This window comes from Janibacter terrae NBRC 107853 (assembly GCF_001591405.1).
Classification (GTDB): Bacteria; Actinomycetota; Actinomycetes; order Actinomycetales; family Dermatophilaceae; genus Janibacter; species Janibacter terrae.
Map to the genome: position 1 here is coordinate 280,325 of NZ_BCUV01000002.1, position 56,053 is coordinate 336,377.

At 72.9% G+C, this 56,053-nt stretch carries 57 protein-coding genes and 1 riboswitch (2 of these 58 cut by a window edge); of the genes, 36 read left to right on the forward strand and 21 right to left on the reverse strand.

The features are described from left to right. The 5 genes from JT1_RS01430 to JT1_RS01450 form a co-directional block, all read left to right on the forward strand. Positions 1–350: the end of a cell division protein PerM gene (locus JT1_RS01430; protein WP_068321832.1), read on the forward strand. The gene continues 748 nt to the left of window position 1, outside the view; 350 of the gene's 1,098 nt are visible here — the last part of the coding sequence; the start codon falls outside the window, past its left edge; the stop codon is at positions 348–350. Positions 351–373: 23 nt separating this feature from the next. Further along, positions 374–976 carry a phosphoribosylglycinamide formyltransferase gene (purN, locus tag JT1_RS01435; protein WP_068321835.1) on the forward strand — a complete coding sequence of 201 codons (603 nt, stop codon included), beginning with the start codon at positions 374–376 and terminating at the stop codon, positions 974–976. A 27-nt stretch (positions 977–1,003) separates the two neighbouring features. Beyond that, positions 1,004–1,077: riboswitch (ZMP/ZTP riboswitch) on the forward strand. 33 nt (positions 1,078–1,110) lie between these two features. Then, entirely contained in the window at positions 1,111–2,709 is a 1,599-nt protein-coding gene (gene purH, locus JT1_RS01440) for a bifunctional phosphoribosylaminoimidazolecarboxamide formyltransferase/IMP cyclohydrolase (protein ID WP_068321838.1), read from the forward strand. Between the two features lie 29 nt (positions 2,710–2,738). Beyond that, positions 2,739–3,599, forward strand: coding sequence for a bifunctional methylenetetrahydrofolate dehydrogenase/methenyltetrahydrofolate cyclohydrolase (locus tag JT1_RS01445; RefSeq protein ID WP_068321841.1), 861 nt, complete (start codon positions 2,739–2,741; stop codon positions 3,597–3,599). Beyond that, a complete protein-coding gene (locus JT1_RS01450; RefSeq protein WP_068321844.1) occupies positions 3,596–3,916 on the forward strand; it encodes a DUF3017 domain-containing protein in 321 nt (106 codons plus the stop codon). The genes JT1_RS01445 and JT1_RS01450 overlap by 4 nt, the downstream gene beginning before the upstream one ends. Before the next feature lie 73 nt (positions 3,917–3,989). On the opposite strand, the gene JT1_RS01455 is transcribed toward JT1_RS01450, so the two are convergent. Then, positions 3,990–4,985 carry a malate dehydrogenase gene (locus JT1_RS01455; RefSeq protein WP_068321847.1) on the reverse strand — a complete coding sequence of 332 codons (996 nt, stop codon included), beginning with the start codon at positions 4,983–4,985 and terminating at the stop codon, positions 3,990–3,992. A gap of 212 nt (positions 4,986–5,197) precedes the next feature. Between JT1_RS01455 and JT1_RS01460 the strand changes: the two genes are divergently transcribed. Continuing rightward, complete coding sequence (locus tag JT1_RS01460) at positions 5,198–5,710, forward strand: sigma-70 family RNA polymerase sigma factor (RefSeq protein ID WP_068321850.1); 513 nt, start codon at positions 5,198–5,200, stop codon at positions 5,708–5,710. Continuing rightward, entirely contained in the window at positions 5,707–6,405 is a 699-nt protein-coding gene (locus JT1_RS01465) for an anti-sigma factor family protein (RefSeq protein WP_068321853.1), read from the forward strand. The genes JT1_RS01460 and JT1_RS01465 overlap by 4 nt, the downstream gene beginning before the upstream one ends. Before the next feature lie 8 nt (positions 6,406–6,413). On the opposite strand, the gene JT1_RS01470 is transcribed toward JT1_RS01465, so the two are convergent. Further along, positions 6,414–6,809 carry a hypothetical protein gene (locus tag JT1_RS01470; protein WP_068321855.1) on the reverse strand — a complete coding sequence of 132 codons (396 nt, stop codon included), beginning with the start codon at positions 6,807–6,809 and terminating at the stop codon, positions 6,414–6,416. Positions 6,810–6,968: 159 nt separating this feature from the next. Between JT1_RS01470 and JT1_RS01475 the strand changes: the two genes are divergently transcribed. The 9 genes from JT1_RS01475 (at position 6,969) to JT1_RS01515 (ending at position 15,673) form a co-directional block, all read left to right on the forward strand. Then, positions 6,969–7,976 carry a zinc-dependent alcohol dehydrogenase gene (locus tag JT1_RS01475; RefSeq protein ID WP_068321858.1) on the forward strand — a complete coding sequence of 336 codons (1,008 nt, stop codon included), beginning with the start codon at positions 6,969–6,971 and terminating at the stop codon, positions 7,974–7,976. Between the two features lie 17 nt (positions 7,977–7,993). Continuing rightward, a complete protein-coding gene (locus tag JT1_RS01480) occupies positions 7,994–8,362 on the forward strand; it encodes a 6-pyruvoyl trahydropterin synthase family protein (RefSeq protein WP_439645737.1) in 369 nt (122 codons plus the stop codon). Next, complete coding sequence (locus JT1_RS01485; RefSeq protein WP_068321865.1) at positions 8,359–9,453, forward strand: glycosyltransferase family 4 protein; 1,095 nt, start codon at positions 8,359–8,361, stop codon at positions 9,451–9,453. The genes JT1_RS01480 and JT1_RS01485 overlap by 4 nt, the downstream gene beginning before the upstream one ends. Then, on the forward strand, positions 9,450–10,277 hold the full coding sequence (locus JT1_RS01490) for a class I SAM-dependent methyltransferase (protein ID WP_068321868.1): 828 nt from the start codon (positions 9,450–9,452) through the stop codon (positions 10,275–10,277). The genes JT1_RS01485 and JT1_RS01490 overlap by 4 nt, the downstream gene beginning before the upstream one ends. 73 nt (positions 10,278–10,350) lie before the next feature. After that, positions 10,351–11,199: a lysylphosphatidylglycerol synthase domain-containing protein gene (locus JT1_RS01495; RefSeq protein ID WP_068321871.1), complete on the forward strand. Its 849-nt coding sequence runs from the start codon at positions 10,351–10,353 to the stop codon at positions 11,197–11,199. Further along, entirely contained in the window at positions 11,192–11,932 is a 741-nt protein-coding gene (locus tag JT1_RS01500; protein ID WP_068321873.1) for a RibD family protein, read from the forward strand. The genes JT1_RS01495 and JT1_RS01500 overlap by 8 nt, the downstream gene beginning before the upstream one ends. Then, positions 11,929–12,564 carry a GTP cyclohydrolase II gene (ribA, locus tag JT1_RS01505; RefSeq protein WP_068321876.1) on the forward strand — a complete coding sequence of 212 codons (636 nt, stop codon included), beginning with the start codon at positions 11,929–11,931 and terminating at the stop codon, positions 12,562–12,564. Before JT1_RS01500 ends, ribA begins: the two co-directional genes overlap by 4 nt. Then, positions 12,561–14,897, forward strand: a complete 2,337-nt coding sequence (locus JT1_RS18630) for a CDP-alcohol phosphatidyltransferase family protein (protein ID WP_068321879.1) — start codon at positions 12,561–12,563, stop codon at positions 14,895–14,897. Before ribA ends, JT1_RS18630 begins: the two co-directional genes overlap by 4 nt. After that, on the forward strand, positions 14,894–15,673 hold the full coding sequence (locus JT1_RS01515) for a class I SAM-dependent methyltransferase (protein WP_082807393.1): 780 nt from the start codon (positions 14,894–14,896) through the stop codon (positions 15,671–15,673). Before JT1_RS18630 ends, JT1_RS01515 begins: the two co-directional genes overlap by 4 nt. Before the next feature lie 18 nt (positions 15,674–15,691). On the opposite strand, the gene JT1_RS01520 is transcribed toward JT1_RS01515, so the two are convergent. From JT1_RS01520 to JT1_RS01540, 5 genes are all read right to left on the reverse strand, one after another. Continuing rightward, positions 15,692–16,429 (reverse strand): anti-sigma factor, encoded by a 738-nt coding sequence (locus JT1_RS01520; RefSeq protein ID WP_068321882.1) that lies wholly within the window; start codon positions 16,427–16,429, stop codon positions 15,692–15,694. Continuing rightward, the gene (sigK, locus tag JT1_RS01525; protein WP_255218221.1) at positions 16,426–17,043 is read right to left on the reverse strand and encodes an ECF RNA polymerase sigma factor SigK; all 618 of its coding nucleotides are present in this window, start codon (positions 17,041–17,043) and stop codon (positions 16,426–16,428) included. Before sigK ends, JT1_RS01520 begins: the two co-directional genes overlap by 4 nt. 23 nt (positions 17,044–17,066) lie before the next feature. Next, entirely contained in the window at positions 17,067–17,729 is a 663-nt protein-coding gene (locus JT1_RS01530) for a fasciclin domain-containing protein (protein ID WP_218005543.1), read from the reverse strand. 67 nt (positions 17,730–17,796) lie between these two features. Next, positions 17,797–19,317, reverse strand: a complete 1,521-nt coding sequence (locus tag JT1_RS01535; protein ID WP_068321888.1) for a molybdopterin-dependent oxidoreductase — start codon at positions 19,315–19,317, stop codon at positions 17,797–17,799. 97 nt (positions 19,318–19,414) lie between these two features. Next, a complete protein-coding gene (locus JT1_RS01540; protein ID WP_068321891.1) occupies positions 19,415–21,634 on the reverse strand; it encodes an NADP-dependent isocitrate dehydrogenase in 2,220 nt (739 codons plus the stop codon). 257 nt (positions 21,635–21,891) lie between these two features. Here JT1_RS01540 and JT1_RS01545 point away from each other — a divergent pair, with 257 nt between their 5' ends. The 5 genes from JT1_RS01545 (at position 21,892) to JT1_RS01565 (ending at position 25,949) form a co-directional block, all read left to right on the forward strand. After that, positions 21,892–22,146 (forward strand): hypothetical protein, encoded by a 255-nt coding sequence (locus JT1_RS01545; protein WP_068321893.1) that lies wholly within the window; start codon positions 21,892–21,894, stop codon positions 22,144–22,146. A gap of 28 nt (positions 22,147–22,174) precedes the next feature. Beyond that, positions 22,175–23,620 (forward strand): sugar transferase, encoded by a 1,446-nt coding sequence (locus JT1_RS01550; protein ID WP_169701790.1) that lies wholly within the window; start codon positions 22,175–22,177, stop codon positions 23,618–23,620. Further along, on the forward strand, positions 23,620–24,339 hold the full coding sequence (locus JT1_RS01555; RefSeq protein ID WP_068321898.1) for an FkbM family methyltransferase: 720 nt from the start codon (positions 23,620–23,622) through the stop codon (positions 24,337–24,339). The genes JT1_RS01550 and JT1_RS01555 overlap by 1 nt, the downstream gene beginning before the upstream one ends. A gap of 63 nt (positions 24,340–24,402) precedes the next feature. Beyond that, complete coding sequence (gene trpS, locus JT1_RS01560) at positions 24,403–25,413, forward strand: tryptophan--tRNA ligase (protein ID WP_068321901.1); 1,011 nt, start codon at positions 24,403–24,405, stop codon at positions 25,411–25,413. A gap of 2 nt (positions 25,414–25,415) precedes the next feature. Further along, positions 25,416–25,949 (forward strand): 2'-5' RNA ligase family protein, encoded by a 534-nt coding sequence (locus tag JT1_RS01565; RefSeq protein WP_068321904.1) that lies wholly within the window; start codon positions 25,416–25,418, stop codon positions 25,947–25,949. On the opposite strand, the gene JT1_RS01570 is transcribed toward JT1_RS01565, so the two are convergent. Then, on the reverse strand, positions 25,918–26,409 hold the full coding sequence (locus JT1_RS01570) for a MarR family winged helix-turn-helix transcriptional regulator (protein ID WP_068321907.1): 492 nt from the start codon (positions 26,407–26,409) through the stop codon (positions 25,918–25,920). The two genes, JT1_RS01565 and JT1_RS01570, sit on opposite strands and share 32 nt — an antisense overlap. Before the next feature lie 66 nt (positions 26,410–26,475). On the opposite strand from JT1_RS01570, the gene rfbC reads away from it, so the two are divergent. Then, the gene (rfbC, locus tag JT1_RS01575) at positions 26,476–27,042 is read left to right on the forward strand and encodes a dTDP-4-dehydrorhamnose 3,5-epimerase (protein ID WP_068321909.1); all 567 of its coding nucleotides are present in this window, start codon (positions 26,476–26,478) and stop codon (positions 27,040–27,042) included. Positions 27,043–27,063: 21 nt separating this feature from the next. Here rfbC and JT1_RS01580 read toward each other — a convergent pair whose 3' ends face one another. Together JT1_RS01580 and JT1_RS01585 are read right to left on the reverse strand one after the other, a co-directional pair. Continuing rightward, the gene (locus tag JT1_RS01580; protein WP_068321912.1) at positions 27,064–28,374 is read right to left on the reverse strand and encodes a DUF4910 domain-containing protein; all 1,311 of its coding nucleotides are present in this window, start codon (positions 28,372–28,374) and stop codon (positions 27,064–27,066) included. Positions 28,375–28,376: 2 nt separating this feature from the next. Beyond that, the gene (locus tag JT1_RS01585) at positions 28,377–29,399 is read right to left on the reverse strand and encodes an NAD-dependent epimerase/dehydratase family protein (RefSeq protein WP_068321915.1); all 1,023 of its coding nucleotides are present in this window, start codon (positions 29,397–29,399) and stop codon (positions 28,377–28,379) included. 86 nt (positions 29,400–29,485) lie between these two features. Here JT1_RS01585 and JT1_RS01590 point away from each other — a divergent pair, with 86 nt between their 5' ends. Beyond that, complete coding sequence (locus JT1_RS01590) at positions 29,486–30,943, forward strand: apiosidase-like domain-containing protein (protein WP_169701791.1); 1,458 nt, start codon at positions 29,486–29,488, stop codon at positions 30,941–30,943. Positions 30,944–30,977: 34 nt separating this feature from the next. On the opposite strand, the gene JT1_RS01595 is transcribed toward JT1_RS01590, so the two are convergent. The 6 genes from JT1_RS01595 to JT1_RS01620 all read right to left on the reverse strand — a co-directional run bounded on the left by JT1_RS01595 (position 30,978) and on the right by JT1_RS01620 (position 37,473). Next, the gene (locus JT1_RS01595) at positions 30,978–32,321 is read right to left on the reverse strand and encodes a glutamate-1-semialdehyde 2,1-aminomutase (protein ID WP_068321921.1); all 1,344 of its coding nucleotides are present in this window, start codon (positions 32,319–32,321) and stop codon (positions 30,978–30,980) included. Then, on the reverse strand, positions 32,318–32,965 hold the full coding sequence (locus JT1_RS01600; RefSeq protein WP_068321924.1) for a PIG-L deacetylase family protein: 648 nt from the start codon (positions 32,963–32,965) through the stop codon (positions 32,318–32,320). The genes JT1_RS01595 and JT1_RS01600 overlap by 4 nt, the downstream gene beginning before the upstream one ends. Before the next feature lie 46 nt (positions 32,966–33,011). Continuing rightward, positions 33,012–33,842, reverse strand: a complete 831-nt coding sequence (locus tag JT1_RS01605) for a sugar phosphate nucleotidyltransferase (RefSeq protein WP_068321926.1) — start codon at positions 33,840–33,842, stop codon at positions 33,012–33,014. A 31-nt stretch (positions 33,843–33,873) separates the two neighbouring features. After that, a complete protein-coding gene (locus JT1_RS01610; RefSeq protein ID WP_068321929.1) occupies positions 33,874–35,103 on the reverse strand; it encodes a class I SAM-dependent methyltransferase in 1,230 nt (409 codons plus the stop codon). 127 nt (positions 35,104–35,230) lie between these two features. Further along, the gene (locus JT1_RS01615; protein ID WP_068322501.1) at positions 35,231–36,388 is read right to left on the reverse strand and encodes a glycosyltransferase family 4 protein; all 1,158 of its coding nucleotides are present in this window, start codon (positions 36,386–36,388) and stop codon (positions 35,231–35,233) included. 98 nt (positions 36,389–36,486) lie between these two features. Continuing rightward, positions 36,487–37,473: a UDP-glucuronic acid decarboxylase family protein gene (locus JT1_RS01620; RefSeq protein ID WP_245634765.1), complete on the reverse strand. Its 987-nt coding sequence runs from the start codon at positions 37,471–37,473 to the stop codon at positions 36,487–36,489. A gap of 98 nt (positions 37,474–37,571) precedes the next feature. On the opposite strand from JT1_RS01620, the gene JT1_RS01625 reads away from it, so the two are divergent. The 12 genes from JT1_RS01625 to JT1_RS01675 all read left to right on the forward strand — a co-directional run bounded on the left by JT1_RS01625 (position 37,572) and on the right by JT1_RS01675 (position 50,121). Further along, positions 37,572–38,531, forward strand: a complete 960-nt coding sequence (locus JT1_RS01625; protein ID WP_068321935.1) for a glycosyltransferase family 2 protein — start codon at positions 37,572–37,574, stop codon at positions 38,529–38,531. Beyond that, entirely contained in the window at positions 38,528–39,619 is a 1,092-nt protein-coding gene (locus tag JT1_RS01630; RefSeq protein WP_068321938.1) for a mannose-1-phosphate guanylyltransferase, read from the forward strand. The genes JT1_RS01625 and JT1_RS01630 overlap by 4 nt, the downstream gene beginning before the upstream one ends. Before the next feature lie 46 nt (positions 39,620–39,665). Beyond that, on the forward strand, positions 39,666–40,862 hold the full coding sequence (locus JT1_RS01635; RefSeq protein WP_068321941.1) for an amidohydrolase: 1,197 nt from the start codon (positions 39,666–39,668) through the stop codon (positions 40,860–40,862). Between the two features lie 192 nt (positions 40,863–41,054). Further along, positions 41,055–42,092: a BMP family lipoprotein gene (locus tag JT1_RS01640; RefSeq protein WP_068321944.1), complete on the forward strand. Its 1,038-nt coding sequence runs from the start codon at positions 41,055–41,057 to the stop codon at positions 42,090–42,092. An 80-nt stretch (positions 42,093–42,172) separates the two neighbouring features. Then, positions 42,173–43,714 (forward strand): ABC transporter ATP-binding protein, encoded by a 1,542-nt coding sequence (locus JT1_RS01645; protein WP_068321946.1) that lies wholly within the window; start codon positions 42,173–42,175, stop codon positions 43,712–43,714. After that, positions 43,711–44,808 carry an ABC transporter permease gene (locus tag JT1_RS01650; RefSeq protein WP_068321949.1) on the forward strand — a complete coding sequence of 366 codons (1,098 nt, stop codon included), beginning with the start codon at positions 43,711–43,713 and terminating at the stop codon, positions 44,806–44,808. The genes JT1_RS01645 and JT1_RS01650 overlap by 4 nt, the downstream gene beginning before the upstream one ends. Continuing rightward, entirely contained in the window at positions 44,805–46,067 is a 1,263-nt protein-coding gene (locus tag JT1_RS01655; RefSeq protein ID WP_068321951.1) for an ABC transporter permease, read from the forward strand. Before JT1_RS01650 ends, JT1_RS01655 begins: the two co-directional genes overlap by 4 nt. A gap of 1 nt (position 46,068) precedes the next feature. Continuing rightward, positions 46,069–46,476 (forward strand): cytidine deaminase, encoded by a 408-nt coding sequence (locus tag JT1_RS01660; protein WP_068321954.1) that lies wholly within the window; start codon positions 46,069–46,071, stop codon positions 46,474–46,476. Next, entirely contained in the window at positions 46,473–47,774 is a 1,302-nt protein-coding gene (locus JT1_RS01665; RefSeq protein WP_068321956.1) for a thymidine phosphorylase, read from the forward strand. The genes JT1_RS01660 and JT1_RS01665 overlap by 4 nt, the downstream gene beginning before the upstream one ends. A gap of 1 nt (position 47,775) precedes the next feature. Then, positions 47,776–47,910, forward strand: coding sequence for a hypothetical protein (locus JT1_RS18795; RefSeq protein WP_255218222.1), 135 nt, complete (start codon positions 47,776–47,778; stop codon positions 47,908–47,910). Further along, positions 47,907–49,055 carry an adenosine deaminase gene (locus JT1_RS01670; RefSeq protein ID WP_068321959.1) on the forward strand — a complete coding sequence of 383 codons (1,149 nt, stop codon included), beginning with the start codon at positions 47,907–47,909 and terminating at the stop codon, positions 49,053–49,055. Before JT1_RS18795 ends, JT1_RS01670 begins: the two co-directional genes overlap by 4 nt. Positions 49,056–49,197: 142 nt before the next feature. After that, positions 49,198–50,121: a hypothetical protein gene (locus tag JT1_RS01675; RefSeq protein ID WP_068321961.1), complete on the forward strand. Its 924-nt coding sequence runs from the start codon at positions 49,198–49,200 to the stop codon at positions 50,119–50,121. Between the two features lie 48 nt (positions 50,122–50,169). On the opposite strand, the gene deoC is transcribed toward JT1_RS01675, so the two are convergent. Genes deoC through JT1_RS01700 form a run of 5 tightly spaced genes read right to left on the reverse strand, consistent with a single transcriptional unit; the run spans position 50,170 to position 54,777 of the window. Then, entirely contained in the window at positions 50,170–50,946 is a 777-nt protein-coding gene (gene deoC / locus JT1_RS01680; RefSeq protein WP_068321964.1) for a deoxyribose-phosphate aldolase, read from the reverse strand. A gap of 10 nt (positions 50,947–50,956) precedes the next feature. Beyond that, positions 50,957–51,604, reverse strand: a complete 648-nt coding sequence (locus JT1_RS01685) for a YigZ family protein (RefSeq protein WP_068321967.1) — start codon at positions 51,602–51,604, stop codon at positions 50,957–50,959. Between the two features lie 10 nt (positions 51,605–51,614). Beyond that, positions 51,615–52,247, reverse strand: coding sequence for a uridine kinase family protein (locus tag JT1_RS01690; RefSeq protein ID WP_068321970.1), 633 nt, complete (start codon positions 52,245–52,247; stop codon positions 51,615–51,617). An 11-nt stretch (positions 52,248–52,258) separates the two neighbouring features. Next, positions 52,259–53,959, reverse strand: a complete 1,701-nt coding sequence (locus tag JT1_RS01695) for a phospho-sugar mutase (RefSeq protein WP_068321973.1) — start codon at positions 53,957–53,959, stop codon at positions 52,259–52,261. Beyond that, positions 53,959–54,777, reverse strand: coding sequence for a purine-nucleoside phosphorylase (locus JT1_RS01700; protein WP_068321976.1), 819 nt, complete (start codon positions 54,775–54,777; stop codon positions 53,959–53,961). The genes JT1_RS01695 and JT1_RS01700 overlap by 1 nt, the downstream gene beginning before the upstream one ends. 25 nt (positions 54,778–54,802) lie before the next feature. Here JT1_RS01700 and JT1_RS01705 point away from each other — a divergent pair, with 25 nt between their 5' ends. Continuing rightward, positions 54,803–56,053: the 5' portion of an NAD(P)H-quinone dehydrogenase gene (locus tag JT1_RS01705; protein WP_068321979.1), read on the forward strand. 162 nt of this gene lie beyond the right edge of the window; only the first 1,251 of its 1,413 coding nucleotides appear in the window; the start codon lies at positions 54,803–54,805; its stop codon lies beyond the right edge, outside the window.

Sequence of the window (56,053 nt, forward strand, 5' to 3'; positions counted from 1 at the left end):
CGATGGTGCCCGTCCTCGCCGCGCAGCCCCAGCCGGGCGACCTGCCCTGGGTGACCCACCTGCTCGTCCTCCTGCCGGTCCTCGCCGGCGCCTGGCTCGGCCGTGAGGCGCTGCAGTGGGTGCCGCGGCTGGCCCCGACCCAGACCAAGCTCGCCGTCTTGTCGGTCGCGGTCGGTGTGGCCGCACTCCTCGTCGTCCTGCTCGACGCCCTCGCCGGCGGCTCGCTCGGTGCCCTGCGCCTGGCCGACCTCGGCGCCCGGGCGCCGGCGCTCGGCGGGGTGCTCGTGCTCGAGCTCGGCATCGGGGCCTTCATCGTCCTGGCGCGCGAGTGGTGGGTCCTGCGCCGCTGAGCGCTCGACCTAGACTGCGGCGGGTGAGCGCCCCCCTTCGTCTCGTCGTCCTCGTCTCCGGCTCGGGGACCCTGCTGCAGGCCCTGCTCGACGCCCCCGACCTGCCCGCGCAGGTCGTCGCGGTCGGCGCCGACCGGGAGTGCGTGGGCCTGGAGCGGGCCGCGGCGGCGGGCGTCCGGACCTTCGTCGAGCGGGTCGCGGACCACCCCGACCGGGAGGCCTGGGACGCGGCGCTCGCGGCGGACATCGCCCGGCACGAGCCCGACCTCGTCGTCACCGCCGGCTTCATGAAGATCCTCGGGCCGCGGGCTCTCGCGAGCAGCACCTTCCTCAACACCCACCCGGCGCTGCTGCCCGCGTTCCCCGGCGCGCACGGCGTCCGGGACGCGCTCGCCCACGGCGTCACCGTCACCGGGTCGACCGCCCACCTCGTCGACGCCGGCGTCGACACCGGCCCGATCATCGAGCAGCGGACCGTCGCGATCGCCGCGGACGACACCGAGGAGTCGCTCCACGAGCGGATCAAGGTCGTCGAGCGCGAGATGCTCGTCGACGTCGTCACCGCGATGGCCACCGGTGGCTGGCGGGTCGAGGGTCGCCGGGTCCTCCTCGGCGGGGTGCGCTGAGTCGCTCGACCTCTCGTAGACTGGGGGCACACGACTGGCGAAGGTGGATCACCACCGGGGAGTGACGAAGTCGAGGTGCATCGCCCGCCTGGGTGCGCCCATCTGCAGATGCAAGCGACCTTCCAGGAGTACTCGTGTCAGAACGCCGTCCCGTCCGCCGTGCCCTCGTCTCCGTCTACGACAAGACCGGCCTCGAGGACCTCGTCCGGGGTCTCGCCGCCGCGGGCGTCGAGCTCGTGTCGACCGGCGGCTCCGCCGCCACGATCGCCGGGCTGGGCCTGCCCGTGACGAAGGTCGAGGACCTCACCGGGTTCCCCGAGTGCCTCGACGGCCGGGTCAAGACCCTGCACCCGCGCGTGCACGCGGGCATCCTCGCCGACACCCGGCTGCCCGACCACGTCCGCCAGCTCGAGGAGTTGGAGGTCACCCCCTTCGACCTCGTCGTCGTGAACCTCTACCCCTTCGCCGACACCGTGGCCTCGGGCGCCGGCATCCAGGACTGCATCGAGAAGATCGACATCGGTGGGCCGACGATGGTGCGCGCCGCGGCCAAGAACCACGCGTCCGTCGCGATCGTCACCGACCCGAGCAGCTACGCCGACGTCCTCGAGACCGTGCGCGGCGGCGGCTTCACCCATGCCCAGCGCGAGCGCCTCGCGGCGGCGGCCTTCGTGCACACCGCCACGTACGACGTGGCCGTGGCGTCGTGGATGGGCTCGGTGCTCAGCCCGAGCGACGACACCCCCTTCCCGGGGTGGATCGGTGGCACGTACACCAAGTCCTCCGGCCTGCGCTACGGCGAGAACCCGCACCAGGCCGCCGCGCTGTACGTGACCGAGGGCGCCGCCGGCCTCGCGCACGCCGAGCAGCTGCACGGCAAGGAGATGTCGTACAACAACTACATCGACGGTGACGCGGCCCTGCGCGCCGCGCACGACCACGGCGACCAGCCGGCCGTCGCGATCATCAAGCACGCCAACCCGTGCGGCATCGCGGTGGGGGAGAGCATCGAGTCCGCCTACGAGCGGGCGCACGCCTGCGACCCGGTCTCCGCCTACGGCGGCATCGTCGCCAGCAACCGCCCGATCACCGCGGCGATGGCCACCGCCCTCAACGACACCTTCTCGGAGGTCGTCCTGGCGCCGGACTTCGAGCCCGACGCCCTGACGATCCTCAAGGAGAAGAAGAACCGCCGCCTGCTCAAGGTCGCGACCCCCACGCCCGGGGGGGTCGAGACCCGACCGATCTCCGGTGGACTGCTCGTGCAGCAGCGCGACGCGATCGACGGCGTCGTCGAGGCGAAGGGGGAGGACAAGCCGACGCAGGGGCACGGGGACGACCCGAGCGCCTGGGCGCTCGTGACCGGTGATGCCGCCGACGAGCAGACGCTCGCGGACCTCGCCTTCGCGTGGCGCGCCGTGCGCGCGACCAAGTCCAACGCGATCCTCCTCGCGAAGGACGGCGGCTCGGTGGGCATCGGCATGGGCCAGGTCAACCGGGTCGACTCGTGCCACCTCGCGGTCGGCCGGGCCGGCGAGGAGCGGGCGAAGGGGGCCGTCGCGGCCTCGGACGCCTTCTTCCCCTTCGCCGACGGGCTCCAGGTCCTGCTCGACGCGGGCGTGCGCGCCGTCGTCGCGCCGGGTGGGTCCGTGCGTGACGACGAGGTCGTCGCCGCGGCGCAGGCCGCGGGCATCACGATGTACTTCACCGGCACCCGCCACTTCGCCCACTGAGCACCGGACATCAACGAAAGGATGGGGTCGTGACAGCACAGATCCTCGACGGCAAGGCGGCGCTCGCGTCGATCAAGGACGAGCTGCGCGGCCGGGTGGCCGCCCTCAAGGAGCAGGGCGTCACCCCGGGGCTCGGCACCGTGCTCGTGGGCGAGGACCCGGGCAGCCGCTGGTACGTGGGCGCGAAGCACCGGGACTGCGCCGAGATCGGCATCACGAGCATCCGCCGTGACCTGCCGGCGACCTCGACGCTCGAGGAGGTCCTGGCGGTCGTGCGCGAGCTCAACGAGGACCCGGCCTGCACCGGGTTCCTCGTGCAGCAGCCGACCGGCCTGGACGAGAACGCGATCCTCTCCGCCGTCGACCCGGCCAAGGACGTCGACGGCCTGCACCCGACGAACCTCGGCTGGCTCGTCCTCGGCGAGCCGGCGCCGCTGCCGTGCACGCCTATGGGTTGCATCGAGCTCCTGCGGCGGCACGACGTGCCGATCGCCGGCGCCCGGGTCGTCATCGTCGGTCGCGGCATCACGGTGGGGCGCCCGCTCGGCCTGATCCTCACCCGCCGCAGCGAGAACGCGACGACGGTCCTGTGCCACACCGGGACCCGCGACCTCGCGGCCGAGGTGCGCCAGGCCGACGTCGTCGTCGCCGCCGCCGGCGTGCCGGGCATCATCACCGCCGACATGGTCAAGCCGGGTGCGGCCGTGCTCGACGTCGGCGTGAGCCGGCTGGTCGCCGAGGACGGTACGTCCAAGGTCGCCGGCGATGTCGCCGCAGACGTCGCCGAGGTCGCCGGCTGGGTCAGCCCCAACCCCGGCGGCGTCGGCCCGATGACCCGCGCCATGCTCCTCACCAATGTCGTCGAGGCCGCGGAGCGGGCCCTGCGATGACCGGCCCGGGCGAGCGGGAGCATCGGCCGACGGCGCCGGCCCGACCGGCGCTCGACGTGCGCCCGCTCGCCGCCTGGTGGCTCATCGCCGGCGGCCTCGCCGTCGCCCTGCTCTTCATCCTCACCGACCACGTGCTGCGGGCCACGCTCGCCTGCGCGGGCTCGCTGCTGCTCGCCGCGGTCCTGCGCGTCACCCTGCCGGGCTCGCGCGCCGGCGGCATCGCCGTGCGCGGCCCGCTCGTCGACGTCGTGACGCTCGTCGTCCTCGCGGTCGCGGTCCTCGTCGCGGGCTTCTCGCTGGACCTCACCGCCCGCTGACGCGGATCCCGAGCACGACGAAGGGGGCCCCGCACCGGTCGGTGCGGGGCCCTCCTTGTTGTGGTGCGCGGTGTCAGCCCTTGATGAGGCCGAGCTTGGTCACGGCCTCGCGCTCCTCGGCCAGCTCGGCGACCGAGGCGTCGATCTTCGCGCGCGAGAAGTCGTCGATCTCCAGGCCCTGGACGATCTCCCAGCTGCCGTCCTTGACGGTGACGGGGAAGGAGGAGATGAGGCCCTCGGGGACGCCGTACGAGCCGTCGGAGCAGACCGACATGGACACCCAGTCGCCCTCGGGGGTGCCGAGCGCCCAGTCACGGGCGTGGTCGACGGTCGCCGACGCCGCGGAGGCGGCGGAGGAGGCGCCGCGGGCCTCGATGATCGCCGCGCCGCGCTTGGCGACGGTCGGGATGAAGGTCGACTCAAGCCACTCCTGGTCGCCCACGGTCTCGGCGGCGTTCTTGCCGGAGACCTCGGCGTGGAAGAGGTCGGGGTACTGGGTGGCCGAGTGGTTGCCCCAGATCGTCATCTTCTTGATCTCGGTGACCGGCACGCCGAGCTTGGCGGACAGCTGGCTGATGGCCCGGTTGTGGTCCAGACGGGTCAGCGCGCTGAAGCGCTCGTTGGGGATGTCGGGCGCGTTGTTCATCGCGATGAGCGCGTTGGTGTTGGCCGGGTTGCCCGTGATCGTGACGTGCACGTCGTCGGCAGCGACCTTGTTCAGCGCCGCACCCTGCGGGGCGAAGATGCCGCCGTTGGCCTCCAGGAGGTCACCGCGCTCCATGCCGGGGCCGCGGGGGCGGGCGCCGACGAGCAGGGCGTGGTTGACGCCGTCGAAGACCTTGTCGGCGTCGTCGCCGATCTCGACACCGGCGAGGGTCGGGAAGGCGCAGTCGTCGAGCTCCATGACGACACCCTCGAGGGCCTTCAGGGCCGGGGTGATCTCGAGCAGGCGCAGCTCGACCGGGGTCTCGGGACCGAAGAGCGATCCGCTGGCGATGCGGAAGAGCAGGCTGTAGCCGATCTGGCCGGCGGCGCCGGTGACGGCGACCTTGACGGGAGTGGTGCTCACTGGTGGACCCCTTCGTGCGGAAACAGGGAAATGCTGTCCCTGCGACGCTAGCAGCGCCGCGGCGCGGCGAGTGCGGCAGGTTCACCCTCCGGCCACCTCGGCCGTCGTTGACACGCCCCGTCCGCGGGAGGAGGGTCCGGGGTCCGGGCGCGGGTGGGCCGCGGTCGTGAACCGCGGACGGGCTCCCTGCGTACGGCCTCCCAGGAGGTCTCATGACGGACACCGGCACGGCGCTCATGCAGCAGCTGCACGACGAGCACGCTGCCGCACTCTGGGGCTACTGCCTCAGCCTCACCGGGCGTGACCACGCGCGTGCCGAGGACGTCGTGCAGGAGACGATGATCCGGGCCTGGCGAAACCGTGCTCGTCTCGACGAGAGCCACGGGTCGGTGCGGGCGTGGCTGTTCACCGTGGCCCGCAACATCGTCATCGACGAGTGGCGGACCAAGCGGTCGCAGAGCGAGCTCAGCGTGGCCGACGTGCCGGACGCCCGGGACGCCCGGGACCACACCGACGAGCTGCTGCTGTCGTGGGTGGTGGCCGATGCGCTCATGTCCCTGTCTGCTGACCACCGCGCCGTGCTGCAGGAGTGCTACTTCCGCGGGGCGTCGGTCGCGGAGGCGGGGCGGTCCCTCGGGATCCCCGAGGGGACGGTCAAGTCCCGGACGCACTACGCCCTGCGCGCGCTGCGGCTCGCCCTGCAGGAGAAGGGGGTCGGCGCATGACCTGCGAGCTCGCCCGCTGGGACGGCGCCTACGTGCTGGGTGCGCTGTCCCCGACCGAGCGCCTCGAGTTCGAGGAGCACCTCACCCGGTGCGACGACTGCAGCCGGTCGGTGCGCGAGCTCGCGGGGGTGCCGGGCCTGCTCGCGCAGGTCGGCCCCGACGACCTGCTGCCCGTGCCCCCCGTCCCGCGCACGCTCCTGCCGGGGCTCGTCGCCGACGTGCGGCACCAGCAGCGACGGCGCACCGTCGTCGTGGCCGGCCTCGCCGCCTCCGTCGCCGCGCTCACGGTCTCCGCCGCGGCGCTCGGCATGGCCGCGCTCGGCGACGGCACCGCCCCGGACCCGGGGGTGGCGGCGCCACCGGTCGCCACGAGCCCGGTGCCCTCGCTCCCGATGACCGCCGTCGGACGCGTGCCGGTGGAGGCGGACCTGCAGCTGGAGAGCGTGGCCTGGGGCACCCGGATCGAGGTGACGTGCACCTACGAGCAGGAGGCCGGCCACACGCCCGCCTACGAACCCGAGTACGCCCTCGTCGTGCGGACGCAGGGCGGGACGACCGAGAGGGTGGCCACCTGGCGGGGCCTGCCCGGGCGGACGATGCACCTGTCGGCGGCCACAGCCACCGGGCGCGGGGACATCGAAACCGTGGAGATGCGCTCGGAGGACGGGACCACCCTCCTGCGGCTGACGATCTGAGCCCCGCGTCAGTGGGTCCGCAGGGTGCGAGAGCGCAGGCGCGGTCGACGGGCCGGCGCGTGGTGGCGCAGCAGGGACAGGCCGCCGACGATGCACACGATCTCGGCGATCGCGGCGGTGAGGACCCAGCCGCCCGTCCACCGCTCGTGCACCCCGAAGAGCCCGACCGAGGCGGAGGTGACGAAGGCGCCCAGAGTGCTCGCCCCGAAGCCCAGCACGAGGAGGGCCGGGACCCAGTGCCGCCACCCGATGAGGAGGCCGGCGATGACGAGGCCCGCCATCGCGTTGAGCAGGAAGGCCGGACCGATGACGTCGAGGTCCCGGTAGCCCTCGAACGCCCACAGGACGAGGTGCACCGCCGCCGAGACGAGGGCTGCCGTTGCCGTGATGAGTCGGGTGCGCATGGTGCTCCTCCATCTCCGGGTGACACCGCCATCACCCCTGACCTGATCACGGCCGCGGCGGCCCTGCGGTTCAAGGCCCCAGGTGGGCACGAGCGCGGATGAACCATCGCCCGGCACGCTCCGTGTCTCCACCGTGCGAGGACGTCGCGAGGTGCCACGGTGAGCGGCCCGGACCGGGCCTACTGGCTGCGTGCCCCCGGGTCCGGGGAGATCCGGCCGGTCGTCCTGCGCGCCCCCGGTCCCGGTGAGGTCCGGGTGCGCACCGTGCGCTCCGGGGTCAGCCGGGGCACCGAGGCCCTCGTCCACCGCGGTGGCGTCCCCCCCGACCAGTACGCGGTGATGCGAGCCCCCTTCCAGGCAGGGGACTTCCCCGGACCGGTGAAGTACGGCTACCTGAGCGTCGGCGTCGTCGAGGAGGGACCGCACGACCTGCGGGGTCGTCGGGTCTTCTGCCTGCACCCCCACCAGACGGCCTACGTCGTCCCCGTCGGCGCGGTCGTCCCGGTGCCCGACGAGGTGCCCGATGACCGGGCCGTCCTCGCCGGGACCGTCGAGACGGCCGTCAACGCCCTGTGGGACGCCACCCCGCTGGTGGGGGAGCGGGTGGTCGTCGTCGGCGCCGGCATGGTCGGCCTGTGCATCGCCCGGCTGCTCGTGGGCATCCCCGGCGCCGAGGTGACCGTCGTCGACCTCGATCCGCGAAGGGAGCCGGTGGCCCGAGCGCTCGGTGCGGATTTCTCCCTTCCCGCCGACGCGCCGCGTGACCGTGACCTCGTCGTCCACGCCAGCGCCACCGGCGCCGGCCTACAGCTCTCGCTCGACCTGCTCGCGGCCGAGGGGAGCGTCCTGGACGTCAGCTGGTACGGCGACACCGAGGTGGGCCTCCGGCTGGGTGGCGCCTTCCACGCGCGCCGGCTGTCGATCCGGGCGAGTCAGGTGGGGACCGTCTCGCCGCGGCGCCGTCCCGGGCGCACGACCCACGAGCGGCTCCGGCTCGCGATGGAGCTGCTGCGTGACCCCGCCTTCGACGCGATCATCACGGGCAGCTCCCCCTTCGACGACCTGCCCGAGGTCATGCCGCGGATCGCCTCGGGGGCCCTCCCGGCGCTGTGCCACACGATCACGTACCCGGCGGGCAGAGGAGGCGGGATGAGATGTTCAGCGTGACGGTGAGGGACCACGTGATGGTGGCCCACAGCCTGCGGGGAGAGGTCTTCGGCCCCGCGCAGCGGCTGCACGGCGCGACCTATGTCGTCGACGCGACCTTCCGCGCCGCGCAGCTCGACGACGACGGGCTCGTCGTCGACATCGGCGCGGCGACGGTGGCCCTGGCGGCCGTCCTCGCCGACCTGGCCCACCGCAACCTCGACGACGACCCGACGCTGGTCGACGTCAACACCACGACCGAGCGGCTGGCGCAGGTCGTCGCGGACCGGCTCGCGGACCGGGTCGCGGACGGGGAGGTGGGTGCCGATGTCGGCCACCTGACCGGCCTGGCCGTCACCCTCCACGAGTCGCACATTGCGTGGGCGAGCTACGAGCGTGCGCCGTGACCGCCGTGCACGTCGTCGTCCCGGAGGGCGTGGACGACCCGACCCGGCCGAGCGGCGGCAACACCTACGACCTCCGGGTCTGCGCGGGGCTGGCCCGTCGCGGCTGGGCGGTGAGCCGCCACGAGGCCACCGGGCGGTGGCCCGGACCGGACGCTGCCGCGCGGCAGGCGCTGGGGGCCAGGTTGGCGGGCCTGTCGCGCGGCTCTCTCGTCCTCGTCGACGGGCTCGTGGCCTCGGCGGTCCCCGAGGTCCTCGTCGCCGAGGCCCGTCGGTTGCGGGTGGTCGTGCTGCTGCACCTGCCCCGCGGCCACGACGCGGCCGGGGGCGTCGACGGTGCCCCGGCACTCCGCCGCCGGACCCGGGCGGACGAAGGCGCGGTGCTGCGCGCGGCGGCGGGCGTCATCGTCCCGAGCCGGTGGACGCGCGACTGGGTCGTCGAGGCCTACGGCCTCGCGGCCGACCGCGTCGACGTGGTGGCGCCGGGAGTCGACGCCGCCCCGCTCGTGGCGGGCGGACCAGCGGGGAGCCGCCTGGCGTGCATCGGGGCCGTGGTCCCGACGAAGGGGCAGGACCGGCTCGTCGACGCGCTCGCGGACCTCACGGACCTGTCTTGGTCCTGCCAGGTCGTCGGGTCGCTCGATGTCGAGCCGTCGTGGGCCCGACGTCTCGGGCGGAGGGTCGAAGGGGGTGGCCTCGGGGAGCGGGTGCGCCTGCGTGGACCGCTCCCGGGACCGGAGGTGGACGCGGTGTACGCCGACAGCGACCTCGTCGTCGTCCCGTCGAGGATCGAGACGTACGGCCTGGTCGTGACCGAGGCCCTCGCGAGGGGCATCCCCGTCGTCGCGTCGCACGTGGGTGGCCTGCCCGAGGCGCTGGGTGACACGCCGCTCGGTCGGCCCGGGGTCCTGGTGCCACCCGACGACCCCGCCGGCCTCGCCCGTGCGCTGCGGCGATGGATCACGGACGCGGGGCGACGTGCCGACCTGAGGTCGGCGGCACGCGCGCGGCGGGAGGCCCTCGCGGACTGGTCGACGACGTCCGACGGTGTGTCCGCCGTGCTGTCGGCCGTGCGGACCGGGGCGGCCGCATGAGCGCGTCGATGGTCACGGTGAGCCCCGACTGGCTGCGGCTGCGGGAGCCGGCTGATGCAGCGGCTCGGTCCCTCCGCCTGCGGTGGACGCTCGGGCAGGTCCTCGCCGACACCCCGTGCCACGTCGTGCACGACCTGGGGAGCGGCACCGGGTCCATGGGGCGCTGGCTCGCCCCGCGCCTGCCCGGTCGGCAGCACTGGGTCCTGCACGACCGGGACGCCACCCTCCTCGACGTCGCCGCCGCCCACCCGCCGACCGCAGCGCTGGACGGGGCTGCGGTGAGCGTCGAGACGCGTACGGGGGACCTCACCCGCCTCGATGCGGACGACGTCGCCGACGCCACGCTGATCACGGCCTCTGCCCTGCTCGACATGCTCACGCTCGAGGAGGTGGAGCGCGTCGTGGCGCGGTGCGTGCAGGCGCGGTGCCCGGTGCTCCTGACCCTCAGCGTCACGGGCCGGGTCCGGCTCACGCCGGGGGAGTGGCTCGATGCGCGCCTCGAGACCGCCTTCAACGACCACCAGCGCCGCCGTGCGGGCGAGCGGGCCCTGCTCGGACCCGACGCGGCCGCAGCGGTCCGCGACCTGGCCCGTGGTCGTGGTGCGCGGGTGCTGGTGGCGACCAGCCCGTGGCGCCTCGGCGCCGACGCGGCGGCGCTCGCGGGCGCCTGGCTCACGGGGTGGCTGGCAGCCGCGGTCGAGCAGCGCCCGGACCTGCTCGACGCCGTCGCCGGGTACGCCGGGCTCCGGCGGGCGCAGCTGGCCGGGGGCGGGCTGGGCGTCCTGGTCGACCACGTCGACCTGCTGGTCCTGCCGACTCGGTGAACCGGGAGGGGGCGTCGTGCGTGTCACTGCTGTGGAGACACCGGGCTCGTCGACGAGGTCGTGGCGGCGGTGGGTGCGTCCCGTCGTCGGCGCCACGATCCTCGGCGTGCTCCTCGCCCGGGTCGGCGCCGGAGCGGTGGTGGAGGGCCTGCTGTCCGTCGACGTCCTCGTGGTCGCCGTCGCCGTGCTGCTGACGGCGGTGACGACGACCAGCAGCGCGTGGCGCTGGCAGGTCGTCGCGGGGCGTCTCGGCGTCGGTCTGCCGCTGCCTGCGGCCGTCGCGGCCTGCTACCGGTCCCAGCTGGTCAACCTCACGCTGCCGGGAGGCGTCGTGGGCGATGTCGAGCGCGCGGTGCGGCACGGTCGGAGCACGGCCGACCTGCGCGCCGGCCTGGGTGCGGTCGCCGTCGAGCGTCTGGTGGGTCAGGCCGTGCTCGTCCCCCTGGCCGTCGTGGCAGCCGCGGCCGCGGGCATCGTGCCGGTCCCGGTCGCTGCGGGTGTCCTGGCGCTGGTGGTGGGTGGGCTGTGGCTCGAGCGTCGTCACGGCTGGTCGGTCATCGCCCGCGTCGTGCTCGCCTCGGTCGTCGCGGTCGCAGGTCACGTCGCGATCTTCGTCCTCGTGGCCCGCGCCGTGGGGGTGAGCCTGCCCCTGGGGGTGCTGCTCCCGCTGACGCTCGTGGTGCTCCTCGTCGCGGGCATCCCGCTCAGCATCGCCGGGTGGGGCCCGCGTGAGGGCGCCGCGGCGTGGGCCTTCGCCGCGGCCGGAGCCACGGCGGCGCAGGGCCTGGCCGTGGCCGTCGCCTTCGGCGCAGTCGTCACCGTCGCGACGCTGCCCGGTGCGGTGGTCCAGCTGCACCGGCCGCGGGTGGTGCGCGGCGGGCACGCCCTCGCCCCGGCACCGGGGGTGGGCACCCGTGGCTGAGCGGCCCTACACGATCCTCAGCTGCGCCGTCTCCCTCGACGGCTACCTCGACGACGCCACCGGCACCCGGCTCGTCCTGTCCAACGCCGCCGACCTCGACCGCGTCGACGACGTCCGGGCCGGGTGCGACGCGATCCTCGTGGGCGCGGGGACGATCAGGGCCGACGACCCACGCCTGCTCGTCCGCTCCGAGCACCGGCGCGCCGCCCGGGTCCTCGCCGGGCTCCCCGGGTCGCCCTGCAAGGTCACGGTGACCCGGCGCGCAGCCCTGGACCCGGCGGCGCGGTTCTTCGCCGACGACGGGGTCGACAAGCTCGTCTACTGCTCCTCGGCGGCAGCCCCGCGGACCCGGGCGCGGCTGGGCGTCCGGGCGCACGTCGTCGACGCGGGCCCACGGCCGACCCTGCGCACCGTGAGCGCGGACCTGGGGCGAAGGGGGGTGCGGCGGCTCCTCGTCGAGGGCGGCCAGCAGGTGCACACCCAGTTCCTCGCCGAGGACCTCGCCGACGAGCTCCACCTCGTCCTGGCCCCGATCTTCGTCGGCGACTCGCACGCGCACCGCGTCGTTGCGGACGGGCCCCTCCCGTGGAACCGGGACCACCGCGCGCGCCTGGCCGAGGTGCGTCGGATCGGGGACGTCGTGCTCATGCGCTACGCCCTGTCCGCGCGCTGCGACGGGGACGGGCACGCTGCCGTCAGTGCCTCCGAGCGCCTCCTGGGGGTCCGGCCATGAGGCACCGACTCGCCGCTGCCGCGATCAGGACCGAGGTCCCCCTTCCGCTGGCCTTCGCCGACGGCTACCGCGTCGAGGGCCGCGTCATCAGCTTCACCGGGCTCATCGACGGCCGCGAGCACATCGCGGTCGCCCTCGGCGCGGTCGACGCACCGCGCGACCCGCTCGTGCGGATCCACAGCGAGTGCCTCACCGGTGACGTCCTCGGCAGCGAGCGGTGCGACTGCGGGCCCCAGCTGCGGGAGGCCGTCGAGCGGATCGCCGAGGTCGGTGGCCACCTGCTCTACCTGCGGCAGGAGGGACGAGGCATCGGCTTGTCCGCGAAGCTCGACGCCTACGCACTCCAGGACGCGGGGCTGGACACCTACGAGGCCAACGAGGCGCTGGGCTTCGAGGCGGACGCCCGCGACTACACCGTGGCGGTGCAGATGCTCCGGGCGCTCGGGCTGGAGCGGGTGGCCCTGCTGAGCAACAACCCGGACAAGGTCGCCCAGCTCGAGCGGCTCGGCATCCGGGTCGTCGAGCAGGTGCCGACCGCGGTGCACCGGAGCGCGGCCAACGCCCGGTACCTCGCGACGAAGGCCGCCCGGGGCGCGCACCGCTTCGCGCCGATCGCACCGCCTCGGCCGTGACCACGCCGCGCGTGCTCGTCCCCGCACGGGCCGTAGGGGCTCCGCGCACCGGGACCTGTGCCGCGGTCGGGACGGCCGGGCTCGCCACCCTGCTCGCGTTGCTGGGCGAGGTCGCCGGGCTCACCGCGCCGGGCTGGGCCGTCGGGTCCGTGTGCGGTGGCGCGTTGACCCTCTACCTGCTGCGGGGACTCGCGGCCGCGGGCTCCCGGTCGCCGGGCCCCGCCGATCTCATCACCTACGGCCGGGGGCTGCTCGCGTGCGGGGTCGCGGGGCTGGCGGCGGAGTCCCTGGTCGCGCAACCCCAGCCCGTGGCCGTCCTCGTCCTGGCCGCCCCGGCTCTCGTCCTCGACGCGGTCGACGGGAGGCTGGCGCGCCGGACAGGGACGGTCTCGCCCTTCGGTGCGCGCTTCGACGGAGAGGTCGACGCTTTCCTCATCCTCGCGCTCAGCGTCTTCGTCGCGCCGACCTACGGGTGGTGGGTCCTGGCGGCAGGCCTGGCGCGCTACGCCTTCGCCGCGGCCGGGGTGGTCCTGCCCTGGCTGCGCGGACCCCTGGGGTACCGCTACTGGCGCAAGGTCGTCACGGCCACGGTAGGCGTTGTCCTCGCGGTGGCCGCCTCCGGCGTGCTGCCGCACGGGTGGATGGAGGCCGCGCTGGTCGGTGCCCTCGCCCTCCTCACCGAGTCCTTCGGGCGCGACGTGCGGACGCTGTGGCGTGCCCGTCACCCGGGCCGGCGGCGGGTGGCCCCCTTCGTCCTCGGCGTGGTGGCCCTGGCCGCGCTGTGGTTCGCGCTCGTGGCGCCGACCGACCCGGACCGCATGTCCGTGCTCGCCCTGCTGAGGCTGCCGCTCGAGGCCGTGGCGCTCGCCGGCCTGGCGGTCCTGCTCCCGTCACGATGGGCTGCGGTGCTCGGGGTGGGCGCGGGCCTCGCCCTCGGGGTGGTGACCGTCCTCAAGGTCCTCGACCTGGGCGCCGTCACCGTGCTCGGACGTCCCTTCGAGGTGACGACGGACGGCCCGCTGCTGGCGTCCGGGCTGTCCTTCGTCGACGACTCGGCGGGTCCGTGGGCGGCGCGAGGCGCTGTGGTCCTGGCGGCGGTCCTCGTCCTCGCTGCCGTCGCCGGCCTGCCCCGGGCCACGACACGGCTGGTGCGCGCCGCCCGGCACCACCGCCGGGTCGCGGAGCGGCTCGTCCTCGTCTCGGCGACCGTGTGGGTGGTGGCCGCCGGAGCGGGCCTGCGGTCGTCCGCCGGTCCCGTGGCCGTCACCGGCTCCGGGCCCTATGTCGTCGACAAGGCCCGGGCATCGCTCGAGGCGCGGCACGACCTGGCGCAGTTCGAGCAGCAGGTCACCGACGACCCCTTCGCCTCGGCGCCACCGGACCTGGCCGGTCTGGCCGGCAAGGACGTGCTCGTCGTCTTCGTCGAGAGCTACGGTCGCGTCGCCGTCGAGGGACCGGGGTCCGGCGGCGTGCGGGGTCTGCTGCGCGCGGGTGGGGACTCGTTGGAGTCACGCGGGTTCACGGCGAGGAGCGGCTACCTCACGTCGTCGACCTTCGGTGGGAGCAGCTGGCTGGCCCACTCGACCCTGCAGGCCGGCGTGCCCGTGACGGACCAGCTGCGCTACGAGGCCCTGCTCGGCACCGGGCGCAGCACGCTGTCGACGGTCCTCGGGCGAGGTGGGTGGCGCTCGGTCGCCCTCCTGCCGTCGGTGGACCGACCGTGGCCGCAGGGGCAGCGGTTCTACGGCTTCGACCGCGTCTACGGTACCCACGACCTCGGCTACGCGGGTCCCCGTTTCGGCTTCTCGAAGGTGCCGGACCAGTTCGCCCTGACCGAGTTCGGTCGACGTGAGCTCACCCCTTCCCGCCGTCCGCCCGTCGTGGCCCAGATCGAGCTCACCTCGAGCCACGGCCCGTGGGCGCCGCTGCCCACGCGCGTCGACCCGGCCGACCTCGGTGACGGGTCGGTCTACGCCGACATCGCGGCCCGCGCGGAGGGCCCGGAGCAGCTCCTGCGCCATCGCGAGGACGTGCCGGCGGCCTACCGGGAGTCCATCGCCTACTCGCTGACGAGCGTCCTGGACCTGCTCGCGGCCCACGACGACGAGGACCTCGTCGTCGTCCTGCTGGGGGACCACCAACCGGCGTCCGTGGTGAGCGGGCACGGAGGCAACCGCGACGTCCCGGTGAGCGTGGTCGCCCGCGACCGGGCGGTGGTCGACCGCATCGCCGCGTGGGGATGGACCCCAGGCCTGGTCCCGGATCGTGGTGCCCCGGTGTGGCCGATGGCCGACTTCCGCGACCGCTTCCTCACGTCGCAGAGCACGCGATGACCGCGCCGGCGACTCCTGAGCGCGTGCTCTGGGAGGCCCGACGCGCGGGGTTCGCCCCGGGGGAGTTCGTGGGCCAGCAGAGCTTCGTCTCGGCCTCGGAGGTGGGTTGGCTCGCCTCCCGGGCGCGGGTCGCCCCGGGCGTTCGGGTGCTCGACCTGTGCTGCGGCCTCGCCGGGCCCGGTCTGTGGGTCACCGGGGCGCTCGGGTGCGACTACCTCGGGGTCGACGCCGACGCGGACGCGATCGCGACGGCACGTGGGAGGGCGAGCGAGCTGGGGGTGGGGGCCCGGTTCGTCGTGGGCCGGGTGCCGCCGCTGCCGCCGGGCACCTTCGAGGTCGTGCTGCTGCTCGAGACCCTGCTCGCCTTCCGGGACAAGGCGGCTCTGCTGGTCCGTATCGCGGCCGCCCTCGAGCCGGGCGGCCGGTGCGCCCTGACCGTCGAGGCAGGGGACCCGCTGGGCCCTGCGGAGCGCGCGGTGATGCCGGGGTCGGACACCGTGTGGCCGACGCCCTTCGCGCAGCTGCGGGCCGACCTCGAGGCAGCCGGGCTGCGGCTGGTCGCCCGCACCGACCGCAGCCTCGACCACGCGCGCGTGGCGCTGGCGCTCGCCGCGTCCTACGAGCGCCGGGCACCCCGTCTCGACGCGGTGGTCGGTGCGGGCGCGCGTCGCGACATCATCGCGGGGCACCGGCTCTGGGCCGAGTGGCTCGCCTCCGGTCGGATCCGCAAGTACTGCGTCGTCGCCGAGCGGGTGCGCGCCCAGCGCCTCTGGTGACGCCGGCGGATCCCGGGGTCAGCCGAGCTCGACGAGTGCCACCGGGTCGCTCGTCGGCTGCCTCGACCCACCGGCCGGCTCCATGGTCAGGCCCACCCCCGCGGCTGTCGAGACATCCCCTTCGAGGAGCATCTCGCCGTCGGTGCCGGGCACCATCCCGGCGGAGGTCATCTCGCCCGAGGCGTCCTGCAGCCAGGCCTGGTAGGCCCGGCCCTCGCCGGGCGCGGAGAGGCCCTCGACGCGCAGCACGGCCCGGTCCATGTCCTCGGAGCGGGTGATCCTGACGGTGCCACCGTCTGCCGTCGTCGCGGACCAGCTGTGGGCGTCGTCCGCAGCCACGACCTGCTCGGTCAGGCTCTGGCTCGTGCGCTCGACCACCTGCCAGGTGGCGCCACCGCCGACGACGAGGGCGGCGGCCGCGGCGAGGGCGACCCAGCGTCGCCGCACCCGCTGACGCAGGGGAGTCACGGTCGCCTGCTCGGCCTCGGCCTCGGCCTCGGCCGCGGGCTCCGGCCCGGGCACCGGTGGCGGGTCCTGCCGGGTGGTGCGGACCGCGGCCAGCACGTCGGCGCGCAGCGCGGGCGGCGGGGTGACGGCGACCGTCTCCGCGAGCAGCGGTGTGACCAGGCGGAAGGAGTCCACCTCGTCGCGGCAGGTCGAGCACCGCGCGAGGTGCTGCTCGAAGTCGGCTCGTTCCCCGTCGTCGAGGGCGTCGAGGACGTAGGCCCCGGAGAGGCTGTGCAGGTCTTCGCTCATGGTGTCACTCCCAACTGGTCCCTCAGGCGGATGAGTCCGTCGCGGATGCGTGTCTTGGCGGTGCCGAGCGGCAGGTCGAGGAGGCCGGCCACCTCGGTGTGGGTGTAGCCGCCCAGGTAGGCGAGGCTCACCGCCTCCCGTTGCGCCGCGGTCAGCCCGTCGAGCGCGGAGCGCACCCGTCTGGCCTCGATGCGGGCGGTCGCCAGCTCGGCGGTGGTGTCGAAGTCGACCTCACGGGTGCGCGCGTGCCAGGTGTCGTCACGGGTGACGGCCGCCTGGCTCGAGCGCACCCGGTCGATGGCCCTGCGGTGGGCCATGGTCAGCATCCAGCCGATCGCCGACCCCTTGCGCGGGTCGAAGTGGCTGGCCCGGCGCCAGACCTCGAGGAAGACCTCCTGCGTGACCTCCTCGGACTGCGCGGGGTTGCGCAGGACCCGCAGGACGAGTCCGTGCAGCCGCGGTGCGGTCTCGTCGTACACCGCCGCGAAGGCCGCCTCGTCCCCCTTCGCCACCTGCTTGAGGCGTTGGGCGAGCGGGTCGCCGACACCGCCGGCAGGCTCCCCCTGGGCGCCGGTGAGGGCGTCCGGGGGGTCCTGCTGGTGGGGAGGGGGCACGAGGTCCATCGTGGTCTATCAGATCACTTGGCGGTCGGCATGAGGACCGAGTCGATGATGTAGACGGTCGCGTTGGCGGTCTGCACGTCGCCGCACACGACCTCGGCCTCGCCGACGGTGAAGTCCTCGCCGGAACCCTCGACCGTGATCTTGTCCCCGGCGAGGGTCTCGTGGGTGCCCGCGAGGTCCTCGGGGGCGAGGCGGCCGTCGACGACGTGGTGCGTCAGGACCGTGGTGAGCAGGCCCTTGGGGTCGCCCATCGCCTTGTCCAGCGTCGCCTTGTCCATCGCGGCGAAGGCGTCGTCGGTCGGCGCGAAGACGGTGATGTCCTTCGAGGAGTTGAGCGTCTTGGCCAGGTCGGCCTCCGTGACCGCCTTGACGAGGGTCTTCAGGGCCGGGTTGTTGCTCGCAGCGGTGGCGACCGGGTCCTTGGCCATGCCGTCGAAGGAGCCCTTGCCGCTCGTGGGGACGGCCTGGCAGCCCTCGCCGAAGGGAGCGGATGCCTCGGTGGCCCCGCCCGAGGAGGTCATCGAGTCGTCGGAGCCCATGGACTCGGAGCTGCTCGCGGAGCTGGCGCTCGAGGAGGCCCCCGACCCGGCGGAGTCGCCACCGCAGGCGGTGAGGGCGAAGGGGAGGGTGATCGCGGCGAGGGCAGCGGCGGTGCGGGTGGTGGTCATGCGGAACATGTCGGCCTCCAGGGCGTCGGGATTGACTGTGCGACAAGGGTTCGGAGCCGTCGCGTTCCCGGATGGCTCAGTCCGTGACCGTGACCGCGATCGAGTGCCAGCCCGTGGCCCCGGAGGGGAAGGGGGTGGCATCCTGCTGCGTCTGCACCTCGCCCGTCCCGTCGGTCGCGCGCACGGTGATGTCGTGCCGGCCGGGGGTGGCGTCCCACGGGAGGAACCACTGCCGCCAGCAGTCGACGTTGGCCTCGGCGCCGAGGGTGGCGCGCCGCCACTCGCCGTCGTCGACGCGCACGTCCACCCGGGTGATGCCGCGCCCCTGGGCCCAGGCGACGCCACCGATGACGGTGCGACCGGGGGCGATGCGTCGCAGCGCCCGGGGTGTGTCGACGCGCGCCTGCGTCCTGACCCGGCCGTCGGTGGCCCAGTCGCGGTCGGTCCAGTAGGCGCTCGCCCGGTCGTAGCGGGTGACGGTCATCCTCGTGAGCCACTTGGTCGCGCCGACGAACCCGTAGAGCCCGGGCGTGACCAGCCGTGCGGGGAAGCCGTGCTCGCGGGGCAGCGGCGAGCCGTTCATCCCGACCGCGACGAGCGCGTCGCGGTCGTCGAGCAGCGCGGACAGGGGCGTGGAGATCGTCATGCCGTCGGTCGACGTCGACAGGACCTGCAGGTCCGGGTCCTTCGGGTCGACGTCGAGGCCGGCGCGCGCGAGGAGCTCGCGGGTGGGCACGCCGAGCCAGCGGGCAGTGCCGATGTAGGGGCCGCCGACCTCGTTGGAGACGCAGTTGAGCGTGATGTCACGCTCGATCATGGGCGTCGCGAGCAGCTCCCCGATGTCCATCGTGAACCCGTCCGGCACATCGCCGTCGATCGTCAGAGACCAGTCGCCCGGGTCGACGTTCGGCGCGAGCAGTGCGGTGTCGATCCGGTAGAACTGCGCGTTCGGCGTGACGAAGGGGGAGATCCCCGGCGTGCCGACCTCCACGCCCGCGGGCAGCGGGGCGAGGGGACGCGTCGGGTCCGGCAGGGCGAGGGTCGGCGGCGTGGCGCGCGCGACGAGCGCCTGCCCGGAGGCCCCGAGGGCGACCGCCGCGACACCCGTGCCGCCGAGGGCGACGACCGAGCGGCGGGTCGGCTGCGCGGGGCCCGCGTGGGCCGCTCCCGCGGGCAGCACCCTGGCCACGAGGAGGTCCAGGGCGAGCACGCCGACCACGGCCGCGACGACTGCGGGCAGCCAGGCCAGCGCGTCGGCGGTGGGGCGCAGGACCGCAGCCGCGCCCGCCAGCCCCGTGAGCAGCAGGAGCAGCAGCGTCGAGAGCAGGCGCGAGCGCGGTCGGACCGCACCGGCCACCGCTGCGAGCAGCAGGGTGACGAGCGCGACCGAGCCGATGAGCACCGGCTTGTCCGCGGTGCCGAAGGTCGAGACCGCCCACTCCTTGACGGGGGTGGGCGTGGCATCGATGACCTGGCTGCCCACGGCGAGGACGGGTGAGGCAGGGGGCGAGACCAGCGCCGCGACGAGGTGGGCGGCGGCGGTCCCGAGGGCGGCGGCTGCCACGCCGCAGGTCGCGGGCAGGATCCAGGTCTTCATGCCACGGGGTTCGGAGCCGATCCTCCGGTGGATGGGTCCGCGGCACGACGAAGGGGGCCCCGTCCGGGACCCCCTGCGTCGTGCGGACCGTGAGCGCTCAGAGCGCGTCGATGATCTCGTTGAAGGTGCTGCTCGGACGCATCGCGGCGGAGACCTTGTCCGCGTCCGGCTTGTAGTAGCCACCGAGGTCGACGGGCGAGCCCTGGACCGCGACGAGCTCCTCGTTGATCTTGTCCTCGTTCGCCGCGAGCTGCTCGGCGACCGCGGTGAAGCGCTCCTTGAGCTCGGCGTCGGCGTCCTGGGCGGCCAGCGCCTGCGCCCAGTACAGGGCGAGGTAGAAGTGGCTGCCGCGGTTGTCGATCTGGCCGACCTTGCGCGCCGGCGACTTGTTCTCCTCGAGGAAGGTCGCGATGGCGGTGTCGAGCGTGTCCGCGAGGACCTGCGCCTTGGGGTTGTCGAAGTTCGTCGCCAGGTGCTCGAGCGAGGCGCCCAGCGCCGAGAACTCGCCGAGCGAGTCCCAGCGCAGGTAGTTCTCCTTGACGAACTGCTGCACGTGCTTCGGGGCGGAGCCGCCGGCACCGGTCTCGAAGAGCCCACCGCCCGCGAGGAGCGGGACGATCGAGAGCATCTTGGCGCTCGTACCGAGCTCGAGGATCGGGAAGAGGTCCGTGAGGTAGTCGCGCAGGACGTTGCCGGTCACGGAGATCGCGTCCTTGCCGGCGCGGATCTGCTCGAGGCAGAAGGTGATCGCCTCGACCGGCGGGAGGATGCGGATGTCCAGGCCCTCGGTGTCGTGCTGCGGCAGGTACTCGCGGACCTTGGCGATGATCTGCGCGTCGTGGGCCCGCTGCTCGTCGAGGAAGAAGACGGCCGGTGCGCCGGTCGCACGGGCGCGGGTGACGGCGAGCTTGACCCAGTCCTGGACGGGGATGTCCTTGACCCGGCTCATGCGCCAGATGTCACCCTCCTCGACCGAGTGCTCGAGGAGCGTCTCGCCGTCCGTGCCGGTGACGGTGACCGTGCCGGCGGTCGGGATCTCGAAGGTCGTCGGGTGCGAGCCGTACTCCTCGGCCTTCTGCGCCATGAGGCCGACGTTGGGGACGGTGCCGATCGTCGCGGGGTCGAGGGCGCCGTTGCGCTTGTGCTCCTCGATGACGGCCGCGTACATCGGGCCGTAGGAGCGGTCCGGGACGAGCGCGAGGGTCTGCGACTGGCCGCCCTCGGCGTTCCACATCTGCCCGGAGTCGCGGATGACGACCGGCATCGAGGCGTCGATGATGACATCGCTCGGGACGTGCAGGTTGGTGATGCCCTTGTCCGAGTCGACCATCGCGATGGCCGGGCGGGAGTCCGCGAGGGCCTTGATATCGGCGAGGATCTCGTCGCGCTTGTCGGCCGGCAGCTGCTCGATCTGGGTGTAGAGCGAGGCCAGCCCGTAGCGCAGGTCGACCTCGGCCTCGACGAAGGCCGCCGCGTGCTTCTCGACGAGGTCACCGAGCCAGGCGGCGACGGCGTGGCCGAAGAGGATCGGGTCGGAGACCTTCATCATCGTGGACTTGAGGTGGAGCGAGAAGAGCAGACCCTCCTCCTTCGCGGCGGCGATCTGCTCGTCGTAGAACGCGCGGAGCGCGGAGGCCGACAGGAAGGTCGCGTCGACGATCTCCCCCTTCGTCACCGGGACGGAGTCCTTGAGGACGGTGGCCGTGCCGTCGGCGGCGGTGAGCGTGATCTTGAGGGTGTCGTCCTCGCCCATGACGACGGACTTCTCGTTGCCGTAGAAGTCGCCGCCGGGCATCGAGGCGACGCGGGCCTTGTTGTCCGCGGTCCACGGACCGAGCTTGTGCGGGTGCTTCCTGGCGAAGTTCTTCACGGCCAGCGGCGCGCGGCGGTCGGAGTTGCCCTCGCGCAGGACCGGGTTGACCGCGGAGCCGAGGACGGTGGCGTAGGCCGCGGCGACCTGCTTCTCCTCCTCGCTCTCGGGGGAGTCGGGGTAGCTCGGCAGGTCGTAGCCCTGACCCTGGAGCTCGGCGATCGCGGCCTTGAGCTGCGGCACGGAGGCCGAGATGTTCGGCAGCTTGATGATGTTGGCCTCGGGGGTCGTGGCCAGGGCGCCGAGCCCGGAGAGGTTGTCGGGGACGCGCTGCTCCTCGGTCAGGCGGTCGGGGAACTGCGCGAGGATGCGGCCGGCGAGGGAGATGTCGCTCGTCTCGAGCTCGACTCCGGTGCCCGAGGTGAAGGCCTGGACGATCGGCAGGAGCGAGTACGTGGCCAGCGCGGGGGCCTCGTCGATCTTGGTCCAGATGATCTTCTCGGTCATGGGTGTCCCTCCAAGGAGTGTGGGGTGGGTCTCGTGGAGATCTTCCCACGCGGGCGAAGGGGGACGCCCTGCGGCTCCCGCGGCCGGTCGCCCGGGGACGCAATGGGTAGTTCTTGCCGCACGTGGTTCAGTAAAGGGTCTGGTAAATATTGGTAAGAGGTTGGTAAGGTTTGGCCACGAGGACGCGGACGGGGAGGTCCACGACCTCGTCCTGAGGCAGACCCTGCCCCGGGTCGGCTCGGGGAGGGGTTTGTGCAGTGCGCATCGAGATCATGTACTTCGTGGGGTGGATCACCGTCCCGATGGTCGCCTACACCAGTGCCCAGTGGGCCATCCGTCACTCCAACCAGCGCAGTGCCCTGCGGACCCGGACCGACGCCGCAGGGCGTCTGGACGAGATGCGGACCCAGCGCGTCGCGACCGGTGCCACCGAGCGCGGTCGCATGACCGAGGCGATCCGCCTCGCCGAGAACGCCGCGGCCAGCGCCGCCCTGATGATTCGTCGGGGTTGACGTGGTCGGCGTCCCGCGTCTGGTCGACGTGGACGCTGGTGCCGGCCGGGCAGCCCTGCGGCCTCTGCAGGGGATGCTGGCCGTCACCGACCTGCTGGTCATCGTCTGGGCCACCTTCGGCGCGCAGTTCGTCCGCTTCGGCATCGAGGGCCGGACCGACGTGGCGGCCACCGCCGGCAACCTGACGCTGAGCTACACCGCCTTCAGCGTCGTGCTGGCCATCGCGTGGTGGCTCATGCTGCGCCTGCACGGCGCGTACGAGTCCCACGTGCTGGGCCACGGGACCGCCGAGTACCGCATCATCGGCGTCGCCTCCCTGAGGCTCTTCGCCGGTGTCGCGATGCTGGGCTTCGCCCTGCAGGTGGACGTGGCGCGCGGGTACATCCTCCTCGCCCTGCCGGCGGGGGTCGTCGGACTCTCCGTGGCCCGCCGCGCCTGGCGCACGTGGCTGGGGGACCGTCGGGAGGTCGGCGACCTCAGCCTCGACGTGCTCGTCGTCGGGGAGGGTGCAGCGGTGACCGAGCTGGTGGGCGTCTTCGCCGCCGTGCCGCAGGCGGGGTACCGCGTCGTCTGTGCCTGCACGACGGCGGAGACGGTGCTCCCACCCGACCTGCCGGTGCTCGGCAGCCCGCGCGAGGCGGCCAAGGTGGCCATCGAGCTCGGCGTGGACGTCGTGGCGTGCGTGGGGGAGCACGGACTCGGCGCCGTGGGCCTGCGACGTCTGGGGTGGGCGCTCGAGGGCAGCGACATCGGCCTCGTGGTCTCGCCCGGGCTCACCGAGGTGGCCGGGCCCCGGGTGCTGACGCGCCCGGTCGCGGGGCTGCCCCTGCTGCACGTGGAGGCGCCGACCTTCTCCGGTCCCAAGCTCGTCCTCAAGTCGATGGTCGACTGGATCGGGGCGCTTCTCCTCGTGATCCTGTTCTCGCCCCTCCTGCTCGGCGTGGCGCTCGTGACGAAGCTGTCCGACGGTGGGCCGGTCTTCTTCCGGCAGGTGCGGGTGGGCCTCGACGGCGAGCTCTTCCGCATGACGAAGTTCCGCTCGATGGTCGTCGACGCCGAAGCCCGCCTGGCTGACCTGGAGACGTCCCGCGACGAGGACGCCGACGTGGACCGTGGGGTGCTGTTCAAGATGAAGGACGACCCCCGGGTCACACCCGTCGGTCGGTTCATCCGCCGGTACTCCATCGACGAGCTGCCGCAGCTCTTCGACGTGCTGCGCGGGGAGATGAGCCTGGTCGGCCCTCGTCCGCCGCTGCCCTCGGAGGTCTCGGAGTACGCCGACGACGTGCGACGGCGCCTGCTCGTCAAGCCCGGCATGACCGGCCTGTGGCAGATCAACGGGCGCAGCGACCTGTCGTGGGACGAGTCCGTGAGGTTCGACCTCTACTACGTGGAGAACTGGTCCGTCGCCCAGGACCTCGTCATCCTGTGGCGCACCCTCTCCGCCGTCGTCTCCCGGGACGGGGCCTACTGATGACGGACGACCAGCGACGGACGTGGAGCGCGCCGTTCCGTCCCCGCAGCTACCACGCGCTGTGGTCCATGCTCACGACGAGCCTGCAGCCGGTCGAGTCAGTGGACCGGTACGTGCGCGGGACCGGTGAGTACCCGTGGACCACGTCGCTGCGGACGCCGATCGGACCGGTCCGGCTGGTCGTCCCGCACCCGCACGACGTGCGGACGGTCAACGACATCTTCCACCGCCATGACTACGGCACGGGACGACCGCGGGTGGTCGTCGACGTCGGCGGCAACATCGGTGTCAGCGCGGCCTGGTTCCTCAGTCGCTCCCCCCACACGCGGGTGCACGTGTGGGAGCCGGTGCCGCACAACCTGCAGACGCTGCGCACCAACGTCGCGCGCTTCGGTGACCGCTGCGTGGTCCACGAGGCGGGGCTGGCCCCGCAGGCGGGTCCGGCGACCCTCCTCGTGGTCCCGCTCGGTCGCTCCAGCACGCTCGCCCAGAGCCTGCCGACCGCCGACGCCCGGGTCGCCGTCGAGGTCTGGTGCGAGGCCGTCGACGACGCGTTGCGCGGTGTGCTCGAGGGCGAAGGGGGGCACATCGACCTCGTCAAGATCGGCACGGGGGGCAGCGTGGAGGCCATCGTGGACGCGATCGCCGTCGACGTGCGCGAGGCGATCGACGAGATCGTCTACGAGTACCCCGGCGGGGTCAGGCGGCTGAGCGCCTGACGGCCGGGGCGTCGAGTGCGCCCGGTCCCTGGAGGCGGCCGACGGGCTGTCACAATGGCGCCCATGACCACGGCACCACGGCAGCGCATCCTCTCGGGGATGCAACCGACGAGCGACTCTCTCCACCTCGGCAACTACCTCGGGGCGCTCGTCAACTGGGTAGGTCTGCAGGAGGACTTCGACGCGTACTACTTCGTCGCCGACCTCCACGCCCTCACCGTCCCCACCGACCCGGCGGACATCACCCGCCGCAGCCGGGTCACGGCCGCGCAGTACATCGCCGGGGGCGTCGACCCGGAGCGCTCGGCGATCTTCTGCCAGAGCCACGTGCGCGAGCACACCGAGCTGATGTGGGTGCTCGCCTGCCAGACCTCCTTCGGCGAGGCGAGCCGCATGACGCAGTTCAAGGACAAGACGGCCAAGGGGATGGGCGCCAACGTCGGCCTCTTCACCTACCCGATCCTCATGGCCGCGGACATCCTCGTCTACGACGCGGCCCGCGTGCCCGTCGGTGACGACCAGCGCCAGCACCTCGAGATCACCCGCGACCTCGCCGAGCGGTTCAACGCCCGCTTCGGCGAGACCCTCGTCGTCCCCGAGCCGCACATCCTGAAGGAGACGGCGCGGATCATGGACCTGCAGGAGCCGAGCGCCAAGATGAGCAAGTCGACGTCCTCGGACAAGGGCCTGATCTCCCTGCTCGACGACCCCAGGCGCATCGCCAAGAAGATCCGCTCGGCCGTCACGGACACCGACGGCGAGATCCGGTTCGACGTCGAGGCCAAGCCCGGCGTCTCCAACCTGCTGTCGATCCACTCGGCCCTCTCCGGCCGGTCGGTCGCCGACGTCGAGGCCGGCTTCGCCGGCCGCGGCTACGGGGACCTCAAGCAGGAGGTCGCCGACGTGGTCGTCGCCGCCCTCGAGCCGTACCAGCAGCGCATGGCCGAGCTCATGGACGACCCGGCCGAGCTCGACAACATCCTGGCGAAGGGGGCCGCCCGCGCCCGCGAGGTGGCCGCCGCCACCCGGGACCGTGTCTACGATCGGGTCGGCCTCCTGGCCGCGAAGGCCTGAAGGTGGCCGTCCACGGGGTCTCCATCGCCGTGCCGGAGCCCTGGGGCTCCCAGCTGCAGCAGCACCGCGAGGACGTCGGTGACCCCATGGCGCGGGCCATCCCGCCGCACATCACCCTGATGCCGCCGACGGAGATCTCGGCGAGCGAGCTGCCCGACTTCACCCGGCACCTCCAGGCGGTCGTGCGGGCCCACGGCCCCTTCACCGTCCGGCTGCGGGGGACCGGCACCTTCCGCCCGGTGAGCCCGGTCGTCTTCGTCCAGGTCTCCCAAGGGATCCCGATGTGCGAGCGACTCGAGCAGGCGGTGCGCCGGGGGCCGGTGACCCGTGACCTCGAGTTCCCCTACCACCCCCACGTGACGATCGCGCACCACGTCGACGAGAGCGCCCTCGACCAGGCCTTCGACGGGCTCGCGGGCTTCGACGCCCGGTTCGAGGTGGGCGAGATCCACCTGTACCAGCACGGGGCGGACGGCGTGTGGCGCCCGATGCAGGGCTTCCGGCTCAGCGGGACGCGTCTGCAGCCTTCATCGTGAGGTGACCCTCCGGGTCGAGCCGCTCCAGGATCGCCGTCGCGACGTCGCCCAGCTGCCCGACCTGCTCGGGGGTCAGCGCGTCGAAGACCTCCTCGCGCACGAGGGAGACGTGGCCGGGTGCGGCATCGACGATCGTCTGCCACCCGAGGTCGGTGAGGCTCGCGTCGTTGGCGCGCGCGTCGGTGGCGCTCGGCTGACGACGCACGAGACCGCGGTCCTCCAGACGGCGCACGACATGCGAGAGCCGCGGCAGCGTCGCCTGGGTGCGCTGGCCCAGCCAGGACATCCGCAGGGTCCGCTCGGGGGCCTCGGAGAGCATGGCGAGCACCTGGTACTCGAAGTGCGTCAGCTGCGCGTCACGCCGCAGCTGGGCGTCCAGGCGGGCTGGCAGCAGCTCCGCGAGCGCGATGAGCCGGAGCCAGGCGGTCATCTCGTCGTCGTCGAGCCAGCGCGGGTCCATGGGCTCATTGTGTCTGTGCTTGTCGCGACAATCAACTACTGGGGCGCGGGCGGCATACTCGTGCCCATGGACGTCACGCACACGTCGCTCCCCGGGGTCCTGGTCCTCACGCCCACCCCGTACCGGGACGACCGCGGGTTCTTCTCCCGCACCTTCGACGCCGAGGTCGTGGCCTCGGCCGGCATCGACCCGCACGGGTTCGTCCAGGACTCCGTCTCCCGGTCGCGGCAGGGGGTCGTGCGGGGCCTGCACGTGCGGACCGGGGCCGGCGAGGCGAAGCTGGTCCGCTGCTCGCGGGGCGCCATCTTCGACGTCGTCGTCGACCTGCGACCCGGCTCGCCGACGTACCTGACCTGGCTCTCCTTCGACCTCGACGACGAGACGCCACGCTCGGTGTACATCCCGGCGGGGTGTGCCCACGGGTTCCAGGCACTCACCGAGCCGGCGGACATCACGTACCGGATCGACCGTGAGCACGACCCGTCCGAGGACCTGACGATCTCCTTCCGCGACCCCCGGCTCGACATCCCGTGGCCGCTGCCCGTGACCCTGGCCTCGGCCAAGGACCTCGACGCGCCGCTGCTGGAGCAGCTGGAGGGACGGCTGGCGACGATCGCCCCCGCGCCGCGCTGACCGGGTCTCCCCACGGTCGGCTCAGGCGTCGGCGTCGCGTGCGACGGGCTCGAGGACGTCGGCCGCCAGGAGCCGCTGGGCGGCGGCGTGGACGGCCCCGAAGTCGGTGCCCGCCCGCTCGGCGATGTCCAGCAGCGAGGTCTGGCCGTCGGCCAGCGCGAGCACCCACAGCATCGCCATGACCGCGTCGTCGGCGGAGCGGCCGCCCGTCGTCGGGTAGAGGCCGCGGCGGCCGAGCTGGGGCTCGCCGCGGGGGAGGAGGTTGCGGTGGAACCCGTCGTGCTCGAGCACGGCCACGATCTCGGTCAGCGCGCGCACGGACTCGGCGAGCCGCCCACCCGAGATGAGCGACAGGTCGTCGGCCGAGGTGTGGTACTCCGGGTACTCACCGTGCGGCGTCCGGGTCAGCCGCCCGACGGGCAGGTCGAAGCCGAGCGAGTTGTACTGCCGCTCGTCGTAGCCCCACGGTGCGTAGTCCCGGATCTCACCGTGCCGGCGGGTGACGACGTGGGCGGCGGCGCGGTCGATCGCGCGGTCACCGTGGCGGCTGCGCTTGTAGACGAGCGGTCCCGGCCCGCCGAGTCCGGTGAGGACGAGGCCGTGCCGCACCCGGGGCAGCACGGCCTCGCGGTGCTCCAACCACACGAGGGAGCCGATCGTGCCGGGAGCGAAGACGAACCGGTAGGTCAGGCGCCGCGCCGGGAGGGCGGACACGTGGCGGGCGAGCTCGATCGCGGTGGCGAGCCCGCTGAGGTTGTCGTTGGCCATGGCCGGGTGGCACAGGTGGCTGCTGACGAGCACCTCGTCGTCGGTGTCGCCGGGGACGACGAGCTCGCCCCAGGTCAGCTCCCCGGGGCCGAGCCGGCTGTCGACGACGACGTCGTAGGGCCCCTCGTCGAGACCGTCGAGCACGCGTTGGGTGAGGCAGAAGCCCCAGTCGCGGTGGTAGTAGCTCGTCCGGTAGGGGATCCAGTCGGGGTGCTCCGGGAGCGTGTGCAGGTGGGGGCGCAGCGCCGCGAGGTCCATGCGCTCGTGCACGGGCACGCTGTACCCGACGAGGTGCAGGTCGTGGTCGGCGAGGTCGACGACGCGGCGGCCGTCCGCGTGGGTGATGTGGGCCGCCGTGACGTTCCACTCCTCGGGCACGACCCAGTCGCAGGCCCGGCTGCCCGAGGGGACCGCGTGCCGCTCGATGGGCAGGTCCTCGGCGATGACGTCGAGCGTGCCCCGGACCCCGTCGCCGGTGAGGCTGCGCAGGTGGGGCCGCAGGCGGGCGACCCGCTCCAGCAGGACGGCTCCCAGCGCCCCGTCGGCGTCCTGCGTGCCCGGCACCGTCAGCCCCGCACGTGGAGCAGCGCGTCGAGGCGACCCTGCTCCGTGAGCTCCTCGATGCGACGCAGCCGGACGTAGCGGGGACCCTCGAACTCCTCGCTCGTCAGGCCGATGCGCTCCATGTCCTCGGCGAGCTCGACGATGCCCCGGTCGATCGTCCACTCCGGGGTGAAGGCGGGCAGGAGGTCGCCGATCTTGCGGAAGTCGACCCGGTAGTCGCGGGCGTCGGGTCCGGCTCCCTCGGCGAAGGTCACGGGCGCGCCGGTGTGCTCGGCCACCGCGGTCGCGATGTCGCGGATCTGGACGACGTCCTCGTCGCGGCCGACGTTGAAGGCCTGGTCGTGCACGGTCTCGCGCGGGGCCTCGAGCGCTGCGAGGAAGGCCATGGAGATGTCGCGCACGTGCACGAGCGGTCGCCAGGGGCTGCCGTCGCTCTGCAGCCGCACCTCGCCGCGGGTCAGTGCCGTGCCGGTGAGGTTGTTGACGACGATGTCGGCGCGCAGCCGGGGGGAGGAGCCGTAGGCCGTGGCATTGCGCAGGTACGTCGGACTGAAGTCGTCGTCGGCGAGCCGGGCGAGGAGCGCCTCGGCGCGGACCTTGCTCTCCCCGTAGGGCGTCACGGGGTTGAACTCGCTGTCCTCCGCCTTGAGCGAGCTGCCGCCGGCACCGTAGAGCGAGCACGAGGAGGAGAAGAGGAAGCGCGGGACCCCCGCGGCCTTGGCCACCGCGCCGATGTGGCCGACCGCGTCGGCGTTGACCGAGTAGGTGGCCTCGGGGTTGAGGTGGCCGATCGGGTCGTTGGAGATCGCGGCGAGGTGGACGACCGCGCCGAAACCCGTGAGGTCCTCCACGCCCACGTCCCGGACGTCCCCGGTGCGGGAGGTGTACCCGGTCGGCTGCGGACCGAAGTCACACCCGTCGTACCACCCCGCGTCGAGGCCGACGACCTCGTGCCCTGCCTCCTGGAGGATCGGCACGAGGACCGCTCCGATGTAGCCCCGGTCGCCGTTGACGAGTACGCGCATGTGCCCTCCACCCCGAGGGTCGGCGCGGGTACCGACCGGCACGGCGATCGTCTCACAGGCCGTTCTCGAGGGGTAGCCTTCACAAGGTGGGTCGTCGGGTTCTCGCCGTGACAGCGTTGGCCGTGGTGCTCGCCCTCGGGATGTGGACCGTCGGCGTCGTGCGGGGTGATGACTCGCGCGAGGTCACCGCGGGTCCGGTGCCGTCCGAGCTGTCCATGCGGCCCGAGCCGGCCGAGCCGGCCGAGCCGTCCAAGCCGCCGGTGCGAGAGTACGTCCCCCTCGTCACCGCGGTCGCCCCATCCGGCAGGTACTTCGTCGACCAGCACGGTCGACCCCTCTTGGTGCGGGGGGACTCCCCGTGGTCGCTCATGACGGACCTGTCGGCCGACCAGGCGAGGCGCTACTTCGCCGACCGGCAGTCCCGGGGGGTCAACGCGATGATCGTCTCGGTGCTCGGCTCCGTGGGCAACGGTGGCCCGAGCGACGACGGCGCGACGCACGACGGTGTCCGACCCTTCCGTGACGGGGGCATCACCGACTGGAACCCCGCCTACTGGCGCAGGATGCATGCCTACGTCCGGATGGCGCAGCAGCACGGCATCACGCTCGTCCTGTACCCGGTGGACTCCTGGGTCGTCGACAGCGGGCTCGTCCCGACCGAGCTCGGCGCGTGCCGGGCCTACGGCCGCAAGGTGGGGGAGTTCTTCGCGGACCTGCCCAACATCATGTGGTCCGTCGGAGGCGACTACCTGCCGGACCGGGCCTCCGAGAGCGGGACGGAGGTCGACCGCTGCCTGGACGCGGTGCTCGACGGCATCCGTCGATCCGGCGACACCCGGCCCCGCACGATCCAGGTGAGTGGGGGCCAGCCGATGGCCTCGAGCGACGACCCCTTCTGGCGCCACCGCATCAGCTTCAACTTCGCCTACACGTACTCGCCGACCTACCGGCTCGTCCGCCGGGCCCGCGCGGCGGACCCGGCCCGCCCGGTGGTCTTCGGGGAGGGCAACTACGAGCGAGAGAACCTCCAGGGCAACCAGCCGACCACGCCCGAGACCCTGCGCCGCCAGACGGCGTGGGCGCTCACGAGCGGCGCGGTGGCGGACTTCTACGGCTCCGACGACTGGGAGTTCCGCAGTGGGTGGCAGGACCGGCTCCACGCACCCGGTCTGGCGGACGTCGGGCACGTGCGCGACGTCGTCGAGGGGTTGCCGTGGTGGACCTGGGAGCCGGACACCGAGGGCGACTTCATCACCTCGGGCCGGGGGCAGGCCATCACGGAGGACGACGGCACGACGGACGTGCTCGACAGCGACCTGGCTACGGCAGCCCTCGCGCCCGACGGGTCGAGCGGGCTCGTCTACGTCCCGACCGCCCGCACGTTCACCATCGACGACTCGCGGCTGGCGGGCTCCGTGCGCGCCGCCTGGGTGGACCCCTCGACCGGCAGCAGGCGGTCCGTACCGGTGCGGGCCACGTACCGGACCCCCGGTGCCAACGCCGACGGGGACGGTGACTGGCTGCTCGAGCTCACCAGCCGCTGAGCCGGGCGGTCGCCGGCCAGGGCGGTCGGTGCGGTCATCGACGCACCTCCAGCCGGCGGGGTTCGGCGAGGCTGCGCAGGGCCGGCGCGACCGGACGACCCCGCAGGAGGCCCTCGACCCCACCCTGCTCGAGGGCCCGGGCGTAGACGGGCAGGGCACCGCGGACCGCATCCACCGTCAGGTCGAGGTCCTCGTCGGTGTGGGCGGCGGAGATGACGAAGGACTGCCCGAGGACGCCGCGCTGCAGGAGCTCCTGGAGGAAGAGGGTGCGGAAGGCCTGGGAGGGCCGGCCGAGGTGGTCCTTCGTCGTGAAGACGGCGCACGAGGGACGACCGATGACGGCGACATGGTCCTGCAGCCCGAGCTCGCGGCTCGCGGCGTTGACCTCCTCGGCGAGGCGGGTGCCCTGGCGCTCCATCGTCCCGACGACGTCCTCCTCGCGGTAGACCCGGGAGACGGCGAGGCTGGCTGCGAGCCCGATGGTCTCGGGACCGTGGGTCGTCGACAGGAGGAAGACGCGCGGGCGGTCGGTGCTCAGCCCGCCGAGCTCGAGCAGGCTGCGCCGCCCCGCGAGCGCCGAGACGGCCACCCCGTTGCCGAGCGCCTTGCCCCAGGTCGACAGGTCGGGCGTGACGCCGTACACCGCCTGCGCCCCGCCGGACGACCAGCGCATGCCGGTGATCATCTCGTCGAGGACCAGGACGATCCCGTGCTGGTCGGCCAGGTCGCGCAGGCCCTCGAGGAAGCCGGGCTCCGGCTCCGCGAGGGCGGTCGCCGCCTCGAGGACGAAGCAGGCGATCTCGCCCGGGTGGGCCGCCAGCAGGTCACGGACCGAGCCGAGGTCGTTGTAGTCGAAGCCGACGGTCGTCGTGAGGTGCTGCGGCAGGATGCCCGCGTTCATCTCTGTCGTCCCGATGAACCAGTCGTCCGTGGAGAAGAAGGGGTGCGAGCGGCAGATGGCGGCGAGGGGGCGGCCCGTCGCCGCGCGCGCCACCTTGACGGCGGCGGTCGTGGCGTCGGAGCCGTTCTTGGTGAACTTGACCATGTCCGCCCCGGGGACCCGCTCGAGGAAGTCCTCGGCGGCGGCGAGCTCGAGATGGGTCGGCCGGCTGAAGCTCGTCCCCTCGGCGACGGCCTGCGTCACGGCCTCGACGACCGCGGGGTGGGCGTGCCCGAGGGTCACCGAGCGCAGGCCCATCCCGTACTCGACGAAGGTGTTGCCGTCGAGGTCCTCGACCCGCGCCCCGCGGCCTCGGCGGATGACGGGGGCCATCCCCTCCGGGTACTGGTCCGACCCGCGGGCATACGTGTGGGCACCGCCCGGGACGAGCTCGTGCAACCGCGCCTGCGCGGCGTCGGACCGGGTGAAGCTCGTCATGTCGCCTCCGATGACCAGTCGAGCACGACCTTGCCGACGTGGAAGGCCTCGGCGTACCGGGCTCGGCACTCGACGCCGCGCAACCGCATGAGCCCGAGGAAGAGCTCCTCGTCCCACCAGTCCCTGGCCTGCTGGCTCGGGTAGGCCGCGTCGAGCAGCTCCACCTTGCGCCGTGCCTGCTCCGGTGTCAGCGGGACGTAGTGCGAAGGGGGGAGGAGGTCACCGTCCCACTTCGGGATCTCGTAGTGGAGCACGAGGGAGTCCCGCCACACGGTCTGCACGAGCCGACCCACCAGGCGGTGGTCCTGGTGCGCGTCGTCCGCCCGGGGCGCGAGGACGACGTCGGGACGGACCCGGCCCGCCAGGTCCTCCAGGGCCTCCTTGACCGCTCCCCAGTGGCTCGGCAGGTGCCCGTCGGGGAGGTCCAGGACGTCCAGGCTCGCCCCGGGGAAGAAGGCGGGGAGCGCGGTCCCGGCCTCGGCCCGGCGCGCCGGGGTGCCGGTGAGCACGAGGCCGTGCACGCTCGTCCCGGCCCGCTCGGTCAGGGCGAGCAACGTGCCACCGCAACCGATCTCGATGTCGTCGGGGTGGGCGCCCAGGGCCAGCACGGTCAGCGGGCTGCTCCCCGGATGCAGGGTGATCATGAGGCCCTCCCACCTCTGTCGCGACCTGCCGCCCCCCGGCGAGCCGTCATGGCATGACGACGGCAGGAGTGAGCGACGCGGGGACCGGGTCGGGGGTGGGGTCGGGGCGCCAGACGGCCCAGGGGCTGGTGCCCTGCCGGTACTGCTCCTGCAGCGCGGTGCGCTCCTTGAGGGTGTCCATGGGCGCCCAGAACCCGTCGTACCGGACGGCTCGCATCCGGCCGTCGGCGGCCGCGCGCACGCACGCGTCCATGACGAGGTCCTCGCCCTCGTGGAGGTAGTCGAAGATCCCCTGCCGCAGGCAGAAGTAGCCGCCGTTGATCGGGAAGGGCATGTCCGCGACGGGGGTGAGGCCGCTCACGAGCCCCTCGTCGTCCATCTCGATGACGTGGAAGGACTCCTGCGGCCTCACCGCGAGCATCTGGCCCACGGCGTCGGTGCCCCGGAACTCCTCGATGAGCTCGTTCATCGGCGCGTCGGTGAGGACGTCGCCGTAGTTGGCCAGGAAGATCTCGTCGTCCCCCAGGTGCGGACGCACGCGGCGCAGGCGCTCACCGATCGCGGTGCTGAGCCCGGTGTCCACGAAGGTGATCGTCCACTCGCTGATGTCGGTGCCGAGCATCTCGATCTCCTCGCCCCCCTTCGTCATGACGAAGTCGTTGGACGCGGTCTCCCGGTAGTCGAGGAAGTACTCCTTGACCGCCTCCGCCCCGTGCCCGAGGCAGAGGATGAACTCGGTGTGGCCGAAGTGGGCGTAGTAGCGCATGACGTGCCACAGCACCGGACGTGGCCCGATGGGCATCATCGGCTTGGGCAGCGACTGGTTGTCGGCGCGCATGCGCATGCCGAGACCACCGCAGAAGAGGACGACCTTCACGGTTGGCTCCCTCCCGGACGGCCGGCGGCCTTCACAGTTGCTCGAGGTGGGGCAGGGCGACGACGAGGCGGGTGCCCCGGTCGCGCAAGGGCTGCAGCTGGGCGGCGATCTCCGTGCGCAGGTTCCACGGCATGATGAGCACGACGTCGGGTGCCTCGTCGTCGAGGGCCTCCGGCGGGCGGATCGGGATGTGCGTGCCGGGCAGGAAGAGCCCGTGCTTGTGCGGGTTGCGGTCGACGGTGAAGGCCATCAGGTCGCGGCGGATCCCGCAGTGGTTGAGCAGCGTGTTGCCCTTGCCCGGTGCCCCGTAACCGGCCACGGTCAGGCCCTCGCGCGAGCAGCGGATGAGGAACTCGAGCAGGTCGTTGCGCACGGTCGCCACGGAGTCCGCGAACCCGTCGTGGCCCTGAAGGGTGTGCAGCCCGGCGGCCTCCTCGGCCGCGAGCACGCGGGCGACGGCATCGCTCGGGTCACCTGCAGACTCCGTGGGTCTGGACCACGTGCGCAGGGAGCCGCCGTGGGTGGACAGCTCCTCGACGTCGACCACCGTCAGGCCCGCGGCCGCGAGCACCCGCTGGGTGGTGAGCAGGCTGAGGTAGGAGTAGTGCTCGTGGTAGATCGTGTCGTACTCGTTGCCCTCGATGAGGCGTTGGAGGTGGGGGATCTCGATGCTCACGACGCCGTCGTCGGCGACCAGCCGACGCAGCCCCGTGCTGAAGTCGACGATGTCGGGGACGTGGGCGAAGACGTTGTTCGCGACGACCAGGTCGGCGCGGCCGTGCTCCCTGGCGATCGCGGCCCCCGTCTCCTCCCCGAGGAAGGTGGTCTCGGTGGGGATGCCCTTGCCGCGGGCCACCTCGGCGATGTTCGCCGCGGGCTCCACCCCGAGGGCGCGCAGCCCCCGCGCGACGACGTGCTGCAGCAGGTAGCCGTCGTTGCTCGCGACCTCGACCACGAAGCCGTCGCTGCCGAGGCCGAGCCGGGAGACGGCGCCGTCGACGAACTCCTTCGCGTGCTGCACCCACGAGTCGGAGTAGGAGGAGAAGTAGGCGTAGTCGCTGAAGATCTCCTCGGCCGGGATGTAGGCCGGCAGCTGCACGAGGAGGCACTCCGAGCAGATCCGCACGTGGAGCGGGTAGAAGACCTCGCCCTGGTCCAGCTGGTCGGCCCGCAGGAAGCTCTCGCAGGGCGGCGACGCGCCCAGGTCGACGAAGGTGTGTCGTAGCTCGGTGGAGCAGAGCCGGCACCGTGGTGCGTCCATCTGAACATCCTCACGTCCGGCGGCACCGGCCCCCGGCCTGTGCCTGCACCATCACTATGCCAGCGGTCACCGGGTGGATGCCATAGCCCGAAGGGGGCGGATGACGGTGTGGGGGAGGCCTACCGGATCAGGCTGCGCGTGCGGCGATCGCACTCTCGTAGTGCCCGACGAGCTGGGTGGTCAGGCTGCTCCACGAGCGCTCCGCGACCATCCCCGGACCTGTCGCGGCCATGCGCTCCCGCAGACCGGGGGACTCGACGAGCTCGCCCACCCAGCGAGCGAGGTCGCCGCGGCGGTCGGGGTCGAAGAGGTAGCCGGACGCGCCGTGGGCCACGAGGTCGAGGGGGCCACCCACGCCCGGCGCGACGACGGGCAGCCCAGCGGCGGCGGCCTCCTGCAGCGTCTGCCCGAAGGTCTCCTTGGTCCCCGTGTGGACGAAGACGTCGAAGGTCGCGTAGGCGCGCGCGAGGTCGGCGCCCGTGCGGGGCCCGAGGAATGCCGGTGGGAGGTTGGGCCGGCCGGAGCTGGCGGCGACGGCCTCGGCGAGCCGGGCCCCGAGCTCGTTGCGGCTCGGGCCCTCGCCGACCAGCACCAGGCGGGTGCCCGGCAGCTGGGCGAGCTCGACGAGTCGGTGGAGCTCCTTCTCGGGGGCCAGCCGGCCGACGTAGCCGAGGAGGAGCTCGCCGTTCGGGGCGAGGGCGTGCTTGAGCGCGAGCGTCTCGGAGTCGTCCTTCCACGCCGGCGTGAACAGGCGCGTGTCGACGCCGCGACCCCACAGACCCGTGCGCGGGATGCGGTGGGCACGCAGCTCCTCCAGGGTGGGTCGGCTCGGCGCGAGGGTGAGGTCCGCGCGCTCGTGGATGCGGCGCACCCACTCCCAGGCCAGGTTTGACGCGCTGCGACCGAGGGCCCCGGGGCCGTGCTGCCGGACGTAGCCCGGCATGTCGGTCTGGTAGATCGCCACGGTGGGCAGGTCGAAGCTCTCGGCCTGCTGCAGCCCGCGAGCCCCCACGAGGAAGGGGGAGGCGACGTGGACGACGTCGGGGCGGAAGTCACGCAGGGCCCTGCGCACCGCCGCAGTCGGCAGGCCTGCACGGAACCCGCGCACGGGCACCGCCGGCAGCGCGCGGACCACGTGGCCCGCGTACGTCGCCGGGGCCGGCCCCGGCGCGATGATCACCGCCTTGTGGCCCTGCTCGCGCAGGTTCTCGGCCACGCGGCAGACACTCGTCGTGACGCCGTTGAGGCTGGGCAGGAAGGACTCGGTCGCAATCGCCACTCGCACGGGACCCACTCTGCGTGCGGTGCCACCCCCCTTCGGTGACCTCGCGGTGGGTGTCCGGTGAGCATCAGGTGACCATCCGGGGCCCCGCGTCCAGCGCCCTAGCGGGTCGGCAGCTGCGTGAAGTAGTCGATCGTGCGCTGGAGGCCGTCGCGCAGCCGGGCGCGGGGGTGCCAGCCCAGCACCTCGGTGGCCCGGGTGATGTCGGGCCGACGTCGGGTCGGGTCGTCCTCGGGGAGGGGACGGTGCTCGATCGACGAGGAGCTGCCGGTCAGCTCGAGCACGAGCTCGGCGAGCTCGAGCATGGTGAACTCGGTGGGGTTGCCGATGTTGATGGGGCCGGTGACCTCGTGGTCGGTCGCCATCAGGCCCATGAGTCCCTCGACCATGTCGTCGACGAAGCAGAAGGAGCGGGTCTGGCTGCCGTCGCCGTAGATGGTGATGGGGGCACCGGACAGGGCCTGCACGATGAAGTTGGAGACGACCCGGCCGTCGTCGGGCTGCATCCGGGGGCCGTAGGTGTTGAAGATCCGGGCGACCTTGATGCCCAGGTCGTGCTGCCGCCGGTAGTCGAAGAAGAGCGTCTCGGCGCACCGCTTGCCCTCGTCGTAGCAGGAGCGGATGCCGATGGGGTTGACATTGCCCCAGTAGTCCTCGGTCTGCGGGTGGACCTGCGGGTCGCCGTAGACCTCGGAGGTCGAGGACAGGAGGATCTTGGCCTTGGTGCGCTTCGCCAGACCGAGCATGTTGATCGACCCGTGGACGCTCGTCTTCGTCGTCTGCACGGGGTCGCGCTGGTAGTAGATCGGGCTCGCCGGGCAGGCGAGGTGGTAGATCTCGTCGACCTCCACGTAGAGCGGGAAGGTCACGTCGTGCCGCATCAGCTCGAAGCTGGGGTGGTCGAGCAGGTGCGTGAGGTTGCGTCGGGTGCTCGAGTAGAAGTTGTCGACCACGAGGACCTCGTGGCCCTGCTCCAGCAGCCGTTCGCAGATGTGCGAGCCGATGAACCCGGCGCCACCGGTGACCATCACCCGGCGCGGGGGCCCGGCCATCTCCTGAGCCATTCCCTGGCGGTCCCGAGCGTTCACCGCGTCAGGTTACCCGTTGGTCGCTCCGGCCCGTCGCACGCGCCGACTACCCTGAGACGCGGCTCATCCCAGCACCAGTCCGGAAGGCTCCCTGACCCATGAAGGTGATCGTGCAGATCCCCTGCCTCGACGAGGAGACCACGCTCCCCCTCGTCCTGGCCACGATCCCTGCGTCGATCCCGGGCGTCGACGTCATCGAGACCCTCGTCATCGACGACGGATCGAGCGACCGCACCGCCGAGGTCGCCCGCAAGCTCGGCGTCACCCATGTCCTCAGCCACACCCGGCCCCTGGGGCTGGCCCGCTCCTTCCGGGACGGGGCCGACTTCGCCCTGCGCCACGGCGCCGACATCCTCGTCAACACCGACGGGGACAACCAGTACCCGCAGGAGCGCATCGGTGACCTCGTCCAACCGATCCTCGCGGGCGAGGCCGACATCGTCGTCGCGGACCGGCAGACCCGGACCATCAAGCACTTCTCCCCGTTCAAGCGGCAGATGCAGGCGCTCGGCTCGGCCGTGGTCAACAAGGTGGCGAGCACGGACCTCCCGGACGCCGCGAGCGGCTTCCGCGCCTACTCCGCGGCGTCGCTGATGCGGCTGAACATCGTCACCGACTTCTCGTACTGCATGGAGACGATCATCCAGGCGGGGCACAAGCGGATGTCCATCGCCTCGATCCCCGTGGTGACCAACGACAAGACGCGCGAGTCGCGGCTCTTCTCCAGCATCTGGCAGCACATGGCGAAGTCCGGGTCGGCGATCATCCGCTCCTACATCATGTTCAAGCCGCACGTGTTCTTCGGCCTGCTCGGGACGGCGCTGCTGCTGCTGGGGCTCATCCCCTTCGTCCGCTTCCTCGTCCTCGCGGCGATGGGTGACGGGGGCGGCCACGTCCAGTCGTTGATCTTCGGCACCGCGCTGATCGTCGGGGCCCTCTTCTCGTACGCCCTGCTGGTCATCGCCGACCTGCAACGCACCAACCGCGTGCTCATGGAGGAGACGCTCGAGCAGCTGCGGATCCTGCGCTTCGGACCGACCGGGGAGGACGACCTGTGACGACGGCACCCGACCTCGAGCGCTTCTGGGCGGTGGTGCCCGCCGGTGGTGCCGGGACGCGGTTGTGGCCCGTCTCCCGCGCGGCCTCGCCGAAGTTCCTCCACGACCTCACCGGCAGCGGCCGCACGCTCATCCAGGCGACCGTCGACCGGCTGCGCTGCCTGGCCCCCGAGCGGGTCCTCGTCGTCACCGGCGCGGCCCACGCCGCCGCGGTCGCCGAGCAGGTGCCGGACCTCCCTTCGGACCTGATCATCGCCGAGCCCTCGCCGCGCGACTCCATGGCCGCGATCGGCCTGGCCGCCGCGGTCCTGGAGCTGCGCGACCCCGAGGCGATCCTCGGCTCCTTCGCCGCCGACCACGTCATCCGCGACGAGGAGGCCTTCGCCGCCGCGGTCACCGAGGCCGTCGGCGTCGCTCAGCGCGACGACCTGCTCGTGACGATCGGCATCGAGCCGACCTTCCCCTCGACGGGTTTCGGCTACATCCAGATGGGCCCGCGCCTGCGCGCGCACCCCACGGCCGCGCGGGTGCGCCAGTTCGTCGAGAAGCCCGACGCCCGCCGCGCCGCCTCCTACCTCGCCACCGGCGAGTTCCGGTGGAACGCCGGCATGTTCGTCGTGCGGGCGAGCACGCTCCTCGACCTCCTCGCGGGGTGGCACCCCGACCTCGCCGCCGGCCTGCGCGAGATCGCCGCGGCGCCCTCGCTCCTGGAGGAGCGCTGGGCCGGGCTCGAGAAGATCTCGATCGACCACGCGGTCGCCGAGCCCGCTGCGGACGAAGGGAGGGTCGCGGTCGTGCCCGGGGTCTTCGACTGGGACGACGTCGGCGACTTCAAGTCGCTCTCCGGGCTGCTGCCGAAGGGGGAGGGCTCGATGACCGTCGTCGGCGACCCCGCGCAGGTCCAGGCGGTCGACTCGGGCGGTCTCGTGGTCTCCGAGTCCGGGCGCATGGTCGCGGTCGTCGGGCTCGAGGACGTCGTCGTCGTCGAGACCTCCGACGCTCTCCTCGTGGCCAGTCGTGAGCGCGCCCAGGACGTCAAGCTCGTCGTCGAGGCGCTCAAGGCCGCCGGACGCACCGACCTCGTGTGAGCGCCTCCACGGGCGGGTGCCCGGCCGTCGGTAGAGTTCACCCGATATGACTGCCCCCCTCGCCCCGACGCTCCTGCGGGTCATCGACCAGCTGCTGCCGGAGCTGATCGACTTCCGGCGGGACCTGCACGCCCACCCCGAGCTCTCCTTCGAGGAGCACCGCACGAGCGAGCGGCTGCGCTCGCGGCTCGAGGCAGCGGGCCTCACCCCGCGGTCGGTCGGCGAGACCGGTCTCGTGGTCGACCTCGGCGCCCCCGAGCCACGACGTCGGGTCGCCCTGCGCGGTGACCTCGACGCGCTGCCGGTGCGCGAGCGCTCCGGTCTCGACTGGAGCTCGACCGTCGACGGCGTCTGCCACGCCTGCGGCCACGACGTGCACACGACGGCCCTGCTCGGCGCGGGCCTGGCCCTCGCCGAGGTCGCCGACGAGCTCGCCGCCCGGCACGTCGCGGTCCGCCTGCTCTTCCAGCCGGCCGAGGAGCGCATGCCCGGTGGCGCGCTGCAGTTCGTGCAGGCCGGCGTCATGCAGGGCGTCGACACCGTCTACGCCGTGCACTGCGACCCGGCACTCGACGTCGGCGAGATCGGGCTGCGCGAGGGCGCGCTCACCGCCGCGGCCGACCAGGTGACGGTCACGCTGCGCGGCCGGGGTGGCCACACCTCCCGCCCCTTCCTCACCGAGGACCTCACGTACGCCCTGGCGAAGGTCATCACCGACGTGCCGGGGGTGCTCAGCCGCAGGGTGGACCCGCGCGCCGGTCTCGTCCTCGTGTGGGGCAAGGTCTCCGCCGGCGAGGCGATCAACGTCATCCCCTCCACCGGTGTCGCCCAGGGCACCCTGCGGATGCTCGACGTCAACCTCTGGGAGGAGATCGGCCCGCTGCTCCACGAGGTCATCGACGACGTCGTGCGCCCCTACGGCGTCGACGCGGCGGTCGACCACGTGCGCGGCGTGCCGCCGGTCGTCAACGACGCACCCGCCGTGGCGGCGCTCGGTCGCGCGACGATGGCCGCGGGCCTGCGGCCGGTGCCCACGCCGCACAGCCTCGGCGGTGAGGACTTCGCCTGGATGCTGCACGACGCCGAGGGCGCCATGGCCCGGCTGGGCACGCGCACCCACGGCGGGCGCACCTTCGACCTCCACCAGGGGGACCTCGTCGTCGACGAGGGCGCGGTGCGCAACGGCACGGCCCTGCTCGCCATCGCCGCGGCGGGGGAGTGGACGCGGGTCGAGGCGGACTGACCTCCCCCTCGTCCGGCAGGGTCCTGCCCTGCAAGGGAAAACCCTGCCGGAGGTGCGCGAGGGGTCGCGGTCTCATAACAGTTGGCCCACGGATCGCATCGGCTGGTGACCCCGGGCGTACCCGGACGTAGCATCCCCCGGACGGCATGCGCCATCGCGTGCCCTGTACCCCTGCTCGAGAAGGAGAGCGCCTTGCGTCACACCGTGAAGGCTGCATCGATCATGTCCGTCGCCGCACTGGCCCTGAGCGCGTGCGGTGGGAGTGACTCCGGTGGTGACGCCACCTCCGGCGAGGGCGGCGGCAGCGACGTCAAGGCCTGCCTCGCCTACGACGTGGGTGGTCGCGGCGACCAGTCGTTCAACGACTCCGCCGCCAAGGGCCTGGACCAGGCCAAGGACGAGCTCGGCGTCGAGATCGACGAGGTCGAGGCCAGCCAGGGCGAGAACGACGCGGCCCGCGAGGACCGCCTCAACCAGCTCGTCGACGCCGGGTGCACCAACATCATCGGTGTCGGCTTCATCTACGCCAACGCGATCGGTGCCGCGGCCAAGGCCAACCAGGACATCAGCTTCGCCGTCATCGACGACGCCTCCGACGCGTCCAAGGCCGACAACGTCGCCCAGCTGACCTTCGCCGAGCAGGAGGGCTCCTTCCTCGTCGGCGCGGCCGCCGCGATGAAGTCCAAGAGCGGCAAGGTCGGCTTCATCGGTGGGACGGACGTGCCGCTGATCAACAAGTTCGAGGCGGGCTTCGAGGCCGGCGCCAAGGCCGTCGACCCCAAGATCGACATCCAGGTCAAGTACCTCGCCGAGGACGGCTCCGGCTTCGCCGACCCGGCGAAGGGCAAGACCGCCGCCCAGGGCATGTACGACAAGGGCGCGGACGTCGTCTACCACGCGGCCGGCGGCTCCGGCTCGGGTGTCTTCAAGGCGGCGTCCGAGAGCAAGAAGATGGCGATCGGCGTCGACTCCGACCAGGCCAAGACGGCCGACGCGAGCGTCCGCGACGTCATCATCACCTCGATGGTCAAGAACGTCGACGTGGCGGTCTTCGACTACATCAAGGCCAGCGTCGACGGCAAGCCGCAGTCCGGCAACATCGTCTACGGCCTCAAGGAGGGTGGCGTCTCCTACGCCACCACCGGCGGCAAGATCGACGACATCACCAAGGACCTCGACGACTACGAGCAGCAGATCATCGACGGGAAGATCTCCGTCCCGTCCAAGTGACGCCCTGATCGAGACGGGGTCCGTCGGCGCCGAGTGCGTCGCCGGACCCCGTCCCTGTCGGAGCCACCACCGGAGGCATCATGAGCAGCACCACCCCAGCGCCCGTGACCGGGGGCGGCGGCCTGGCCGTCGAGGTCGAGGGCATCACCAAGAGGTTCCCGGGCGTCGTCGCCAACCGCGACGTCACCTTCGGTGTCCGCCGCGGCACCGTCCACGCCATCGTCGGGGAGAACGGCGCCGGCAAGTCGACGCTGATGAAGATGCTCTACGGGGTGCAGAAGCCCGACGAGGGCACGATCCGCATCAACGGCGAACCCGTGACGATGTCCAGCCCGTCCGAGGCGATCAAGCACGGCGTGGGCATGGTCTTCCAGCACTTCATGCTCGCGGACAACCTCACGGTGACCGAGAACGTCGTCCTCGGCGCCGAGCGTCTGCACGGCATCCGGGGCGGGGCGCGGGCCGAGATCACCCGCATCTCCGACGAGTACGGCCTCGACATCGACCCCGACGCCCTCGTCGCCGACCTCGGCGTCGGGGCGCGCCAGCGCGTCGAGATCCTCAAGGTGCTCTACCGGGGGGCCCGCACGATCATCCTCGACGAGCCGACCGCCGTGCTCGTGCCCCAGGAGGTCGAGGAGCTCTTCGACAACCTGCGTGAGCTGAAGCGCGAGGGCATCACCGTCCTGTTCATCTCGCACAAGCTGGACGAGGTGCTCTCCGTCGCCGACGCGGTCACCGTGATCCGCCGCGGGACGACGGTCGACACCGTCGACCCGGCCGGCGTCACCGCGCGCCAGCTCGCCGAGCTCATGGTCGGCTCGGAGCTGCCGACCCCGCAGACCGAGGAGTCGACGGTCACCGACCGGGTCGTGCTCTCGATGCGGGAGATCACCCTGCGGGGCCACGGTCGCGACCTGCTGCAGGACATCACGCTGGACATCCATGCGGGGGAGGTCCTGGGCATCGCCGGGGTCGAGGGCAACGGCCAGGCCGAGCTCGTCGAGGTCCTCATGGGCATGCTCGAGCCGACCTCCGGCACCGTCCACCTCGAGGGCACCGACATCTCGGACTGGGACGTGCGCGCCATCCGCGAGGCGGGCGTCGGCTACATCCCGGAGGACCGCCACCGCCAAGGGTTGCTCCTCGACGCCCCGCTGTGGGAGAACCGCATGCTGGGCCACCAGACGGAGGCGCCGTCCTCGAGACGTGGGCTGCTCACCCCTTCGGCCGCGAAGGCGGACACCGAGCGGATCGTGCGCGAGTACGACGTGCGCACCCCGGGCATCGACGTGACCGTCGGCTCGCTGTCCGGCGGCAACCAGCAGAAGCTCATCGTCGGCCGCGAGATGAGCCACCACCCCAAGGTGCTCGTCGCGAGCCACCCGACCCGAGGCGTCGACGTCGGCGCGCAGGCTGCCATCTGGGACCTCGTCCGCGACGCGCGGCGCGAGGGGCTCGCCGTGCTGCTCGTCAGCGCCGACCTCGAGGAGCTCATCGGGCTCTCCGACACGATCAAGGTCATCCTGCGGGGGCGGATCACCGGTGAGTTCGACCCCGACACCGTGACCAGCCAGGAGCTCGGCAGCGCGATGACCGGCGCCGGTAAGGACGCATCATGAAGCTCGACCCGCGCCGCCTGGCGCTCACCCTCGCGGCCCCGGTGCTCGCCGTCGTCGTGGCCTTCGTCGTCACCTCGCTCGTGCTCGTCGCGGTGGGCGACCCGGTCGGCAAGGTGTGGGCGACGCTGCTGTCCGAACCCAAGCCCCGCACCATCGTCAACATCGTCAACAGCGGGATCACCTACTACATCGCCGCCGTCGCCGTCGCGGTCGGCTTCAAGATGAAGCTGTTCAACATCGGCGTCGACGGCCAGTACCGCATCGCCACCTTCGCCGCGGCGCTCGTCGCCGGCAACGGCTGGCTGCCCGGGCCGCTCAACATCGTCCTGGCCCTGCTCGTCGCGATGCTCGTCGGGGGTCTCTGGGCCGGTATCGCCGGCTGGCTCAAGGTCCGCCGCGGCGTCTCCGAGGTCATCTCGACGATCATGCTCAACGCGATCTCCGGCGGCCTCGTCGCGTGGGGCCTGCGCTCGTGGGGACAGCGCGCCGAGGGCAGCAACACCCGCAGCACGCAGGAGATCCCGGCCTCGAGCCAGCTCGAGGGACTCGGGCTCGTCCCGGGCGCGACGGGCAAGGTCTACACCCTGCTCCTCCTCGCGGTCCTCCTCGGCATCGGCTACTGGTTCGTCATCAACCGCACCCGCTTCGGCTTCGACGTGCGCGCGACCGGTGAGTCCGAGTCGGCCGCGGTCGCGAGCGGCGTGAAGGTCCCGCGGATGGTCCTCGTCGCGATGATCGCCTCGGGTGCCGTCGCCGGCCTCATCGGCATGCCGGGCTTCTTCGGCGCCGACCACAGCTACGGCATGAACTTCCAGTCGGGCGTCGGCTTCATCGGCATCGGCGTCGCCCTCCTCGGCCGCAACCACCCGATCGGCATCGCCTTCGCGGCCTTGCTGTGGTCGTGGCTGGAGAAGGCGAGCGACGGGCTGCAGCTGCGCGCCGACGTCTCGCCCGCGCTCGTCTTCATCATCCAGGGCGTCATCCTCCTGGCGGTCGTCATCGCCTACGAGGTCGTCCACCGCATCGAGCAGCGCATGGAGCAGCGGCACGTCGCCCGTCAGCTCGATGCCACGACGGAAGGAGCCCCGGCATGACCCTCAGCGTCGGGACCGAGACCGAGGTCGAGCCCGCCCGGCCCTCTCGCCGGGTGCCCTTCTGGTTCTGGCCGCTGGCCCTCGCCGGCTTCATCGTCGTGCTCTCGACGATCCGCGTCGTCACCGGGCAGGGCGACATCGCCTCGTCCGGCACCCTGAGCGCCGCCCTCGCCTGGGCCATGCCCCTGGCCCTCGCCGGCCTCGGTGGTCTGTGGTCGGAGCGGGCCGGCGTCATCAACATCGGGCTCGAGGGGATGATGGTCCTCGGCACGTGGGGCGCTGCCTTCGGGGCGATCCACGCCGGTCCGTGGGGCGGCGTGCTCGGTGCGCTCGTCTGCGGTGCGCTCGGTGGCCTGGTCCACGCCCTCGCGACCGTCACCTTCGGCGTCGACCACATCGTCTCCGGTGTGGCCCTGAACATCGTCGCCGTCGGTGTCGCGAGCTACCTCGCGGCGCGCTTCTTCGGCCAGGTCGAGGGCGGCAGCGACGTCCAGTCGCCGCAGCTGCCCGGGCTGCCGAAGCTGGGGATCCCCGGCATCTCGGAGCCGCTGGCCAGCGTCGAGGCCAAGGGCTGGTTCTTCGTCTCCGAGGTGGCCGCCGTGCTGCGCGCCGCGACGACGGGCCTGTCCGCCCTCACCGTCATCGCCCTGCTGCTGATCGCCGGGACGTGGTACGTCCTGTGGCGCACCCCCTTCGGCCTGCGGGTGCGCAGCTGTGGTGAGTCGCCGGTGGCCGCCGAGACGCTCGGCGTCAACGTCTACCTCTACAAGTACATCGCCGTCGTCGCCTCGGGCGGCCTCGCCGGGCTCGGTGGTGGCTTCCTCGCGATGGTCGCCTCCGACGCCTACCGCGAGGGCCAGACCGGCGGCCGGGGCTACATCGGTCTCGCCGCGATGATCTTCGGCAACTGGCGCCCGGGTGGCGTGCTCATGGGCTCGGGCCTCTTCGGCTACATGGACGCGCTCCAGCTGCGCGGCGGCGGCGCCGCGCTGCACGCGCTGCTGCTCCTCGTCGCGCTCGTCCTCCTCGGCATCGGTCTGTGGCAGGTCCTGCGCCGCCGAGCGTTCGTGCAGGGGACCTTCGCGGTCGTGGCGGGCCTCGTCGTCGTCGTCTACTGGGCCCTCAGCGACACCGTCCCGGGCGAGATCACCCCCTTCGCCCCGCACCTGACGACCCTGCTCGTGCTCGCCTTCGCCAGCCAACGGCTGCGGATGCCCGCGGCCGACGGCAAGGTCTACCGCAGGGGAGAGGGCCACTGACATGGAGGTCACGGACGCCGACTGGGAGCGCGTGCGGGTGACCGCGGTCGAGGCCATGGAGCGGGCGTACGCGCCCTACTCCCACTTCCCGGTCGGCGTCGCCGGCCTCGCCGACGACGGGCGGCTGGTGAGCGGCTGCAACGTCGAGAACGCGTCGTACGCCGTCGGGCTGTGCGCCGAGTGCGGTCTCGTGAGCGACCTCGTGCGCACCGGCGGCGGCCTGCTCGTCGCCGTGTGGTGCGTCGACGCACGCGGTGAGACCCTGATGCCGTGCGGCCGCTGCCGACAGCTCCTCTGGGAGCACGGTGGGCCGCAGTGCCGCATCCAGACCCCCGAGGGGGAGCTGACGATCGCCGACATCCTCCCGCAGGCCTTCGGCGCGCAGGACCTGACGAAGGGAGCACCGTGACCGAGCAGCACGACGTCGTCGACATCATCCGGACCAAGCGTGACCGGGGAGAGCTCACGGACGGGCAGATCGACTGGGTGATCGACGCCTACACCCGTGGGGTCGTCGCCGACGAGCAGATGTCGGCGCTGGCCATGGCGATCCTCCTCAACGGCATGACCCGCCCCGAGATCGCGCGCTGGACCGCGGCCATGATCGCGAGCGGGGAGCGGATGGACTTCGCCGCCCTGAGCCGCCCCACCTCGGACAAGCACTCGACCGGCGGCGTGGGTGACAAGATCACGCTGCCCCTGGCGCCGCTCGTCGCCGTCTTCGACGTCGCCGTCCCGCAGCTGTCCGGCCGCGGGCTCGGCCACACCGGCGGGACGCTCGACAAGCTGGAGTCCGTCCCCGGGTGGCGGGCCGACCTCACCAACGCCGAGATGCTCGCCCAGCTCGAGGACGTCGGTGCGGTCATCTGCGCCGCCGGCGCGGGCCTGGCCCCGGCTGACAAGAAGCTCTACGCGCTGCGGGATGTCACGGGGACCGTCGAGGCCATCCCGCTCATCGCCAGCTCGATCATGAGCAAGAAGATCGCCGAGGGCACCGGCTCGCTCGTCCTCGACGTCAAGGTCGGGTCCGGGGCCTTCATGAAGTCCCGTGAGGACGCCACCGAGCTCGCCCGCACGATGGTCGACCTCGGCACCGACGCGGGGGTCGACACCGTCGCGCTGATCACCGACATGTCCGTGCCGCTCGGACTGACCGCCGGCAACGCCCTCGAGGTGCGCGAGTCCGTCGAGGTCCTCTCGGGCGGGGGACCGGCCGACGTCGTCGACCTCACCGTCGCGCTCGCCGACGAGATGACCCGCGCCGCCGGCAAGGACGTCGGTACCGACGAGCTGCGCGCGGCCCTGGCCGACGGCCGGGCCATGGACGTGTGGCGTCGGATGATCTCCGCGCAGGGCGGCGACCCCGACGCCGAGCTCCCCACCGCCCGCGAGACCGAGACGATCACCGCGGACGCCGACGGCCACCTGGCCGAGCTCGACGCGATGTCCGTCGGGGTCGCGGCCTGGCGGCTGGGTGCCGGTCGCGCCCGCAAGGAGGACCCCGTGCAGGCCGGCGCCGGCGTGGAGCTGCACGCCCGCCCGGGGGACCGCGTCAGCGCCGGTCAGCCGCTCATGACGCTGCACACCGACACCCCGGAGCGCTTCGAGCGCGCCCGGCAGGCGCTCGAGGGCGGGTGGCGGATCACGCGGGAGGCGCCCCCTTCGTCCCCGATCGTGCTGGACCGCATCACCGCAGAGGAGCGCTGAGGTGCCCGAGCTCACCACCTCCCCGTCGATCATCGACGTCGCCGGCGGCATGGTCATCGCCGAGCACGTCGGTCGCGTCGCCATCTGCACACCGGCCCTCGGCCCCGGCACGCTGCACCGCGAGGACCAGGCATGAGCCTCGACGAGGCCGCCGTCCGGGCGCTGCCCAAGGTGGTGCTCCACGACCACCTCGACGGCGGCGTGCGGCCGCAGACCGTGCTCGACCTCGCCGACGAGGTCGGCCACGAGCTGCCGGTGGGCGGGTCCGACCGGACGGTCGAGGGCCTGGCCCGGTGGTTCCGCGAGTCCGCCGACTCGGGCTCGCTCGTGCGCTACCTCGAGACCTTCGCGCACACCGTGGGTGTCATGCAGACCGCCCCCGCGCTGCGCCGCGTCGCCCGCGAGAGCGTCCTCGACCTGGCCCGCGACGGGGTCGTCTACGCGGAGTCGCGCTACGCCCCCGAGCAGCACCTCGAGGGCGGGTTGAGCCTGACGGAGGTCGTCGAGGAGGTCGACGCCGGATTCCGCGAAGGGGAGGAGGCCGCGGCTGCCGAGGGCCACCCGATCGTCGTGCGGGGGCTGCTCACCGCGATGCGCCACGCGGCCAAGTCGCGCGAGATCGCCGAGCTGGCCGTGCGCTACCGCGACCGCGGGGTCGGGGGCTTCGACATCGCCGGCGCCGAGGCGGGCTACCCCCCGAGCCGGCACCTCGACGCCTTCGAGTACCTGCGCCGCGAGAACGCGCACTTCACGATCCACGCCGGGGAGGCCTTCGGGCTGCCGAGCATCTGGGAGGCGCTGCAGTGGTGCGGCGCCGACCGGCTCGGGCACGGGGTGCGCATCGTCGACGACATCGGCTTCCGCGGGGCGACCGTCACCGACGACCCCCTCGCCGCCAACGAGGCCGCGCGGGAGGACCCCTCGCAGCTGCGGCTCGGGCGGCTGGCGTCCTTCGTCCGGGACACCCGGGTGCCGCTCGAGATGTGCCCGCACAGCAATGTCCAGACCGGCGCCGCGCCGTCGATCGCCGCCCACCCCATCACCCTGCTCGCGCTGCTGCGCTACCGCGTCACCCTCAACACCGACAACCGGCTGATGTCGGACACGTCGATGACCAAGGAGATGACCGCGCTCGTCACCGAGGCGGGCTGGACGCTCGAGGACCTGCGCTGGGTGACGACCAACGCGATGAAGTCGGCCTTCCTCCCCTTCGACGAGCGGCTGGAGCTCATCGAGGGGACGATCAAGCCGGGCTACGCAGCGGCTGCCTCCCGACCCTGACCGGGTGGAGGTGTACGCGCCGGGGAAACCCCCGCGCGTACACCTCCACCGATTCGTCCCCAGGGGGCGAGCTCACGACGCGGGTACCCACAGCCCGGTGGTCCGCCGCCCTCGATCAGCTCCGAGCCGGTGTGCTGGGTCCGTGATCGAACGCATCAGGGCCGTGCACCGGGTCGCCGTGGCAGCGGCTGCTGCGCAGGACGGCGTCGCCTCCCGGCGGATGCTGCGAGCGGCGGGGATCGACCGCGACGAGGTGCGCGGCCACGTCCGTGCGGGTCGCTGGCGTGAGCACGGGCGATGGACCATCGCGGTCCACACGGGCGACCTGAGCCTGCTCGCCGAGCGCTGGCGCGCGGTCTGGGAGGTGGGCGAGCGCATCGCCGTGGTCGACGGCGTGAGCGCACTGCATCACAGGGGGCTCACGGGATTCGCCGAGCCGAGCATCCACGTCTCGGTGCCGCACACCGCGAGGACCCACCCCGTCGACGGGGTCGTGCTCCACAAGGTGCGGACGCGCCCTCGTCGCCATGTCAGCGCGACCGGTCTCCCGGTCGCGGCACCCGGGCCGGCGGCCGTGAGGGGAGCGCACTGGGCCCGCTCGGACCGACAGGCCGCGCTCATCATGGTGCTGCCCGTCCAGCAGGGGCTGGTCACGGGGGACCAGCTCGTCGTCGCCACCCGCGAGGTGCGCGGTCGCACCCGACGGAAGTTCATCAGGCTCGTCGCCGCCGACATCGCGGGTGGCGCCCAGGCGCTGAGCGAGCTCGACTTCGCCCGGATCTGCCGGATCCACGGACTGCCGGAGCCGCAGCGGCAGGTCGTCAGGCGCGGTCCCAGGGGCCGGATCTACCTCGACGTGCGATGGGCCTGCGGCCTCGTCGTCGAGATCGACGGAGCCGGCCACCGGTGGGGACTGGCGGTGAGCGACGACAACCTGCGGCACAATTTCGCGACGTTGGCCGGGGACACCGTGCTGCGGATCGACACGATCGGGCTGCGCACCCTAGAGGAGGACTTCATGGCCCAGGTCGTCACCGCGCACCGGCGTCTCACGAGTGGATGCTGACGCGCGGACGAAAGGTCAGCGCGTTCGCCTCCACCGAGGAGGGAGGGGTCAGTAGGTGGCGCTGGGGGCGGCGTCGGTGGTCCGGCCGGGGTCGGGGACGACCAGGCCGTCCGGACCGAGCTGCTCGGCCTCGGCGAGCAGGGCCGCGGTGCTCGAGGTGCCGATGCGCGTGACGCCCTCGGCGAGCATCGCCAGGAGGGTCGCGATGTCGCGGACGCCGCCGGAGGCCTTGACCTCCATGCGCTCGGGGGTGTGGGCGCGCATCAGCGCGACGTCGGCGAGGGTGGCGCCGCCTCCCGCGAACCCGGTGGCCGTCTTGGTGAAGTCCGCCCCGGCATCGGCGCTCGCCCGGCACGCGTCGACCTTCGCCCGCTCGTCCAGCAGCGCGGTCTCGAAGATGACCTTGACGATCGCGCCGGCCGCGTGCCCGACCTCGACGACGGCCGCGATGTCGTCACGCACCGCGGTGACGTCCCCGCCGCGCAGCCGGCCGATGTTGAGGACCATGTCGAGCTCGCTCGCACCGTCGGCGAGGGCCTGCCGCGACTCGGCGACCTTGGCGGCGGTCGACGTCGTGCCGTGGGGGAAGCCGATGACCGTGCACACCCGGGTCGGGCTGCCGACGACCTCGGCGACGGTCTCCCTGGCCAGGGCCACGTCGCTGGGCCGCACGCAGACGCTCCAGATGCGCTGCGCGGCGAGCTCGCGGACCGAGGTGGCGACCTCGTCGGGCGTCAGCTCCGGCTTGAGCAGCGCATGGTCGATGAGGTCGGCGACGTCCTGGACGGTGAGCGTGCTGCCGGCGGCGAAGGGGGGTCGCGTCATGCCCGCAAGCCTAGGTGGTGCCGTCGCGCCCGCCGTCCACCCAGCGCGAGCCCACCTCGCGCAGCCGGCCGGTGCCCGCGGTCAGCTCGGCCACGAGCGGGGGCAGCGTGTCCTGGTCGGTGGCGGCGACGCCGAGCCGCAGCGTCACCTCGGCGGCGTACCGGGCGCCGTGCACGCGGACGCCCCGGGCGCGCAGCTCGTTGTCGATCCGGCCGGCCTCGGCATGCGGGACGACGAGCTCGTGCTCGGTGACCAGCGTGCGGCGCAGGGTGCCGACGTCCGCCAGCCCGGCGCGCACGGAGTCGCCGTAGGCGCGGACCAAGCCACCGGTGCCGAGGAGCACACCACCGAACCAGCGGGTCACGACCGCGACGACGTCGGACACACCGTGCCCGAGGAGCACCTCGAGCATGGGCGCACCAGCGGTCCCCGAGGGTTCGCCGTCGTCGGACGAGCGCGTGGTCCCGCGCTCGGGCCCGAGGACGAAGGCAGAGCAGTGGTGCCGGGCGTCCCAGTGCTGCGTGCGCAGCCGCTCCACGACGGCCCGCGCCTCGTCCTGCGTCTCGACGCGCTCGAGCGTGCAGCGGAAACGGGACCGCCTGACCTCGATCTCGACCTCGCCGTCGTGGGCGATCGTCAGGTACGACGTCGTCGCCACCGCCGGGTCCTCAGGCGCAGCTCGGACGGTGCCCGGCCAGCAGCCGCTCGGCCTGCGACGGCGTGGCGCAGCGCGCGCCCAGCTCGACGTGACGAGCCACGACGCGCGGTTCCTCGCGCATGAGCACCAGGCCGCGGTGGACGAGCGTGAGCGGGGGCTTGCGGCGCTCCCTGAGGTCGCGCGCCAGGCGCAGGACGAAGGTCTTGAGCCGGTGGTGGCGGATGCACCACGCGGAGTGCAGCAGCCCGGCCGCGCGCAGCGCCGGGATGGCCTCCGCCGCGAAGATGCCCTCAGCGACGACGAGGTCGTGCGCGTGGGCGGTCACTGTGTGCGTGCCGGTGGCGCGCGAGACGCTGATGTCGTACACGGGCATCGATGCCTGGCCCGTCGTGAGCAGCCGGCGGAGGGAGGCGACCGCGGCGTCCTCGTCCCAGCTGGCCGGGTGGTCCCAGTCGACCATCCCGAGCTCCTCGCTGAGCGGCAGGTCCGGGGCGTCGGCGTCCTTGTAGAAGTCGTCCAGCCGCACGACGGGCCACCCGTGCCGGCGCCGGAGGCGACCGGCGAGCCGCGACTTGCCCGATCCGCTCGGCCCCGCGAGGACGACGATGCGGCCGGTCTCGGGGGCAGGGGTGGGCGTGGGCACGAAGGGAGAGTCTAGAGGGCGGTGAGGCCCTCCATCGCTGCCCGCACCCGGCCCAGGCGCTCCGCCGCGCGCTCGCGAGCCGCGCCGAGGTCCTCGGGCGCGGCTACCGGTTCGATGGCCTCGAGGTAGACCTTGAGCTTGGGCTCCGTCCCGGAGGGGCGCACGATGATCCGCGAGCCGTCCTCGAGCAGGTAGCGCAGGCCCTCGGTCGGCGGCAGCCGACCGTCCCCCAGCGCCAGGTCCTCGCTGCTCGTGACCGGTGAGCCGGCGACCTCCGTCGGTGGCGTCCGGCGCAGGCGCGCCATGAGCACGACGATGTCGGCGAGGTCGGTGACCCGGATGGAGAAGGCGTCCGTCGCGTGCACGCCGAGCTGGGTGTGCAGGTCGTCGAGGACCGACTGGAGGGTCCTGCCTTCGGCCTTGAGGATCGCGGCGAGCTCGGCGACGAGGAGAGCGGCCGAGACCCCGTCCTTGTCCCGGACGAGGTCGGGCGCGACGCAGTAGCCGAGCGCCTCCTCGTAGCCGTAGTGCAGGTCCTCGACGCGGGCGATCCACTTGAACCCCGTGAGCGTCTCCTCGTGGGCCACCCCGGACTGGCGGCACATCGCGGCGAGCAGCCGGGAGGAGACGATCGAGCTGGCCATGCGACGTCCCTCGGGCACCCCGCGCACGATGAGGTGGGAGGCGAGCAGCACGCCGAGCTCGTCACCGCGCAGCAGCCGCCACCCGCCGTCGACGCCGGCGTCCGGGACGGCCACCGCGCACCGGTCGGCGTCCGGGTCGTTGGCGATGACCAGGTCGGGCCCGCTCTCGCGGGCGGCGGCCAGGGCGGCGTCGAGCGCGCCGTCCTCCTCGGGGTTGGGGAAGGCCACCGTGGGGAAGTCCGGGTCGGGCGCGGCCTGGCTCGGGACCTGCTGGGGCGCAGCGAAACCCGCCCGGGTGAAGGCCGCCTGGACCGTGCCGTCGCCGACACCGTGCAGCGCGGTGTGCAGCACCCGCAGGTCGCGCGGGGTGTCCGGGGCGACGACTCCGGCGATCGCGTCGAGGTAGGCCTCGAGCACCTCGTCGCCGAGCACCTCCCACCCGCCCTCGGCGCGCGGGACGTCGGCGACGCTCGCCACCCGGTCGATCTGCGCGGCGATCTGCGCGTCGCTCGGCGGGACGATCTGGCGGCCGTCGCCGAGGTAGACCTTGTAGCCGTTGTCCTGCGGCGGGTTGTGGCTGGCCGTCACCATGACCCCGGCGTCGGCGCCGAGGTGACGGATCGCGAAGGCGAGCACCGGCGTCGGCAGCGGCTGCGGCAGGACCGCCGCCCGACCGCCCGCAGCCACGACCACGGCGGCCGTGTCGATGGCGAAGGCGTCGGAGTTGTGTCTCGCGTCCCGCCCGACGACGACGAAGGCGCCGTCTCCCAGGGTCTTCAGGTGGGCCACGAGGCCGGCGGCGGCGCGGATGACGACGGAGCGGTTCATCCGGTGCGGCCCGGCCCCCAGGGCGCCGCGCAGCCCGGCGGTGCCGAACTGCAGGAGACCGGCGAAGCGGCCGGTGAGGTCGGCGACGGCGACGGCGTCACCCCCTTCGGCCGCGGTGACCAGGTCCTGGAGCTCGGCGCGGGTGACCGGGTCGGGGTCGTCGGCCGCCCACTCCGCGGCCGCGACGAGCAGGTCGTCGGGCAGCTCGGTGGCGGAGTGGCGACCGGAGTACTCGCTCATCAGATGCGCCCCACGATGTCGGCGAGGAGGGTGCCGCAGCGCTCGGCGGCAGCCTGCCCGGCGGCGACGACCTCGTCGTGCGCCAGCGGCGTCTCGCTGATGCCGGCAGCGGCATTGGTGACCAGGGAGAGCGCGAGGACCTCGAGCCCGGCCTCGCGCGCGGCGATCGCCTCGAGCGTCGTGCTCATGCCGACGAGGTCGGCGCCGAGGATCCCGGCCATGCGCACCTCGGCCGGCGTCTCGTAGTGGGGCCCGCGGAACTGGGCGTAGACGCCTTCGTCGAGCTCGGGGTCGATCTCGCGGGCCAGCTCGCGCAGGCGGGGGGAGTAGAGGTCGGTGAGGTCGACGAAGTTGGCGCCCTCGATCGGCGAGGTCGCCGTGAGGTTGAGGTGGTCGCTGATGAGGACCGGCGTGCCGGGCCCCCACTCCGGCCGCAGGCCGCCGCACCCGTTGGTGAGGACGATCGCCCGGCAACCGGCCGCGGCCGCCGTGCGGACGGCGTGCACGACGGCGCGCACGCCCCGCCCTTCGTAGTAGTGGGTCCGGGTGCCGAAGACGAGCGCGCGACGACCCGAGGAGGCGATGTCGACGGAGCGCATCTGCCCGGAGTGGCCGGCGACGGCGGCGGTGGAGAAACCCGGCACCTGCGCCTGCTCGATCGTCGTGACCGTCTCGCCGACGAGGTCCGCGGTCTGGCCCCAGCCGGAGCCCAGCACGAGGGCGACGTCGTGGCGCTCGACACCGGTGCGGTCGGCGATGACGGCCGCCGCCTCACGGGCGAGGGCGAAGGGGTCCTGGCTGTGGGTCTGCTCGGTCACAGCCGCAATCTACAAGGGTGGTTGGATGGGTGGCGTGACACGAACCAGCTCAGTAGTGATCCTCGGTGGCGGACCCGGCGGCTACGAGGCGGCGCTCGTCGCGGCCCACCTCGGCGCCTCCGTCACCGTCGTCGACCGGGACGGCATCGGCGGGGCCGCGGTGCTCACCGACTGCGTCCCGAGCAAGACCCTCATCGCGACCGCCGACTACCTCGGTGGCATCGGGACCGCCGCCGAGCTCGGCGTCCACCTCGAGGACCCCGAGGGGGACGTCGCGACCGAGACCGTCGCGGAGCTGGGGGCCATCAACCAGCGCGTCCTGGATCTGGCCGCCGCGCAGTCCGCCGACATCAGCGCCCGCCTCGCCGAGGTGGGCGTGCGCGTGCTGCCCGGGACCGGCCGGCTCACCTCGCCGAGCACGGTCGAGGTCACCACCGGCACGGGCACCGAGACCGTCGAGGCCGACGTCGTGCTCCTCAGCACGGGGGCGAGCCCGCGGGTGCTGGCGGCCGCTCAGCCGGACGGCGAGCGGATCCTCACCTGGCAGCAGATCTACGCGCTGCCGGACATGCCGGAGCGGCTCATCGTCGTCGGCTCCGGTGTCACCGGCGCCGAGCTCGCCCAGGCCTACCTCGGCCTCGGCGCGGACGTCACGCTCGTCTCCTCGCGCGACCTCGTCCTGCCGGGCGAGGACCAGGACGCGGCCGCGGTCATCGAGGACGTCTTCCGCCGTCGCGGCATGACCGTGCTCAACCGCTCGCGGATGGCCTCGGCGCAGCGCCGCGGCGACGGCGTCGTCGTCACGCTCGAGGACGGCCGCGAGGTCGAGGGCAGCCACGTGCTCATCGCCGTCGGGGCCGTGCCCAACACCCGCGACATCGGCCTCGAGGAGGTCGGGGTCGAGCTGAGCGACTCAGGCCACGTCGTCACCGACCGGGTCTCGCGCACCTCGGTCCGCGGCATCTACGCGGCAGGGGACTGCACCGGAGTCTTCGCCCTCGCGTCGGTCGCGGCCATGCAGGGCCGCACGGCCATGGCGCACGCGCTGGGTGACGCGGTGGCCCCCCTTCGCCTCTCGGCCGTCTCGGCCAACGTCTTCACGGACCCGGAGATCGCGACGGTCGGGCTCACCGCTGCCGACGCCGCGGACAACCCCGACGTCGAGGCCGTGACGATGCCGCTCTCGCGCAACCCGCGCGCCAAGATGCTCGGGATCACCGAGGGCTTCGTCAAGCTCTTCGCCTACCGCGGCACCGGCACGGTCCTCGGTGGGGTC

What these genes read in the sequence shown, in the direction of transcription:
- JT1_RS01450 (WP_068321844.1), top strand. Translation starts at nt 3,596, where the DNA reads ATGACCGGCCCGGGCGAGCGGGAGCATCGGCCGACGGCGCCGGCCCGA.
- JT1_RS01460 (WP_068321850.1), top strand. Translation starts at nt 5,198, where the DNA reads ATGACGGACACCGGCACGGCGCTCATGCAGCAGCTGCACGACGAGCAC.
- JT1_RS01465 (WP_068321853.1), top strand. Translation starts at nt 5,707, where the DNA reads ATGACCTGCGAGCTCGCCCGCTGGGACGGCGCCTACGTGCTGGGTGCG.
- JT1_RS01470 (WP_068321855.1), bottom strand. Translation starts at nt 6,809, where the DNA reads ATGCGCACCCGACTCATCACGGCAACGGCAGCCCTCGTCTCGGCGGCG.
- JT1_RS01480 (WP_439645737.1), top strand. Translation starts at nt 7,994, where the DNA reads ATGGTGGCCCACAGCCTGCGGGGAGAGGTCTTCGGCCCCGCGCAGCGG.
- JT1_RS01490 (WP_068321868.1), top strand. Translation starts at nt 9,450, where the DNA reads ATGAGCGCGTCGATGGTCACGGTGAGCCCCGACTGGCTGCGGCTGCGG.
- ribA (WP_068321876.1), top strand. Translation starts at nt 11,929, where the DNA reads ATGAGGCACCGACTCGCCGCTGCCGCGATCAGGACCGAGGTCCCCCTT.
- JT1_RS01515 (WP_082807393.1), top strand. Translation starts at nt 14,894, where the DNA reads ATGACCGCGCCGGCGACTCCTGAGCGCGTGCTCTGGGAGGCCCGACGC.
- JT1_RS01520 (WP_068321882.1), bottom strand. Translation starts at nt 16,429, where the DNA reads ATGAGCGAAGACCTGCACAGCCTCTCCGGGGCCTACGTCCTCGACGCC.
- JT1_RS01530 (WP_218005543.1), bottom strand. Translation starts at nt 17,729, where the DNA reads ATGTTCCGCATGACCACCACCCGCACCGCCGCTGCCCTCGCCGCGATC.
- JT1_RS01535 (WP_068321888.1), bottom strand. Translation starts at nt 19,317, where the DNA reads ATGAAGACCTGGATCCTGCCCGCGACCTGCGGCGTGGCAGCCGCCGCC.
- JT1_RS01540 (WP_068321891.1), bottom strand. Translation starts at nt 21,634, where the DNA reads ATGACCGAGAAGATCATCTGGACCAAGATCGACGAGGCCCCCGCGCTG.
- JT1_RS01555 (WP_068321898.1), top strand. Translation starts at nt 23,620, where the DNA reads ATGACGGACGACCAGCGACGGACGTGGAGCGCGCCGTTCCGTCCCCGC.
- trpS (WP_068321901.1), top strand. Translation starts at nt 24,403, where the DNA reads ATGACCACGGCACCACGGCAGCGCATCCTCTCGGGGATGCAACCGACG.
- JT1_RS01570 (WP_068321907.1), bottom strand. Translation starts at nt 26,409, where the DNA reads ATGGACCCGCGCTGGCTCGACGACGACGAGATGACCGCCTGGCTCCGG.
- rfbC (WP_068321909.1), top strand. Translation starts at nt 26,476, where the DNA reads ATGGACGTCACGCACACGTCGCTCCCCGGGGTCCTGGTCCTCACGCCC.
- JT1_RS01585 (WP_068321915.1), bottom strand. Translation starts at nt 29,399, where the DNA reads ATGCGCGTACTCGTCAACGGCGACCGGGGCTACATCGGAGCGGTCCTC.
- JT1_RS01595 (WP_068321921.1), bottom strand. Translation starts at nt 32,321, where the DNA reads ATGACGAGCTTCACCCGGTCCGACGCCGCGCAGGCGCGGTTGCACGAG.
- JT1_RS01600 (WP_068321924.1), bottom strand. Translation starts at nt 32,965, where the DNA reads ATGATCACCCTGCATCCGGGGAGCAGCCCGCTGACCGTGCTGGCCCTG.
- JT1_RS01610 (WP_068321929.1), bottom strand. Translation starts at nt 35,103, where the DNA reads ATGGACGCACCACGGTGCCGGCTCTGCTCCACCGAGCTACGACACACC.
- JT1_RS01625 (WP_068321935.1), top strand. Translation starts at nt 37,572, where the DNA reads ATGAAGGTGATCGTGCAGATCCCCTGCCTCGACGAGGAGACCACGCTC.
- JT1_RS01635 (WP_068321941.1), top strand. Translation starts at nt 39,666, where the DNA reads ATGACTGCCCCCCTCGCCCCGACGCTCCTGCGGGTCATCGACCAGCTG.
- JT1_RS01645 (WP_068321946.1), top strand. Translation starts at nt 42,173, where the DNA reads ATGAGCAGCACCACCCCAGCGCCCGTGACCGGGGGCGGCGGCCTGGCC.
- JT1_RS01650 (WP_068321949.1), top strand. Translation starts at nt 43,711, where the DNA reads ATGAAGCTCGACCCGCGCCGCCTGGCGCTCACCCTCGCGGCCCCGGTG.
- JT1_RS01655 (WP_068321951.1), top strand. Translation starts at nt 44,805, where the DNA reads ATGACCCTCAGCGTCGGGACCGAGACCGAGGTCGAGCCCGCCCGGCCC.
- JT1_RS01660 (WP_068321954.1), top strand. Translation starts at nt 46,069, where the DNA reads ATGGAGGTCACGGACGCCGACTGGGAGCGCGTGCGGGTGACCGCGGTC.
- JT1_RS01670 (WP_068321959.1), top strand. Translation starts at nt 47,907, where the DNA reads ATGAGCCTCGACGAGGCCGCCGTCCGGGCGCTGCCCAAGGTGGTGCTC.
- deoC (WP_068321964.1), bottom strand. Translation starts at nt 50,946, where the DNA reads ATGACGCGACCCCCCTTCGCCGCCGGCAGCACGCTCACCGTCCAGGAC.
- JT1_RS01695 (WP_068321973.1), bottom strand. Translation starts at nt 53,959, where the DNA reads ATGAGCGAGTACTCCGGTCGCCACTCCGCCACCGAGCTGCCCGACGAC.